The sequence below is a fragment of the Burkholderia crassaminum genome, from assembly GCF_964265005.1.
Classification (GTDB): domain Bacteria; phylum Pseudomonadota; class Gammaproteobacteria; order Burkholderiales; family Burkholderiaceae; genus Burkholderia.
Genome location: NZ_OZ183799.1, coordinates 3353462 through 3410015, shown reverse-complemented (window position 1 = coordinate 3410015; position 56554 = coordinate 3353462). Strand labels below are relative to the sequence as shown.

Sequence of the window (56554 nt, the reverse complement as noted above, 5' to 3'; positions counted from 1 at the left end):
CGCGCGGGCGGGGATCAGAGCTTCTTGTCCTGAACCTGCTTCACGAGGAAGTCGAGCACCTGGGCCGTGCCCGGGATGCTGTTCGCGTAAGCGGGGCCGGTCTTGTACTTGCCCTGGACGACGACCGTCGGCACGCCGTCGATCGCGTAGTCCTTCAGCAGCTTGGCCGACTGGTTCACTTCGCCCTGCACGCTGAACGAGTTGTACGCGTCCATGAACTGCTTCTTGTCGACGCCCTGCGTGGCCAGGAAGTCGGCCTGCGCCTGCGGCGTCAGCAGGTAGTTCTTCTGCTTGTGGATCGCGTTGAAGATCGCCGGCGTGACCTTCTCGGAGATGCCGAGCGCGGACACCGCGTAGAACAGCTTCGAGTGCGGGACGAAATCGTCACGGAATGCGACCGGGACGCGCTTGAAGTCGATGTTGTTGCCCTGCTTCTTCACCCAGGCCTCGATCGTCGGCTCGAATTCGTAGCAGTGCGGGCAGCCGTACCAGAAGAACTCGATCACCTCGACCTTGCCAGCCGGCGCGGACACCGGCTGCGGCGACTTCATCACCTCGAAGTCCTTGCCGGCGACCGGCGCGGCGGGCGAAGCCTGCGCGAGGCCGGCGGCCAGGCCCAGGGACAGAAGGAGCGTGCTAAGCAGTTTTTTCATGTTGTGAACGTCGAATCAGTTGCTCGGGTTACGGAACGTAACGGGTTCTGAGTGGGCTCGGCTGGTTGCCTACTGCTTCGTGAAGCGGATCACCGCCGTGTCGACACCTGCATCGGACAGGCGCTGGCGGGCCGAGTTCATATCCTCGAACTTCGAGAACGGGCCGACGCGCACGCGGAAGTACGTCACGCCGCTGACATCGCGCTTCGACACCTTCGACTCGAAGCCCTGGAAGCCGAGGCGCGCGCGCTGCTGCTCGGCGTCGCCTTCGGTCTTGTACGCGCCCACCTGCAGGAAGTAGCCGGTATTTGCGTCGTTCGCGGTCGGCGGCTTCGCTGCCGCGGCGGCCGTGGCCGACGAGGTGGGCTTCGGCGTGTTGGCGGCCAGTTGCTGCTGTTGCTGCTTTTGAGCGGCGGCTTGCTGGGCCTGCTTCTGCGCGGCGAAGCGTGCGAGGTCGTCCTCACCGCCTTGCTGCTGTTGCTGCGCTTGCTGCGTCTTCTTCGGCGGCGGCTGGGTGTCGGCCGGCTTCGGCGCGACGGCGACGCCGTTGCCCGACGACGTATTGTTGTTCGACGCAGTCGTGCCGTTTGAGCTGCCGGTGTTGTTCGAGCCGCTCGACCCGTTGGCCGACGGCGGCACTTCGACGATCTGCGGTTCGGGCAGCAGGCCGCCCTGGGTCTGGTTCGCGGCCTGGCCGGGCGCGGTGTTCGGCGGCGCGGGCTGCGCGGCCTGCGGCACCGGCTGGCCGGGCGTCTTGCCTTGCAGCGCGCGGTTCGGATCGAACTGTTGCGGCTGGCTCGCGCCGTTGTCGGCCGGCGGCGGCGCGACCTTCGACACGAACGGCGACGGGGAACGCGTGATGTAGAGCGCCACCACCACGGCGATCGCAAGGCCGACGATCAGGCCCAGCACGATTCCAAGAAATGTTCCTCCGGCTTGTTTCGATTGCTTCGAAGTTCGGCGTGGTTGTGCCATTGCTTGAGTCACCTGCAAAAAGAATCGTGAAAAGGCCGCGACGGGCACCCGACGGCGGGTATCCGACGGCGGGCGCTGCCGCGGCCATTCGCTGCCCGGTTTGGGCCGCTTACGTCGTTACATCTTGGCGGGCGCGGACACGCCGAGCACCGCCAGACCGTTCTCGAGCACCTGCCGGGTCGCGGCGAGCAGCGCGGCGCGCGCATTGCGCGGCGCTTCGTCGTCGACCAGCACGCGCTCCGCATTGTAGAACGAGTGGAATTCACCAGCGAGGTCGCGCAGGTAGAACGCAACCGCGTGCGGCGCCAGCTCGTTCGCCGCGTGCGTGAGCATGTCCGGGTACTCGGCCAGCTTCTGCATCAGCGACGCCGCCTGCGCGCTCGTCAGCTGCGTCAGGTCGGCGCCCGGCAGTTGCGCGGCGTCGACGTTGTAGCGCGACTTCAGTTCGTTGAGCACCGAGCAGATCCGCGCATGCGCGTACTGGACGTAATAGACCGGGTTTTCATCGTTCTGTTTCAGCGCGAGGTCGATGTCGAATACGAACTCGGTATCGGCCTTGCGCGAGATCAGGAAGAACCGCACCGCGTCACGGCCGCGCGTGATGGTCGCTTCGTCGATCAGGTCGGGCGCCGCTTCCTGGCCTGCCGCCGCGCCACCCGACCATTCGATCAGGTCGCGCACCGTCACGTAGCTGCCTGCGCGCTTCGAGATCTTCACTTCCTGGCCGTCGCGCATCACGGTGACCATCTTGTGCAGCACGTAGTCGGGGTAGCCCTTCGGGATCCCGATGTGCAGGCCCTGCAGGCCCGCGCGCACGCGTGCGATCGTGCCGTGGTGGTCCGAACCCTGGATGTTGATCACCTTCGTGAAGCCGCGCTCCCACTTCGTCACGTGGTACGCGACGTCCGGCACGAAGTATGTGTAGGTGCCGTCCGACTTGCGCATCACGCGATCCTTGTCGTCGCCTTCGTCGGTCGTGCGCAGCCACAGCGCGCCGTCCTGCTCGTAGGTCATGCCGGCCTTGACCAGCGCGTCGACCGTCTTCTCGACGCGGCCTTCGCTGTACAGCGACGACTCGAGGTAGTACTGGTCGAATTTCACGCCGAACGCCTGCAGGTCCATGTCCTGCTCGCGACGCAGGTACGTGACCGCGAACTTGCGGATCGCGTCGAGATCCTCGACGTCGCCCGTGCCCTTGACCGGCTCGCCGTCCGACGCGGCGACCGTTTCGCCGTTCAGGAAGTCGCGCGCGATGTCGGCGATGTATTCGCCGTTGTATGCGGCTTCCGGCCAGCCCGCGTCACCCGGCTTCAGGCCGCGTGCGCGCGCCTGCGTCGAGATCGCGAGGTTGCCGATCTGCACGCCCGCGTCGTTGTAGTAGAACTCGCGGTGCACCGCGTAGCCCTGGCTCGCGATCACGTTCGCGAGCACGTCGCCGAGCGCGGCCTGGCGGCCGTGGCCGACGTGCAGCGGGCCGGTCGGGTTGGCCGACACGAATTCGAGCAGCACCTGCTTGCCTTTCTCGCGATCCGACGTGCCGAACGCGCGGCCCTGGTCGAACACGGCGGCGATCACCGCCTGCTTCGCGGCGGCCGACAGGCGCAGGTTGATGAAGCCGGGGCCGGCGATCTCGGCGGCTTCGACGAGGCCTTGCGCGCCCGGCTGGGCGGTGAGGGCGGCGACGATCTGCTCGGCGAGCTGGCGCGGGTTCGTGCCGAGCGGCTTCGCGAGCTGCATCGCGACGTTGCACGCGACGTCGCCGTGCGCGGCGACCTTCGGGCGCTCCAGCGTGATGGCGGGGGCGACGAATGTGGCGTCGGCGCCTTTCAGCGCGTGTGCGACCTGCTTGACGCTATCCGCGAGCAGGGCTTCGAGGGTCTGTTTGTGTGCTGGCAGCATGCTGGTAGAAGGCTTCGTTGGTGGCGGCCGGAAACGCCGGCCCGCCGGCGCGCTTTTTAAGCGCGCGTTTCAGGGATCGCAGAATTTTAACAGGTGCTAATATGCCGCTCAGGCGGCCCGCGTCCGCGAGGCCGGGCGCCGGTCTGCCGGCGTTCCCCAACCGCGCCGCGCAGGCACAACAAGATGAAAAGGGAATTGTCATGATTACGTTCAAGAGCAAGGCGGCACAGGATCTCGACGTGCTGAAGGATTTCGCCGTGTATGTGCTGGGTCTCGTCGGCAAGCAGCTGGGCGAGCGCGGTGTGATTACGCACGACGAGCTGGACCACGCGATCGCCAAGCTGGAAGGCGCCGTTGCACAGGCGAAGCAGGAACGCGCCGAGCATGCCGGCCATTTCCACGAGGACGAAGCCGACCACGCGCACCACGAAGTGCCGCCGAGCCTGGCACAGCGCGTCGCACCGTTCCTCACGATGCTGCGCGAAGCGAAAGCCGGCGAAGCCGACGTGCACTGGGGTTTCTGAGCTTCCTTGCCTGGCAGGTTGAAAGGTTAGTAAGACAAGAAAAAGCCCGCTTTCGAGCGGGCTTTTTCTTTTGTCTGACCAAACGGGCGGCTGGCCGCCCGTTCGCATCGATCAGAGCTGCGGCGCAAGCGCGCGGCGCGCGTCGTCGAGCGACAGCGCCATGCGCTGCGCGTAGTCCTCGAGCTGATCCTGACCGATTTTCCCGACCGAGAAATACGTGCTGTCCGGATGCGCGAGATAGAAACCCGACACGCTCGCGGCCGGCAGCATCGCCAGCGAGTCGGTCACGCTCATGCCGATCTCGTCCGCGTGCAGCACGTCGAACATGTCGCGCTTCACGAGGTGGTCGGGGCAGGCCGGGTAGCCGGGTGCCGGGCGGATGCCTGCGTACTTTTCCGCGATCAGCGCGTCGTTGTCGAGCGTCTCGCCGCTCGCGTAGCCCCACAGCTCGCGGCGCACGCGTGAGTGCATCGCTTCGGCGAATGCTTCCGCGAAGCGGTCGGCGAGCGCCTTCAGCATGATCGCGCTGTAGTCGTCGTGGTCGGCTTCGAACTGCTTTTCCTTCACGTCGACGCCGAGGCCGGCCGTCACCGCGAACATCCCGATGTAGTCGGCGACACCCGATTCCTTCGGCGCGATGAAGTCGGCGAGCGAGCGGTTCGGGCGCATCACGCCGTCGACCACCGGGCGCACGCTCTGCTGGCGCAGGTTGCGCCACGTGAGCAGCACCTCGCTGCGCGACTCGTCGCTGTAGATCTCGATGTCGTCACCGTTGACGGTATTCGCCGGCAGCAGCGAGATCACGCCGCTCGCGGTCAGCCAGCGGCCCTGGATCAGGCGCGCGAGCATCGACTTTGCGTCGGAGAACACGCGGCGCGCCGATTCGCCGACGATCTCGTCGTTCAGGATCGCCGGGTACGGGCCCGCGAGATCCCAGGTCTGGAAGAACGGGCCCCAGTCGATGTAGTTCGCGAGCTCGTTCAGGTCGTAGTTCTTGAACACGCGGCGGCCGATGAACTTCGGCTTCACCGGCTGGTAGCTCGCCCAGTCGACCTTGGTCTTGTTCGCGCGCGCCTCCGCGAGCGTGACCATCGGCTGCTGCTTGCGGTTCGCGTGCTGGTCGCGGATGCGTTCGTAGTCGGACTTCAGCTCGTCGAGGTACTTCGTCGCGCCTTCGTCCGACAGCAGGCTCGACGCGACCGACACCGAGCGCGACGCGTCGGGCACGTAGACCACCGGGCCTTCGTAGTGCGGCGCGATTTTCACGGCCGTGTGCACGCGCGACGTGGTCGCGCCGCCGATCAGCAGCGGGATCTTCTTCACGCGGAAGTAGTCGTCGCGCTGCATTTCCGACGCGACGTACGCCATTTCCTCGAGGCTCGGCGTGATGAGGCCCGACAGCCCGATGATGTCCGCGCCCTCGACCTTCGCCTTCGCGAGGATCTCGTTGCACGGGACCATCACGCCCATGTTGACGACTTCGAAGTTGTTGCACTGGAGCACGACCGACACGATGTTCTTGCCGATGTCGTGTACGTCGCCCTTCACGGTCGCGATGACGATCTTGCCCTTCGCGCGCACGTCGCCGCCCGCTTCCGCGAGCAGGCGCTTTTCTTCCTCGATGAACGGGATCAGGTGCGCGACGGCCTGCTTCATCACGCGCGCCGATTTCACCACCTGCGGCAGGAACATCTTGCCCTGGCCGAACAGGTCGCCGACGATGTTCATCCCGTCCATCAGCGGGCCTTCGATCACGTTGATCGGGCGGCCGCCGGCCGCGGCGATCTTCGCGCGGACTTCCTCGGTATCCTCGACGATGAAGTTCGTGATGCCGTGCACGAGCGCATGCGAAAGCCGCTTCTCGACCGGCTGGTTGCGCCACTCGAGGTTCTCTTCCTTCTTCGCGCCGCCCGCCTTGAACTTGTCGGCGATCTCGAGCAGGCGGTCGGTCGAATCGTCGCGGCGGTTCAGGATCACGTCCTCGACGCGCTCGCGCAGCTCCGCGTCGAGATCGGCATACACGCCGAGCTGGCCCGCGTTGACGATGCCCATGTCCATCCCGGCCTGGATCGCGTGATACAGGAACACGGTGTGGATCGCCTCGCGCACCGGGTCGTTGCCGCGGAACGAGAACGACACGTTCGACACGCCGCCGCTCACCTTCGCGTACGGCAGGTTCTGCTTGATCCAGCGGGTCGCCTCGATGAAGTCGACCGCGTAGTTGTTGTGCTCCTCGATGCCCGTCGCGACCGCGAAGATGTTCGGGTCGAAGATGATGTCTTCCGGCGGGAAGCCGACTTCGTTCACGAGGAAGTCGTACGAGCGCTTGCAGATCTCGGTCTTGCGTTCGTACGTGTCGGCCTGGCCGGTTTCGTCGAACGCCATCACGACGGCGGCCGCGCCGTAGCGGCGGATCAGGTTCGCGTGGTGGCGGAACGCTTCCTCGCCTTCCTTCAGCGAGATCGAGTTCACGATCGCCTTGCCCTGTACGCACTTCAGGCCCGCTTCGATCACGTCCCACTTCGACGAGTCGATCATGATCGGCACGCGCGCGATGTCCGGCTCCGACGCGATCAGGTTCAGGAAGCGCACCATCGCCGCCTTGGAATCGAGCATCGCCTCGTCCATGTTGATGTCGATCACCTGCGCGCCGTTCTCGACCTGCTGGCGCGCGACGGCGAGCGCCTCGTCGAACTGGCCGTTGAGGATCATCCGTGCGAACGCCTTCGAGCCGGTGACGTTGGTGCGCTCACCGACGTTGATGAAGAGCGTCCCGGACGTGACGTTGAACGGCTCGAGGCCGGCAAGGCGCATCATGTGATCGGTCATGGCGGTGCGAATTCTTTGAATGAAGGACGTGGGGCGGTCGGGTCAGGCGTTGTCGCTGTACTGGTTCGGCCAGCGGCGCGGCTTCACGTCGGCGAGCGCCTTCGCGATCTCGGCGATGTGTTCGGGCGTTGTGCCGCAGCAGCCGCCCGCGAGGTTCACGAGCCCGGCCTGCGCGAATTCCTTCAGGAGGCCCGACGTGACGTCCGGCGTCTCGTCGAAGCCCGTCTCGGCCATCGGGTTCGGCAGGCCCGCGTTCGGGTAGCACGATACGTAGGTGTCGCACAGCTTCGCGAGCTCGGCGATGTACGGGCGCATCAGCGCCGCGCCGAGCGCGCAGTTCAGGCCGAACGTGAGCGGCTTCGCGTGGCGCAGCGAATTCCAGAACGCCTCGACGGTCTGCCCCGACAGGATCCGGCCCGATGCATCGGTGACGGTGCCCGAGATCATGATCGGCAGGCGCTCGCCGGTGTCCTCGAACAGTTCGTCGAGCGCGAACAGTGCGGCCTTCGCGTTCAGCGTGTCGAAGATCGTCTCGACGAGGAACAGGTCGACGCCGCCGTCGAGCAGCGCCTTCGCCTGCTGGTAGTACGACGTGCGCAGCTCGTCGAACGTGACGTTGCGCGCGCCCGGATCGTTGACGTCCGGCGAGATGCTGGCCGTCTTCGGCGTCGGCCCGATCGCGCCCGCGACGAAGCGCGGCTTGGCCGGCGTCGCGTATTTGGCGGCCGCTTCGCGCGCGAGCTTCGCCGATTCGACGTTCATCTCCACGACGAGATCTTCCATCCCGTAGTCGGCCTGCGCGACGGTCGTCGCGCCGAACGTGTTGGTCTCGACGATGTCGGCGCCGGCCGCGAAGTACTGGTCGTGGATCTCGCGGATGATCTGCGGCTGCGTGATCGACAGCAGCTCGTTGTTGCCCTTGATGTCGCGCGGGAAATCCTTGAAGCGCTCGCCGCGATACGCGGCTTCGTCGAGCTTGTAGCGCTGGATCATCGTGCCCATCGCGCCGTCGAGGATCAGGATGCGCGATTTCAGCAGCGCAGGCAGAGCGGCGCCGCGCGTGTACGGCGCGTCGAGCGGGACGGAAGCGGCGAGAGGAGTCGCAGACATGGGCGAAAGACCGGCGAAGACGGGAAAGGCGTCATTGTAGCCGGTGCGCATGGGTGCCGCCCGGCCTTGCGCGGCGCCGGCCGGGCCGCCAAATGAAAACCCCCGCGCGGCGAACCGGGCGGGGGCATGATCGGAGTGCTCGCGGCGCCGCGTCGATGCGCGGCGAATCGCCCGGCCGCACGAGGCGCCGGGCAGCGGGCCGTCAGTGCAGCACGACGGGCATCATCATCAGGCTGTCGAATTGTCCGAGGAATTCGTCGACTTCGTCGAGCGATGGTTCGTCCTCGATCAACTGCTTCACGTGCGCGCGGAATCGTTCGGCAAGTTCGCCGTCGATGAAGATTTCGCGCTGCGCGTTCTTGTCGACGATTTCGTATCCGCCGGCATTCATCAGGTGGTGGCCGGCCTGCGGCGCGAATTCGACGACGCAGTAGTTGGGGCTGTTGTAGATCATTTGCATGGCGGCACTCCTCTTCGCAGTGGCATTTGGCCTTGTTGTCCCCTAGGTGGGGCGAGCCTTGCCGGTTTCAAGGGGCTTGCGCTGCACACCCCGGTCCCGTTTGCGTGGGGTGTATCGGTTAGAAGCCGATGTCTATGAAACGTTTCCTATTGTCGACCGGTGGACTGAAATAGTTGTTAAAGAGTGTCATCGGCCATTTCACGGAAATCTGTAGTCGGTCGAAATTGCCGAATCGCGTGCATTCGCTCGCGAGTTCACTGTGTGACAGGCGATGTGACAGGCGAAGACGCGGGTGGTGCAGCCGGTTGGGTAGCCGATTGTGCCGGAGGTTGCACGGTGGCCGGCGGCGCGGGTTGTGCCGGTTCCGCGGCCGGTGCGGCCGATGGTTCGGGTGCGGGTGCAACGGCGGGCGCATGCGTGGCGCCGCCTGCCGGTTCCGTGTCGGACGGCGCGCCCGGCGCCGCGAGCGGACCATGCCACAACAGCTCGATCTGCGCGCCGTTCGGTTCGGTCTGCACGAGCCGCGCGGGCAGCCAGCCGAGCGACGGGGCGAGCCACATGTCGATGCGGCGCGTGTCGCCGTCGCGCCGCGGCAGGCGCATGAAGTGCCGCGCGCTGATGATGCCGGCCTGCGTCTGCACCTGCTCGTCGCCGATCACGGTGATCGGCCAGGTTTCGCCGCTGTTGTTGTCGATCACGAAGAACTGCTGCGTGACGCCCGGCTTGTACGCGGACGGATTGCCGCGCACGAGCCCGGACAGCTGCATCAGCATGCTGAAGCGGTCCTGTATGCCGTCGGGCAACGGTGCGTTGTTCGGCGTACGCGTGAACACGACCTGCCGGATCTCGCGATTGAAGATCGCGATGTCTTCCGGACGCTTGCCGCGCTTCTCGACGTAACGCTCGGGCGCGACGCCGAACGCGTCGATGCGGCCTTCGCTGCGATAGGTGAACGGCCCGACGAACGGCACGGGCATCGACACCGACAGGTCGTAGGTGCGCCCGTCGGTGCGCCAGCGGATCGTGCCGATCATGTTCTGCATGCCGTTGTAGAACGTGTCGTACTGCAGGTCGCCGGAGGGCGGCGCGGTGAACTTCACGCCGTTCGTCGCGGGGCCCGGCGTCGTGGCACCGGCGGCACTGGCGGCGCCAGCGGCCGACGCGGCATGCGCGCCCGAGGCGCCCGGTACGCCACTCGCTGCAGACGCGGCGGCCGGCGGCTCACCGTGTTCGGCCGTTTGCGTCGACGTGAGGACCGGCTCCGGCGTGGCCGCGGGTTTCGGTGCGGCAGCCCTGGGGGCAGCCGGTGCGGGAGCCGCCGGATGCTCGACCGGCTTCGCCGCAGCCGGCGCGGGCTGGCGCTCGATCGGTTGCGGTTTCAGCAGCTCGATTTGCACGGGGATTTCGGCGGGCGCGGGCGGCGTGAACGCGTCGCGGTTGCGCATCAGCCAGAACCCGGCGAGCGCGTGCAGCACCAGCACGACGACGAGCGCAACGCCCACGCGCAGCCAGCGGCGGGGCAAGGCATGACTCGGGCGGATGTCGGCAGGCTGCATGGGCATCGGAACAGGATCGGGGCGCTCGCATGACGTCGGGCGCGCAGCGCACGCCACAGGAATCGGACTGTCGAATGCGCCGCGCGTTCGCGCTGCGTGACGTTAGGTGACGTGACGGGTACCGTGTGTGTCAGGCGTCGCGCGCGTCGGCACTATAGCCGAGTTCGTAAGACAGTTTCTGCGCGCATGCACGCAGCGCCGTGTCGATCTCGCCGCCCCATGCAATGTCGAACGAGCCTTCCTGGCCGAGCGCGACGATGGCGAGCGCGAGCTCGCCGACCGCATCGAACACGGGCATGCAGAATGCGTGGATCGTCGGCAGCAGCATCCCCTCGACGCGCGCAGCCTCGTGCTTGCGCACGTCGGCGAGCACCGCGTCGACCTCGTCGAGCGTGCGCGGGCCGCCGTGGTGCGGCGAGCGGCGCGTATCGGCGAGTTCGCGCTCGAGCATTGCGGCGGTCTTGCCGCGCGGCAGGTACGCGGCGAACAGCAGCCCCGTCGCGGAGCCGAGCAGCGGCATCACGTCGCCGAGCTTCAGCGACGCCTTCGCCGGGTGGCTCGATTCCATCCAGTGCACGATCGTCGGCCCCTGGTTGCCCCACACCGCGATGCCGACCGTCTGGTCGAGGCGGTCGCGGAATTCGGTCAGCGCAATCCGTGCTAGCTTCACGCCGTCGACGCGTGCGAGCCGCGCGAGCCCCATCTGCAGCGCGAAGCCGCCGAGCTCGTAGCGGCCCGAGACGGGATCCTGCGACACCACGCCGAGCCGCGAGAAGCTGACCAGGTAGCGGTGCGCCTTCGCGGGACTCATGCCCGCGCGCTGCGCGAGGTCGCGCAGCATCATCGCGCGCGGCTCGCTCGTCAGCACGTCGAGCAGGCGGAAGCCCACCTCGATCGACTGGATGCCGGAACGGACCTTCTCGCTGTTTTCGCCGTGCTCGCCGGAAGCGGCGTCGTCGGTGTCGGAGTCGGCGAGATCGTGGTCGGGAAGCGGGCTGGCGGGCATGGGCGGCAGGTGCGCGAAATTGCGGCAGGAATCGGGGCGAAAACGGCGTGCACGATCGTGGCGCGCCGCAGGGATTCACCATCGTAAAATAGATTCCCTCCATCGTCACTACAACGGCAGAGTCCCCCTTATGAAACTTGCTTCGCTGAAGGACGGCACGCGCGACGGCCAGCTGATCGTCGTGTCGCGCGACCTGCACACCGCGGCGATCGCCGACGCGATCGCGCCGACGCTGCAGCGTGTCCTCGACGACTGGGCGTTTTACGCGCCGCAGCTGCGCGACCTGTACGACGGGCTGAACCAGGGCCGCGCGCGCAATGCGTTCGCGTTCGATTCGGCCAACTGCATGGCGCCGCTGCCGCGCGCGTTCCAGTGGGCCGACGGCTCCGCGTACGTGAACCACGTCGAACTCGTGCGCCGCGCGCGCGGCGCGGAGATGCCGCCCGAATTCTGGACCGATCCGCTGATGTACCAGGGCGGCAGCGACGATTTCCTCGGCGCGCGCGACGACGTCGTGTGCCCGTCCGAGGAATGGGGCATCGATTTCGAGGCGGAAGTCGCGGTGATCACCGGCGACGTGCGGATGAGCGCATCGCCCGACGAAGCGCTGAAGGCCGTCCGGCTCGTCACGCTGGTGAACGACGTGTCGCTGCGCAACCTGATTCCGGCCGAGCTCGCGAAGGGCTTCGGCTTCTTCCAGAGCAAGCCGGCCACCGCATTTGCGCCGGTCGCCGTGACGCCCGACGAGCTCGGTGACGAATGGCGCGAAGGCCGCGTGCACCGGCCGATGATCGTCCACTGGAACGGCAAGAAGGTCGGCCAGCCCGATGCGGGCACCGACATGGTGTTTCACTTCGGCCAGCTGGTCGCGCACGCGGCGAAGACGCGCAACCTGCGCGCCGGGTCGATCGTCGGCTCGGGCACGGTGTCGAACAAGGACGCGAAGCGCGGCTACTGCTGTATCGCCGAGAAGCGCTGCCTCGAGACGATCGAGCACGGCGCGCCGCAGACCGAATTCATGCGCTACGGCGATACCGTGCGCATCGAGATGTTCGACGCGGCCGGCAAGTCGATCTTCGGCGCGATCGAGCAGTCGGTCGCTCCGCCCGACGGCGCGGCGTAAGTCACGCTGAGCACGCAGCGCGCCGCACCCGCGAAACCTGGCTTCCGCCCGCGCGCCGGGTTTCGCCTGATGTTTGCCCGCGCGGGCTTGGCTACACTCGATTCAAGAGCCTCGACTCGAAGGAGCGGCACATGGCCGATCTCGCCGCATACGGCGGTTACGAAGCACTGAAGGTGACGCGCCGGGACCACGGCGTGCTCGACATCGTGATGAGCGGCGAGGGCGCGAACCGCAGCGGGCTCGCGACCGCGAACGCGCGCATGCATCGCGAGCTCGCCGACATCTGGCGCGACGTCGACCGCGATCCCGACACGCGCGTCGCGGTGATCCGCGGTGAAGGCAAGGGCTTCTCGGCGGGCGGCGATCTCGCGCTCGTCGAGGACATGGCGAACGACTTCGACGTGCGCGCCCGCGTGTGGCGCGAGGCGCGCGACCTCGTCTACAACGTGATCAACTGCAGCAAGCCGATCGTATCGGCGATGCATGGCCCGGCCGTCGGCGCGGGGCTCGTCGCCGGGCTGCTCGCCGACATCTCGATCGCCGCGAAGGATGCACGCATCATCGACGGCCACACGCGGCTCGGCGTCGCGGCCGGCGACCACGCGGCGATCGTGTGGCCGCTGCTGTGCGGGATGGCGAAGGCGAAGTACTACCTGCTGCTGTGCGAGCCCGTGAGCGGCGAGGAGGCCGAGCGGATCGGGCTGGTATCGCTCGCGGTCGAGCCGGCCGACCTGCTGCCGAAGGCCTACGAAGTGGCCGAGCGGCTCGCGCACGGTTCGCAGTCGGCGATCCGCTGGACCAAGTACGCGCTGAACAACTGGCTGCGCTCGGCCGGGCCGACCTTCGATGCGTCGCTCGCGCTCGAATTCATGGGTTTTTCCGGGCCCGACGTACAGGAAGGCCTGCGTTCGTTGCGCGAGCGGCGCCCACCCGAGTTTCCCGGCGACGCGCCGTTCTGACACGCGCCGGCGCTATGATCGAACCAGGCGCGGCTCGCGCGACGCATGGCGGCCGCCTCGCTCTCACCCAGTCAACCAGGATGCCCGTATGACGACCGATGCCTCCGGCGCCAACCCTTTCGCCGGCTTTGCCGGCTTCAAGCCCGCCGACATGATGGACCGGATGTGGGACATGATGCGGATGTCGCCGTTCGGCGCGATGACGCCGTTTCCGGGCGGCACGCAAGGGCTGCCGCCGTCGCTGTCGAGCATGTCCGACATGATGGCGCCGCTTACGAGCGTCGAGGAGCTCGACAAGCGGATCACCGACCTGCGCGCGGTCGAGCAGTGGCTGAAGCTCAATCTCGGGATGCTGCAGTCCGCGATCCAGGCGCTCGAGGTGCAGCGCGCGACGCTTGCGACGCTGCGTGCGTTCGGCGCGTTCGCGCAAAGCTCGATGTCGGCGGCCGAGGAAGCGGCCGTCGCGGCGGCGCATGCGGCGAAACACGGGTCGGCGTCGCCGGGCGATGCACCGCCGGCGGCGGATGCCGCGGATGCAGCGGCGGGTGACGCTGCGCAGCAGGCCTTCGATCCCGCCGGCTGGTGGAACCTGCTGCAGTCGCAGTTCAACCAGCTCGCGAGCCTCGCGATGGCGCAGCCGGGCATGCAGCCCGCCGCGCCGGGCGATGCGCCGCCGGCCGCGGCCGCTGCGCCGGAGCCGGCCGCGAAGCCGGCACCGGCCGCCGCCGCGCCGCGCAAGCCCGCCGCGAAGCGCGCGAAGTCGACCGGTGCGGCCGGTTCGGCCGCGGCGCGCGCGGCGGCCGCATCGTCGCCCGAAACCCGTCCGCCGAAGCGCTCGACGTGACGCGGCGCGGATAGCAGGTCGATCATGCGGCTCGCGCTCGTTCTGATGGGAGGCGGCGCACGTGCCGCCTATCAGGTCGGTGTGCTGAAGGCGCTGGCCGAGATCGCGCGCGAGGCCGATCCGCAGCGGCACACGCTGCCGTTCGCGGTCGTGTGCGGCTCGTCGGCCGGCGCGATCAACGCGACGTCGATCGCGAGCCACGCGGACGATTTCTCTCACGGCGTGCGGCGCCTGCTCGAATTCTGGGAGCCGTTGCGCGCCGACTACGTGTATCGCACCGACTGGCTCGGCGTCGCCGCCGCCGGCGCACGCTGGCTCGCGGCGATGACCTTCGGCTGGGCGTCCCGCCGCTCGCCGCGCGGGCTGCTCGACAACGCGCCGCTCGCGCACCTGCTGCACCGCGAGCTGAGTTTCCACCGGATCGAGCAGATGCTCGAGGCGCGCCTGCTGCACGCGCTGTCGATCACGGCGCTCAGCTATTCGAGCGGGCGGCACCTCACGTTCTACCAGGCGGCCGAGCCGATCCAGGCGTGGCGGCGCGCGCAGCGCACCGCGCGGCTCGTCGACCTGTCGGCGTCGCACCTGCTCGCGTCGTCGGCGATTCCGTTCGTGTTCCCGGCCGTGCCGCTCGTGCTCGACGGGCAGATCGAATACTTCGGCGACGGGTCTATCCGGCAAATCGCGCCGCTGTCGCCGGCGATCCACTTCGGCGCGCACCGGATCGTCGTGGTCGGCGCGGCCGACCCGCGGCCCGAGATTCCGGCCGCGAACGGCGCAGGGCTGGTACGCGGCTACCCGACGCTCGCGCAGATCGGCCAGCAGGTGCTCGCGAGCGTGTTCCTCGACTCGATCGGCTCGGACATCGAGCGCATCGAGCACATCAACCGGATGATCGAGCACCTGCCGCACCAGGTCGAGGTGGACAGCGGCTGGCGGCACGTCGACGTGCTCGCGATCGCACCGTCCGAGCGCATCGAGCTGATCGCCGCGAAACACCTGAAGCAGATGCCGGCGACGATGCGCGGGCTGCTCGGCGCGATCGGCGGCAGCCAGCCGGCCGGCGCATCGTTTGCGAGCTACCTGCTGTTCGAGGAGGCGTTCACGCGTGAACTGATCGAACTCGGCTACCGCGACGGGCGCGCACAGCGCGACACGCTGGCCGGCTGGATTGCGTTGGCGGACGGCGGCAGCGCGCCGGCCGCCGGCATGCCGCCGGAAGACGGTCTTGCCGCCGGCGAAATACGGGTCTGACTCGCGCAGGGGAATGTAAGGTTGCGTTTTCGCGACGGTTGCCCGCGACCGATCGCCGCACCGCGGTTGGCGGCGCGCGACCGGGCAGGCGTCTCGGAACCGTCATGCACGCGTGCTATCATGGCCGCCGCCGTATACACCATATCGAGCAGCCCGCCGATCCGGCATCCGCACGGGACCCTCCGGGGAACCCGCCTGGGGCAGGGGACGGGCGCGCCAACGAGCCGGCCAGCGCCGGTCCCCAACTCAGGCAGGCGTGGCCGGCTCCGTCCGAACGGAGCGTGGCTGCGGCATGCCCAACGGCGGCGACGCGGCCGCCCGGCTGCCGGACGAGGAATCAGCGTCCGGCGGGTCGGTTTCCCGCGTAAAATTAGAGTCTTGGCTGCAAAAAGCGCGCGTGGCGCGCTTGCGCGGCAACAGTCACGTTTAGAGAAGTCGCATTGCGCAGAACAGGGGTGGGACCATCATGAACACGATGCTTTATCCGGAACTTTACAGGTCGCTCGAAGCTGTCCGCTGGGACATGGAGAAGGACATTCCGTGGGACAAGTTCGACGCTTCGCTGCTCACCGACGAGCAGGCGAAGACGATCAAGATGAACGCGATCACCGAGTGGTCGGCGCTGCCCGCGACGGAGATGTTCCTGCGCGACAACCAGCACGACAGCGACTTTTCCGCGTTCATGAGCGTGTGGTTCTTCGAGGAGCAGAAGCATTCGCTCGTGCTGATGGAATACCTGCGCCGTTTCAAGCCGGAAATGGTGCCGACCGAAGAGGAACTGCACGCGGTGCGCTTCCAGTTCGATCCGGCGCCGCCGCTCGAGACGCTGATGCTGCACTTCTGCGGCGAGATCCGCCTGAATCACTGGTACCGCTGCGCGGCCGACTGGCACACCGAGCCGGTCATCAAGCAGATCTACGAAACGATCTCGCGCGATGAAGCGCGCCACGGCGGCGCGTACCTGCGCTACATGAAGAAGGCGCTGAACAATTGCGGCGACGTCGCGCGTGCGGCGTTCGCGAAGATCGGCGTGCTGATGGCGTCGGCGCGCCGCACCGAGAAGCCGCTGCACCCGACCAACCTGCACGTGAACCAGGCGCTGTTCCCGCGCGACACCGTGCAGTCGCGCCTGCCCGATCCGGAATGGCTCGAGCGCTGGCTCGACGAGCAGATCCGGTTCGACGGCGAGTGGGAAAAGAAGGTGGTCGAGCGGATCCTGCACAACCTGTCGATCCTGTTCGAGCGCACGTTCGCGACCGCGCAGGAGCTGAACCGCTACCGCAAGGAAGTCACCGGCCGCCTGCAGGCCGAAAGCGGCCCGTCGTCGGCTGCGCAACCGGCCTGAGGCCGGTCGGCTGGCGCCGCAGCCGGTGCGCGTTGCGCCGGCCGCGTGGTCGGCTTGTCCGCTTCGCATGCGATTCGCATCCGTAGCATGAAGCCCGCCCGGCCGGTCCGGCGGGCTTTTTATCTGGTGCCGCCGCCGCGTCCTGCCGTCCGGTCCGCCGCGCGCGCCGTTGTTCATTCAGTCCGCCATCCATCATGCCCGCCACCTTCGAACGCAAGCTGATCACCCGTGATGCCCTCGTCGCCCTGCGTGCGTCGCTGCCGTCGCCCGTCGTGTTCACCAACGGCGTATTCGACATCCTGCACCGCGGCCACGTCACGTATCTCGCCGATGCGAAAGCGCTCGGCGCATGCCTGATCGTCGGCGTGAACAGCGACGCGTCGGTACGCATGCTCGGCAAGGGCGACGACCGGCCGATCAATCGCGAGGACGATCGCGCGGCGCTGCTCGCGGCGCTGGAAAGCGTCGACTGGGTCGTGAAGTTCGAGGAACAGACGCCTGTGTCGCTGATCGAGGCCGTCCGGCCGGACATTCTCGTGAAGGGCGGCGACTACGACATGGATGCGTTGCCGGAATCGGCGCTGGTGCGCGGCTGGGGCGGTCGGGCGCTGGCGATTCCGTTCGAGCACGACCGCTCGACCACCGCGTTGCTGAAGAAGGTGCGCGCGCAGCAGCCCTGAGTACGGCCCGGCGCGGTCAGGGCGCGGACGCCGAGAGCGGCTCGGCGGTGACGGCCGGCGGCGCGATCGGGCCGCCGATGACGGGCTGGTCGGTTGCCTGCGCGAGCGGCGTCACGCGCAGCGCATCGGGTCGCACCTGGCGCGACAGCACGCCGGGTTCGCGCGGGCCGGCCGCCGGCAGCGGCCCGAACACGCCGCGTGCCACCACGAACGCAAGCATGTTGGCGAGAAAGAGAACAGCGATCAGCCAGCGCAGCATCGTCGACACTCCTCGTCGTGGTTCACGTCATTCAATCGGGCCGGCCGCATCGCCGGCTGTTTCATTCCTTCCGTTGACCGTGCGCGCGGGCAGCCGTCGTGGCACCACGCGCTCTTCACCGTCATCGTGATGCAGGCCCGCCCGGGCCTGCATTGCCTTGCGCCGGCGAGATGCCGGCGCTCTTCCATCACTCCTGTGCCGCCGCCGCGGTTGCCGCTTCCGCGGCAATCAGCGCGAGCCCGGACAGGATCAGTGCATCGTGCCGCGTATGCGGGAGCGTCAGCGCACGCGCGACGTCGTCCGCCGCGCCGCCGGCCAGCACGAGCCGCACGGGTGCCTGCCACGCGGCGGCGAGATCGCGCCACGCGCGTTCGATCAGCCCGGCCTGCGCATACAGGCAGCCGGCCGACAGCGAGCGCGGCGTATCGACCTGGAACGGCTCGGCCTGCGCATCCGCGAGCAACCCGCTCGCGATGTCGGTGGTCAGCGTCGGCAACTGCGCGGTGTGCGTGCCGAGCGCGCGCATCATCAGCGACCAGCCCGGCGCGATCAGCCCGCCCGTGAAGCGGCCGTCGGCACGCAGCGCCTCGAGCGTCGTCGCGGTGCCGAACGTCGCGATCAGCAGGTGCTCGCCCGGAAACGCCGCGCGCGCGCCGATCAGGCCGGCCCAGCGGTCGCTGCCGAGCTGTTCGGGCGTCGTATAGCCGTTCGTCACGCCGCATTGCGCCTGACGCGAGCGTATCGTCTTGCGCGGCAGGCCCGGCCAGCGCGCGTCGAGCAGCGCGTCGAGCCGGGCGGCCACATCGGTGCCCGCGACGTTCGAGATCCACGCGCCGCGCGGATGCGGCAGGTTCGACCAGTCGGGATCGGTGCCGCCGTCGCGCGTGTGGCCGAATGCGCCCGTCTCGACGAGCGTGCGCTGCGCATCGGCGAGCGCCCACTTGATCCGGCTGTTGCCGGCGTCGATCAGCAGGTGCGGCTCGTTCATTGCGCTTCGCGCAGCGACACGTCGCCGGCCGCGATTGTCTGGATGCCGTCCGGCGTGTCGAGCAGCAGCTGGCCGGTCGCGTCGATGCCCGTCGCGATGCCGCGCGCGCGTTCGACGCCCTGTTCGAGCAGCACGACTTCGCGCCCTGCGTACGCGTGCAACGCGTGCCAGCGCGGCAGGAACGGCGCGAGCCCTTCGGCGCCGAACTGCGCGAGCGCGGGCGTGAGCGCGTTCAGCGACGCGGCGAGCGTATCGGTGAGGTTGGCCGAGGCGCACGCGATCGACAGCGCGGCGGGCGGCAGCCCGCTCGCGAGGGTCGCTTCGCGCGCGCGCAGCGCGTCGACCTGCGCGGCGACGGCTTCCGCGCCGCGCACGTTGATGCCGAAGCCGATCACGACGGCGGTGGCGTCGGCGCTGGCCCAGGCGGTTTCGATCAGGATCCCGGCGAGCTTGCCGACGATACGCGGCGTACCGTCGTCGGTGGCCGTCAGCAGCAGGTCGTTCGGCCATTTGAGCGCGACGCGCGAGCGGGCGTCGAGCGGCAGGGCGGCGAGCCCTTCGGCGAGCGCGACGCCGATCGCGATGCTGAGGCCGCCGAGCGCGTCGACGGGGCGCGGCACGATGCAGCCGACCGAGCACAGCAGCGCATTGCCGGGCTGCGCGAACCACGGGCGGCCCTGCCGGCCGCGGCCGGCCGTCTGCTCGAACGCGACGCGCACGAGCGGCGCGGGCAGCGCGTGCGCGTTGCGCGGCAGCGCCTTGAGCCGGGTGGCGACGTCGGCGTTGGTCGAGCCGGTGGCGGCGACGATGTCGAGCGGCCACGCACGCGGCGCGGCGTCCAGGTGCGCCTCGAGCCGGTTGCGCGCGATGTGCGCGTCGCCGGAGTCGGGCGTGTCGGAGGAGGTGGGGGCGTTCATGGAGGCTATTGTAGCGACAGGGGGCGGTGGCGCGCGTCGAGCGGCGCGCGCCACCGGCAGCGACCGACCGGCAGCGACCGGCAGCGACTGGCAGGGCGGCGCGCGGCCGCCCGCACGCGAACGGCGCCGGAGCGCCGCCGCACGGCTCAATGCTTTTCCATCTGCTCCAGCGCCTTGATGTCTTCTTCGGACGTCATTTCGCACGCGAGCAGCGTCTTGCCCTTCAGCGCCGGGCCCTGGCGGGCCGACACGAGGATCAGCGCGCCTCCCGGGCCGCGCACGGTCAGCCGGCGCGAATAGCCTGCCGACGCCGCGCCCAGTAGGTGGCCCTTTTCAGGCGCGAGCTTGTAGCGTTGCGCGAGCTGGCCGGCGACTTCGCCATCCACGAGCACGCCGATGCCCGTGCTGGTGAACACGACGTGCTGCGTCGTGAAGCCGTCCCGGTGGATCGGCTCCGGCAGACGGAAGACCGCGGCGCCCAGCATCGATTCGTCCGGCTTCGGATCGGTGGCCTTGACGGTGTTGTAGATCGAGTCCATCAGGTCCGACGTGAACGGCGGATTGCAGATCGCGGCGTTGAAGATGTCGGGATGGGCAGGCGGCGCGGCAAATGCAGTGAGCGGCGCGGCGGCAATGGCAATGGTAATGGCGGCGGCGCCGACGGCAGCGGCGCAACGCCCGGACAGGCGAAGGGACATGGATGCAGTTCTCTCAGGTTTTATTGTGAGGCTGCATGTTAATGCATTGCCGCACGCCGACCGATCGACGTGGAGCGGCCGGATGGCGGCAATGCCACAGACGCGTGCGCCCGCGCTCCGCGATCGATTCCGTTGCCGGGCGATCGATGCGCGGAGCGTCGGGGCTTGCCTGTCAGGCAGCCGGTGCGATGCGGGTTCGCGCTCGTGCGTGCGGAAGAACCGTCACGGCGCGACGACCGGGTGCTTCAGCGCATGCGCGGTCTCGATCCACTGCGCGTGGAATTCGTCCGCATCGGGCTTGAGCCCGAGCTCGCCGTTGCGATAGGCCATCGCGAGCGTCTGCACGGCTTCCGGCAACTCGTGCTCCGCGGCCCGGCGATACAGCGCCAGCGCGCGTGCATCGTCGCGCGGCACGCCGCTGCCGTCGCGGTACGCGTTCGCGAGCATGAAGTCGGCGGCCGGGATGTCCGCGCGCGATGCGACCTCGAACCAGTGCGCGGCCTGCACGGGATCGGCGGCGATGCCGTAGCCGCTGCGATAAATCAGCCCGAGGTAATACGCGGCGGCCGGGTCGCCCTGCGCGGCCGCTTCGCCGAGCAGCGTGCGGGCGCGCGCATAGTCCTTCGGCATGTCGCTGCTGCCGAGCAGCAACGCCTTGCCGAGCGCGAGCTGCGCACGCCGGGCGGCCGGCGCGCCGGCCTTGCCGTCTGCCGTCGCGGCCGTTTCCAGCCAGCCGCGGCCCTCGTCGCGCAGCCCCGGTTCGCGCGCGTCGACGAGCGCGATGCCGAGCGCCGCCTGCGCGTCGCCCGAGCCGCGGCGCGCCAGCGTGCGCAACTGCGCGAGCGCGTGCGGCTCGGTGGCCTGCGTGACCATCGCCTGCCACTCGTCGAGCTGCGCGGCGCTCGGCGCGGGGCCGGCGCTGCGCAGTCCGGTCGCAGCTACCACGGCCGCGACGGTCACGGCCGCCGTCGCGAGCAGCGCGGCCGGCGGGAGTTTCGCGCGCAGCAGGCGCCGCGCGGCGGCGGCGAGGCCGGTTTCGGCCGGCCGCATCGTCCGGATCGGTTGCATCGCGTGTCTCATTGCGTGAGGTCGATCTCGTAGGTGGCGAGGTTCTTGCCCGAGCCGTCGTCGGCCGCGACCTGCGTGATGCCGGTCAGGCCGGCCGCCGCCGCGTCGCCGAGGCGGTTCGGTGCGGACGCGAACTGCACGTGCGCGACCGAGCTCGCGAGCTTCGTGAAGCGCCAGCTGCGCTGCGCGCCGTCGGCCGTGCGCGTGATCTTGCCGCGCTGCTTCACGAACGCGATCAGCACGTCGCGGTTCGCATCGGGCGACGCGAAGATCGTCTTGCTGCCGTCGAGGCCCGGGAAGTTGCCGCCGCCGCTCGCGCGGTAGTTGTTGGTCGCGACGATGAACTGCGCGTTCGGGTCGATCGGCGCGCCCTTGTACGTCAGGTTCTTGATCCGGCTGCCGACCGGCTGCGTGACGTCGATTTCATACGCGAGATCGGCGGACGTGAACATGTCGAAGTTGTAGCCGGGGAACGTGCTGACGAGCGGCTGCACGGTCGCCTTGGTCGGGTCGATGCGGTTGAAGCGCTTCGCGGCGGTTTCGAGCCAGTTCTTCACGTCGGCGCCGCTCACCTTCACCGCATACACGGTGTTCGGATACAGGTACAGGTCGGCCGCGTTGTTGATCGCGAGCGCGCCCGGCGCGACGTCGGTGTAGTCGGTGCCGCCGCCGAAGCCGCTCTTGAACGGCGCGCTGACCGACAGCACCGGCAGCGACGCGTACTGCGGCAGGTTCGCCTGCACGTAGGTCTTCACGTAGTCGGCCTGTGCCTCGTTGACGATCTGGATCGCGCCCGGGTCGCCGACGTCCGCGAAGTACGAGTTCATCCGGTAGTCGGTCGAGCCGATCGGCGTCTTCACGTAGTCGATCGTCGCCTGGTGTTCGGCGGCGATCGCGGTGGAAACCGACGGATCGGCCGCGACGTAGCTCTTGTCGGCGTTCTGGGTCGAGCGCGCCTCGACGGTCGTCTGCGACTTGTCGACGCTCCACGTCTTGCCGTCGAACTTCAGGCCGAGCTTGATCACGCCGAGGTGCTTGCCCCAGTAGTTGGCCATCACGGTCGGCACGCCGTTGACGGTGCCCTTGACCTTGTCGACGCCCGGCAGGTTGAACTGCGACACGGTGCTGTTCGCGTCCGGGAACACCTGGTGCGAGTGGCCGATCAGCATCGCGTCGATGCCGGTCACCTTCGACAGCCACCAGCTGCCGTTCTCCATCGTCGGCGAATACGCGGAATTGTCGAGGCCGCCGTGCGAGATCGCGACGACGAGATCGGCGCCCTTCGCGCGCATCTCCGGAATGTACTTCTCGGCGGCTTCCTTCAGGCCGGTCGTGTAGACCTTGCCGTCGAGCCAGCGTTTGTCCCAGTTCATGATCGCGGGCGGCGTGAAGCCGATGATGCCGATCTTCACGGGCGCGCTGACCATCTTGCCGTCCGGCGTCGTCGCGGTCACGGTGCGGGTCAGGATCGTGTACGGCGTGAACAGCGGCGCGTTGGTCTTCGCGCTGATCACGTTTGCGAGCACCTGCGGGAAGTTCGGGCCCGCACACTTCTTCTGCTGGGCCGGCGCCGGCAGGCCGTCGACCTCGAACGTGTTGCCGGTCACCTGCGACAGGTACGGCAGCCCGTAGTTGAATTCGTGGTTGCCGATCCCGCCGCCGTCGAATTTCGCGGCGTTCATCACCTTGTAGATCGCGAGCGTCTGGTCGCAGCCGACCGGCTTCACGAGCGCTTGGTAATCCGACAGCGCGGTGCCCTGGATCGTGTCGCCGTTGTCGAGCAGCAGCGTGTTCGGGTATTGCTTGCGTGCTTGTGCGATCAGCGTCGACACGCGTTCGAAGCCGAGCGAATTGTCGGCGGCGAGCTTGAAATAGTCATACGACAGCACGTTGGTGTGCAGGTCGGTCGTCTCGAGCAGGGCGAGTGTAGCCGTCGTGCCGACGGGCGCCTGGGCCGCCGGCGGCGTCACCGGCGGCGAGGTGACGTCGTCGCCGCCGCACGCGGCGAGGATGAAGGCGAGGCTGGCGAGCGCGGCGATGGCCGGCATGCGACGGCGGGAAAGCAGGGGGAGATGCATCGGTTGTCCTGTTCGGTGTTCTGTTTTATGAAACGCGAGGTACGCAACGAATGGCGGCGCGGGGCGCCGACGGCCTGATGTGCGGCGCGTGAGAGTATCGAAAGGAAACGTGACGGAAGAATGAAAGGTGGTGAAGCCGTCAACCGGCAGGGGGGGCGGCGGCTTCCACGCGCACCCCGGGGCGGGCGACCCGGCCCGGCGCCCCGCCAAGCGCCCCCAGCCAGGCGCGCCCGGCTGCGGGCCCCGGGCTGGGCGTCCACACGGAAATCCTCACGTCGCGTCGCCGGGCGGTTCGCTACAATGACCGCTGTCACCTTTTTGCAAACAACCTGCCCTTGGACTTCGAGACTCCTCCCGGCCTGTCGGTCGACGCCGGCGGCCAGGGCCAGACGGTGCGCCTGTACGGCCAGTGGACCGCGCTCGCGCTTGCACGCAATCGCGGCACGGTGGCGCGCCGTGTCGCGAGCATCGCGTCCGGGCGCGTGAGCGAATGGGATCTGTCCGGCATCGAGCGGCTCGACCACGTCGGCGGCCAGGCGCTGTGGCGCGTGTGGGGCCGCAAGCTGCCGGCCGGCGTCGCGCTGAGCGCCACGCAGCGCACGATCTTCGAGCGCATCGAGCGGCTCGACAGCGAGCGGGAGGCGCCCGAGCGCGTCGTGCGCTTCGATCCCGTCACGCGGCTCGGTCAGGCGATCTTCCGGTTCGGCGAACACCTGCAGGGCGGCATCGCGTTGTTCGGCCTCGTGATCCTCGATGCGCTGTCGGTGTTGCGCCGTCCGCAGACCATGCCGTGGAAGGAGACTTCGGCGAACATCTACAGCGCCGGCGCGCAGGCGCTGCCGATCACCGCGCTCGTCGCGTTCCTGATCGGCATCGTGCTCAGCTACCTGTCCGCGCAGCAGCTGCAGATGTTCGGCGCGAACCGCTACATCGTGAACATCCTCGGGCTGTCGGTGATCCGCGAGCTCGGCCCGGTGCTGTCGGCCATTCTCGTCGCGGGCCGCTCGGGCTCGGCGATCACCGCGCAGATCGGCGTGATGCGCGTGACCGAGGAGCTCGACGCGATGCGCGTGATGGGCATCCCGCACGGGCTGCGGCTGATCCTGCCGCGCGTGCTCGCGCTCGGCGTCGCGATGCCGCTGCTCGTGATGTGGACCAACATCATCGCGCTGACGGGCGGTGCCCTTGCCGCGAAGCTCGTGCTCGGGATCGACGTCAACTATTTCGTGCGCTCGCTGCCGGGCGTCGTGCCGATCGCGAACCTGTACATCGGCGTGGGCAAGGGCGTCGTGTTCGGCATGCTGATCGCGCTGGTCGCGTGCCATTTCGGCTTCCGGATCAAGGCGAACTCGCAGAGCCTCGGCGAAGGCACGACCACGTCGGTCGTGTCGTCGATCACGGTCGTGATCCTCGCCGACGCGGTGTTCGCGATCCTGTTCCAGAACGTGGGGCTCGGATGAACGCATCGAACGAAACGACCGCGCATGCGGCGGCCGTCGGTGCCGGGTCGGTCGGCGACCGGCCGGCCGCGGCGGCCGATCCCGGCGACCTCGTGATCGAGGTGCGCAACCTGACCAAGCGCTACGGGCGCAACATCATTCACCAGAAGCTCGACTTCGACGTGCGGCGCGGCGAGATCGTGGCGATCGTCGGCGGCTCGGGCTCCGGCAAGACCACGCTCGTGCGGCAGATCCTCGGCCTCGAGCGGCCGACGTCGGGCACGATCAAGGTGTTCGGCGAAGATACCGCGACGATCGACGACGCGAGCGCGCGGATGATGCGCACGCGCTCGGGGATGCTGTTCCAGCAGGGCGCGCTGTTCTCGTCGATGACGGTGTTCGACAACGTCGCGCAGCCGCTGCGCGAGCTCGGCCGCGTGCCGCCGGATCTCCTGCACGACATCGTGATGCTGAAGCTCGAGATGGTCGGGCTGCCGTGCAAGCACGCGTCGAAGATGCCGGCCGCGCTGTCGGGCGGAATGGTCAAGCGGGTCGGCATCGCGCGCGCGATCGCGCTCGAGCCCGAGCTGCTGTTCCTCGACGAACCGACGGCCGGCCTCGATCCGCAGGCGTCGGACGAATTCGTCGAGCTGATCGCGACGCTCCACCGCACGCTCGGGCTGACCGTCGTGATGGTGACGCACGATCTCGACACGATGGTCGCGCTGTCGACGCGCGTCGCGGTGCTGGCCGACCGCAAGGTGCTGGTCGCCGCACCGGTCGAGGAGGCCGCGAACGTCGACCATCCGTTCATCCACGAATATTTCCTGGGGCTGCGCGGGCGCCGCGCATTGCAGGCGCTGCCGCCCGAGCGGCGCGCGAAGCTGCCGAAGGCGGCCCTCGAACCGGCGCTGTCGAGCGTCGAGCTGTAGGAACGAAGGAATCCCCGAATGGAAAACAAATCACATGCGTTCTGGGCCGGCCTGTTCACGATCGCGCTGACGCTCGCGATCGCGGGCACCGTGTTCTGGTTCAACGTCGACCGCACCGTACGCGTGCCGTACGACCTGCTCGCGCGCACCAACGTGACGGGGCTGTTCCCGGACGCGGCCGTGCGTTTTCGCGGCCTCGACGTTGGCAAGGTGCAGTCGATCGGCTTCGATCGTTCGCACCCGGGCCAGATCCGGATCCGGATTCTCGTCGATCACGACGCGCCGATCACGCAGTCGACCTACGGCAGCCTCGGCTTCCAGGGCGTGACGGGGATCGCGTTCGTGCAGCTCGAGGATACGGGGCGCGACCTGGCGCCGCTGCCGTCATCGACGAAGTCGATCGCGCAGATCCCGATGCGGCCGAGCCTGTTCGACCAGATCCAGGAGCGCGGCGACGTGCTGCTGCGTCAGCTCGAACTGGCCGCGAAGAGCGCGAACGCGCTGATGTCGCCCGAGATGCGCGAGCAGTTGCGCGCGACCGCCGAAAGCCTGCAGCACGCGGCCGATGGTGCCGCCACGCTGACGAAGCAGCTTGGCCCGACGGTCACCGCGCTGCCGGAGACGATGCACGAGGTGAACCGCGCGATGGCATCGGCGAACACGCTGCTGCAGCCGAACGGGCCGCTCGTGTCGAACCTGAACAAGGCCGGCACGGCCGCCGAGCAGGTCGGCGTCACGCTGAACGAGCTCAACGCGCGCGTGCAGTACGACACGCTGCCGCGTTTCAACGCGCTGGCCGGCAGCGTCGGCGATGCGTCGCGGCAATTGAAGGACGTGGCCGGTGAACTTGGCCGCAACCCGCGCAGTCTGTTGTTCGGTTCGCCCGGCGCGGCGCCGGGGCCCGGCGAAGCGGGCTTCGTCTGGCCGGGTGCGACGGCCGGGCAGTGACACCCATCGAAACCGGAAACATCATGCAGGAACACGCCATGCCACGAATCCTTGACCGCGCGCTGCGTCCCGCCGCGGCCGCGCTTGCCGTGCTGACGCTGTCACTCGCGGCCGGCTGCGCCGGCAACAGCGCGGTGCTGTCGAATGTCCGCTATGACCTCGGGCCGGCCACACCTGGGGCGGCCCCGTCGGTCGTGACCGCAGGCCCGGGCCCCGCGCTGAAGGTGCTCGACGTCGCCGCGCCCGACGCGCTCGACTCCGACAAATTCTCGTACCGCCTCGCGTATGTGGACGCGCAGCACGTGGCCGTCTATCGCGACAGCCGCTGGACGGCACCGCCCGCACAACTGCTCACGCAGCGGCTGCGCGGCGCGCTGTCGTCGCGCGGCACGGTGCTCGAAGGGTCCGACGGCGTGCGCGCGCCGACCCTCAAGGTCGACCTGAACGAATTCGAGCAGGTGTTCGACGGCCAGTCGCAGAGCCATGGCGCCGTCACCGCGCGCGCGACGTTGACGCTGGACGGCAAGGTGCTCGGCCAGCGCACGTTCGTCGCGCGTGCGCCGTCGAGCACGCCCGACGCGGCGGGCGGCGCCCGCGCGCTCGCGACGGCGAGCAACGAGCTCGTGTCGCAGATCGCCGCGTGGGTCGGCATGCAGGCGTACGCGGGCACGCCGTGACGCGTGCCGCGCAGCCGCGATGAGCGCGACCGGCACGCCTCGCGCATCGCCGCTCGCGCGGCAGACCTTTGCCGCTTACACGGCACTCATCGTCTACGCTTCGCTGTATCCGTTCGAAGGCTGGGTGTCGCTCGGCATCGGGCCGTTCGACTACCTGTTCGCGCCGATGCAGCGCTACGTGACGGCATTCGACGTCGTCACGAACGTGCTCGGCTACCTGCCGTTCGGCGCGCTCGGCGTGCTCGCGCTGCACCCGCGCCGGCGCGGCGTGGCCGCGACGCTGATCGCGGGCGGGCTCGGCGTGCTGCTGTCGGGCTCGATGGAAGCGCTGCAAACCTACCTGCCGACGCGCGTCGCGTCGAATCTCGATCTCGCGGCCAACGCGCTCGGCGCGCTGCTGGGCGCGGCGCTCGTCGCGCCGGCCACCGGTGCGCTGCTCGATCGCGGCGCGCTGCGGCGGCTGCGCTTCACGTGGTTCGAGGACGACGGTGCGACGCCGCTGCTGCTCGCCGGGCTGTGGCCGTTCGCGATCCTGTTCCCGTCGCCGTTCCTGTTTGGCATCGGCGACTGGCCGGCCGCGCTGTGGGAGCGTGCCGACACCTCGATGCAGGACGCGCTGCTCGCGTGGCTGCCGGCCGCGTGGCGCGTGGGCGAATGGCCCGAGCGCGTCGACGGCTGGCTGTCCGACTCCGCGTGGGAGGCGGCGCTCGGTGGGCTGATGCTGTTCGCCGCGCTGACGATCGCGTCGCTCGCAATGCGGCCGCGCGCGCCGCGCATCCGGCTGCTGATCGCGCTCGTCGCCGCGACGCTCGTGCTGAAGGCGGCCGCGACGTTCATGCAGTCGGCCACGGGCCTCGTCGTCGTATGGGCGACGCCCGGCGCGCGGCTCGGGATCGAGCTCGGTTTCGCGGCCGCGCTCGTCGCGCTGCATGTGCCGGCGACGTGGCGCGCGACGCTTGCGGCGCTCGCGCTGCTGGCCGGCGTGGCGCTCGTGAACCTGCTGCCCGTCAATCCGTTCTTCGACTTCACGCTGTCGGGCTGGCGGCAGGGCCGCTACCTGCACTTCAACAGCCTCGCACGCTGGCTCGCGTGGATCTGGCCCTACGCGGCGCTGATCTGGCTCGGCCAGCGCGTCGAGCACGCCTGGCTGCCGGCCGTGTTGCGCCGCTGATGCGGTAGCTGCGATGGCTGCGGCGGTTGCAACGCTTCCAGCGCTTCCAGCAGCGCGGCCGCGGCGGTATCGCGGGCAGCGGCGTACGCCGGTCGCTATAATCGTCCGCATGAGTGCAGTGTTCGGCACCAATCGGCACTCATGTGCGGCGCCTTCGCACCCGTGGCCGCGTTGCAAATCCTCGCGATGCCACCAGGCATCGCTGCGGTTTGCGCCTTGCCACGAGCACGAATCCGCTGGCACATCAGCGCCGCCTGGCACCGAACACTACACACCCGTTGCCTCGCGCAGCGGCAATCGCTCCTCTTTCCGCACGGCCTTGCGCCGGGCCGCTCGTCACGACCATGGATTCCTACTACCAGCACCACGTCTTCTTCTGCCTGAACCAGCGCGAACCGGGCGCCGAACGCCCGAGCTGCGCGCAATGCGACGCGCAGACCATGCAGGAATACGCGAAAAAGCGCGTGAAGGAGCTCGGCCTCGCGGGGCCCGGCAAGGTTCGCATCAACAAGGCCGGTTGCCTCGACCGCTGCGAGGAAGGGCCGGTGATGGTCGTGTATCCGGAGGGCACGTGGTACACGTACGTCGACCAGGCCGACATCGACGAGATCGTCGAATCGCACCTGCGCGACGGCAAGGTCGTCGACCGCCTGAAGATCTGAGCGGGTCGGCCGAATGAACGTTCATACGCAGAAATCGCTGATCGCGGGCCCGGTCGGGCAGATCGAGATCGCGGTCGATCTCCCCGATGCCGTGCGCGAAAGCGGTGCCGCGCCGCGCGGCATCGCGCTCGTCGCGCATCCGCATCCGCTGTTCGGCGGCACGATGGACAACAAGGTTGCGCAAACGCTCGCGCGCACGCTGGTGCAGTTGAACTACGTCGTGTTCCGGTCGAACTTCCGCGGCGTCGGCGCGACCGAGGGCGTGCACGACAACGGCACCGGCGAGGCCGACGACCTGCTCGCGGTGCTCGCGCACATGCGCGCGCAGCCCGCATATGCCGACCTGCCGCTCGTGCTCGCGGGCTTCTCGTTCGGCACCTTCGTGCTGTCGCACGTCGCCAGGCGGCTGTGCGACGCGGGCGAGTCGATCGAGCGGATGGTGTTCGTCGGCACGGCCGCGAGCCGCTGGCAGGTGGCCGACGTGCCCGAGAACACGCTCGTGATCCACGGCGAAACCGACGACACGGTGCCGATCGCGTCGGTGTACGACTGGGCGCGGCCGCAGGAACTGCCGGTCGTCGTGATCCCCGGCGCCGAGCATTTCCTGCATCGCAAGCTGCACGTGCTGAAACGCATCATCGTCGACGCCTGGCGCTAGCCGGCGCGCGGGTGCCGGCTAGCGCCGGCGGCCCGCGACGTCTTGTGCACACGGCCTCCGGCACGCGCCGGAGGCGCGATCCTCCCGCGCGACATCGCGCCGCAGCGTGCGGCGCGACCCCACTTCCACCTCGCCTGCACACGCCTTTCGCACACCTTCGCGTGCGATGACGCGCAGCCTGCCGGCACCCTGCGCCCGATGAAGATGGTCGGCTGTCCGGCGTCAGGTTCGCGAAAACGCCCTGCGCGGCCACGTATAATGGCCGGATTCCGCGTCGCCCGCGGCCCGGCTGGGCCCATGCGGCGCTCGTTTCGCCATCTGTCCGCCCGCTCGCGACAGCCGCGAACCGAACGCGTCCGCACGAGTCCAACCGGCGCGTTTCGCGTCGCCCGACGATATCGGGCGAGTGCCCGAAACGCCCGCCGCCTTGCCGTTCAACCCTGCGCGTTTCGCACCGCACTTTCTGCCATCAGCCTGAATCGATCATGCGTCTGTCTCCCCAAGGCCTCAAGTCCCTCGCTTCCTCCATCGCCTTCGGCACCGCCGCGCGCAACGTCGCGCTCGGCGTGATGCTGCCCGTCGCGCTCGCGTCGACGATCGTCGTCGCCGAGGCGAAGCCGGCCGCCAAGGCCAAGGCCGCGCATGCTGCGCCGGCCGCCACCGAGCAGTTCACCGGCGCGCCCGCGACCTACATGCCGGGCGCGGTGCCGCCGCCGGGCGTGAATGCGCGTTCGTGGGTGCTCGTCGATGCGACCAGCAACACGGTGCTCGCGTCGGGCAATGCCGATGAACGTGTCGAGCCCGCATCGCTGACGAAGCTGATGACGGCGTACCTCGTGTTCGAGGCGCTCGACAAGAAGAAGATCTCGATGGAGCAGATCGTCACGCCGAGCGAAGCCGTGCGCCGCGTCGGCCGCGACGAGTCGCGCATGTTCATCGAGGCGAACAAGCCGGTGTCGGTGCACGATCTCGTGTACGGGATGATCATCCAGTCGGGCAACGACGCCGCGATCGCGCTGGCCGAACTCGTCGGCGGCAGCGAAGGGCAGTTCGTCAACATGATGAACGACGAGGTCAAGCGCCTCGGCATGAAGGGCACGCACTTCGCCGACGTGAACGGCATGCCCGACCCGAACCACTACACGACGGCCGGCGACCTCGCGAACCTGTCCGCCCACCTGATCCGCGATTTTCCGCAGTACTACAGCATCTTCTCGGAGAAGGAATTCAAGTACAACAACATCCGCCAGGGCAACCGCAACCGTCTGCTGTGGCTCGACCCGACGGTCGACGGCCTGAAGACGGGCCATACGCAGGCGGCCGGCTACTGCCTGATCGCGTCGGCGAAGCGCGCGATCCCGGGCGTGGACGGCCAGCGCCGCCTGGTGTCGGTGATGATGGGCGAGCAGAAGGAAGGCGAGCGCACGCAGGACAGCATGAAGATGCTGAACTACGGCTACAGCGCGTTCGATTCGGTGCGCCTGTTCAAGGGCGGCCAGGCGATCTCGACGCCGCGCATCTACAAGGGCAAGGACAACACCGTGCAGGTCGGCGTGAAGGGCGACCAGTGGGCGACCGTGCCGCGCGGCCTCGGCGACAAGGTCAAGACGGAAGTCGACGTCAACGCGCCGCTGATCGCGCCGCTCGCGGAAGGCCAGCAGGTCGGCGTCGTGAAGATCGTCGCCGACGGCAAGACGCTGTCGGAATTCCCGGTCGTCGCACTGCAGGCCGTGCCGGAAGCGGGTATCTTCGGGCGTATCTGGGACTCGATCCTGCTGATGTTCAGCAAGAAGAAGTAAGCACGACGGGCCTTTGTTTTCACGACTTCATCCCCATCTGTCATAGCTATGAGCCAAGCCGAATTCGAACCGATCGTCTACCTCAGCGTGTCGTCGCAGGAAGAAATGGTGCCGCTGTCGGAAGCCCGTGTGCCGGTGCTCGACCGTGGGTTCATCTTCGGCGACGGCGTGTATGAAGTCGTCCCCGTTTATGCGCACGACGGCGCGCACGTGCCGTTCCGGATCGAACAGCATCTGGCACGGCTCGAGCGCAGCCTGAAGAAGATCGGTATCGCCAGCCCGCACGACGACGCGGGCTGGCGTGCGCTGATCGAGCGCGTCGTCGCGGCGAATGCCGAAGGGCTCGGCGACGGCAACGCGCTCGTCTACCTGCAGGTCACGCGCGGCGTTGCGAAGCGCGGCCACGCGTTCCCGGCGAACGCGGTGCCGACGGTGTTCGCGATGACGAGCCCGCTGCGCCTGCCGTCCGCCGACGAACGCGCGCAGGGCGTGCGCTGCGTGACGGCCGAGGATCGCCGCTGGCTGCATTGCGACATCAAGTCGATCTCGCTGCTCGGCAACGTGCTGATGGCGCAGCATGCGGCCGAACGCGATGCGTTCGAGACGCTGCAGCTGCGTGACGGCAACCTGACGGAAGGTTCGTCGTCGAACGTGTGGATCGTGAAGAACGGCGAGCTGCTCGCGCCGCCGCGCAGCAACAAGATCCTCGAGGGGATCCGCTACGCGCTGATCGAGGAGCTGGCCGACGAATGCAGGATTCCGTTCGTCGCGCGCGAGATCAGCGAAGTGGAATTGCGCGCAGCCGACGAGATCATGATCACGTCGGCCACGAAGGAAGTGCTGCCCGTCACGTCGCTCGACGATCTGCCCGTGCAGGGCGGCAAGCCGGGCCCCGTGTTCGCGGCGTTGTATGACGCGTACCAGCGCGCGAAGGCGCGCGAGTTTGAACAGTTTGACCTAACCCGGAGAAAGTGATGAGCGAACCGACCAAAACCATCGAGGTGACCGGCGCGATCGATACCCGGAAGGAGTCGCTGCTGGAGTTCCCGTGCGATTTCCCGATCAAGATCATGGGCAAGGCGCACCCCGAGTTCAAGGACACGATCTTCAAGGTCGTCGCCGTTCACGACAACGAGATCGATGTCGAGAAGATCGAGGAGCGTGCGTCGAGCGGCGGCAATTACACGGGCCTCACGATCACCGTGCGGGCGACGAGCCAGGAACAGCTCGACAACATCTACCGCGCACTGACCGGCCATCCGATGGTCAAGGTCGTACTCTGAGCGAAAGCGCCTTCCATCCTCCTTCCTGCGCGCACTCGGCGGGGGTCTTCCCCGCCGCGCGCCGCGCGTCCAGCTCGTCGCACAGCCGTTTGTATTCGGCGACTTCCTGAAGCAGCCAGGTCCTGAACGCCTGCACGCGCGGCGTGTTCAGGAGCGGCGGCGGACACACGAAAAAATAGTGCCACGGGCTCGGCCCGTCGATGTCGAACAGGCGCACGATGCGCCCGTCCAGCAGGTCGTGCACCGCGAGCGAGCGGCGCACCAGCGCGATGCCCTGGCCATCGATCGCGGCCAGCAGCAGGTTCGACGAATCCTGGTACAGAATCCCCCGTTTCGGCTCGGTCAGCGTCTTGAGTCCGGCCACGTCGAACCACGGCCGCCACAGCTCGTCATCCGAGCGCAGCAGGTTGTAGTGCACGAGATCGGCGGGCGTTTGTGGCAGCTTGCCGCCGTTCAGCGTCGGCGAGCACGCCGGAAAGAACACCTCGTCGAACAGCGGCTCGACATGCAGCCCCGGATAGTTGCCGTGCCCGAAGCGGATCGCGAGATCGACGTCGTCGCGCGCGAAATCGGTGAGCGAGTTGGTCGACTGCAGTTCGACGTCGATTTCCGGATGCCGCTCGATGAACGAGCCGATGCGCGGCGTGATGAAGCGCGCGGCAAACGACGACAGCATCGACACCACGAGCCGCCGGTCGCGGTCGCTCGCGCGCACGTCGCGCGTCGCGTCGGCGATCACCATCAGCGCGGTGCGGATCTGCTGCGCGTAGCGCATGCCGGCGTCGGTCAGGCACAGCCGCTTGCCGTTGCGCGTGAACAGCTGCACGCCGAGCTCTTCCTCGAGCGCGCGTACCTGGTGGCTGACCGCGCCGTGCGTGACGTACAGCTCGTCGGCGGCGCGCGAGAAATTCTCGTGACGGGCGGCGGCTTCGAACGCGCGAATCGCGTTCAGCGCAGGCAGCTGGCGGAGGTCCATTTGCTAATTTTCCTCACATCGACGTGAAAATTGGTCGTTTTGTCGGACGCCTTGAAGTGACTACGATTGTAGCCATCGAAGCACTTTTTGGCGGAGTCGATCATGCAAGAAATTTCCTCAAGCATCACGTTCGAAATCCCGGCGGGCGAAACCGTGCCGATGAAGGTACAACGCAGCACGCGGCTGGTGGTGCAGTGCGGGCCGGTGTGGGCGACGCGTAGCAACGACGTCGACGACTACTTCCTGGTCGATGGCGAGACACTGAAGCTGCGCCGCGGCGAGCGGCTGTGGCTCAGCGCGGAAGGCCGGGAGGGCGCGTGCGTGGCGTTCTCGGTGTCGCGGCCGCCCCGGGAAGTCGCGCTCGGCGGGCTGGCACGGTTGCGCGAACGTGTGAGCGCGCTGCTCCACGACGGCTGGCGCACCGTCTGACCATCATTTCCTCCGACGGATACCGGCGATCCGTCCCCCTCCAAGGCCGGCGAGACCCACGGGTTTTCGGTAAACTACCGCCCATGTCCGTTTCGCCGGTTTCCATCGTGTCCACGCCTGTTGCCGTTTCCGCATCGCCCGCCGGGTCCCCGGATCAGCCGGCCCCGCCGGTCACCGTGCGCTGGCGGGGCGTCGAGACCTACGAGGCGAGCTTCGACGCGATGCGCGCGTTCACCGACACGCGCACGGCCGACACCGGCGACGAGATCTGGCTGGTCGAGCATCCGCCCGTCTACACGCTCGGCCAGGCCGGCGACCCGTCTCACCTGCTGGTGGCCGACAGCGGCGTGCCGCTCGTGAAGGTCGACCGCGGCGGGCAAATCACTTACCACGGCCCGGGCCAGATCGTCGCCTACCTGCTGCTGGACCTGCGCCGGCGCAAGCTGATGGTGCGCACGCTCGTGACGAAGATCGAGGAGGCCGTGATCGAAACCCTCGCGGCGTATAATCTCGCTTCGGTCCGCAAGGCGGGCGCGCCCGGGATCTACGTGGCGTCCGGCGTGCACGAGGGCGCGAAAATCGCGGCCCTCGGCCTGAAGATCCGCAACGGCTGCAGCTATCACGGGCTGAGCCTGAACGTGAAGATGGATCTGCGCCCGTTTCTTGCGATCAACCCGTGCGGCTATGCCGGACTGGAAACTGTCGACATGGCGAGCCTCGAGGTTGCCGCCGACTGGAACGACGTCGCCCACACGCTGGTGCGCCGTCTGATCGCCAACCTCGACGGCGCATCCGCGGCCGCCGACAAGCCGCAGGCACTGGAACAACATTCGAATGACTGACGTTACCGCTTCCCCCGCACCGGCCGATTCGGCCGCGACCCCTGCCTACGATCCGACCGCCAAGCAGAAGGCGCAGGCGAAGACGGCGCGCATTCCGATCAAGGTCATTCCGATCGAGAAGCTGAAGAAGCCCGAGTGGATCCGCGTGAAGGCGGCCACCGGCAGCTCGCGCTTCAACGAGATCAAGACGATCCTGCGCGAGCACAACCTGCATACGGTGTGCGAGGAAGCGAGCTGCCCGAACATCGGCGAATGTTTCGGCAAGGGCACCGCGACGTTCATGATCATGGGCGACAAGTGCACGCGCCGCTGCCCGTTCTGCGACGTCGGCCACGGCCGTCCCGATCCGCTCGACGCGGATGAACCGAAGAACCTCGCGCGCACGATCGCCGCGCTGAAGCTCAAGTACGTGGTGATCACGAGCGTCGACCGCGACGACCTGCGCGACGGCGGTGCCGCTCACTTCGTCGAATGCATCCGCGAAACGCGCGCGCAGTCGCCGGAAACGCGCATCGAGATTCTCACGCCGGACTTCCGCGGCCGTCTCGACCGCGCGATCTCGATCCTGAACGCCGCGCCGCCGGACGTGATGAACCACAACCTCGAAACGGTGCCGCGCCTGTACAAGGAAGCGCGCCCGGGTTCGGACTATGCGCACTCGTTGAAGCTCCTGAAGGACTTCAAGGCGCTGCATCCGGACGTCGCGACGAAGTCGGGCCTGATGGTCGGCCTCGGCGAGACGGAAGAGGAAATCCTGCAGGTGATGCGCGACCTGCGCGCGCACGACGTCGACATGCTGACGATCGGCCAGTACCTGCAGCCGTCCGAGCACCACCTGCCGGTGCGCGCGTACGTGCATCCGGATACGTTCAAGATGTACGAGGAAGAGGCGTACAAGATGGGCTTCACGCACGCGGCCGTCGGCGCGATGGTGCGCTCGAGCTATCACGCCGATCTGCAGGCGCATGGGGCCGGGGTGGTCTGAGCGCTCTTGCTTCGTCGTCTTCGGACGAACCCGAAAAAAGCCCGCAGCGATGCGGGCTTTTTCGTTGGTGCGGCCGCCGCCTGCGCGTTCGCACGGCAATCGCCACCCGACCGGACGCACAATCCGGTCGAGCATGGAAAGCAAAGCTCAAACGGCATCGATAGCTTCGCAGGATAAGTTCGCTTCCGCCGCGCGCAAAGCTCCTATAGTCGGCTCTCCCGCAGCATTGCCCGCATTCCGAAGGAGAGCCGCATGTCCCGTTTCAGCTTCATCCGCCGCGCCGTCGTCGCGCTGACCGCCTTTGCCGCGCTCGGTGCGGCACACGCCGAATCGCGCGAAGTCGTGATCGCGTACCAGGACATGGTGGTGCCGTGGCGCTACGCGCAGGCGAGCGGTGAAGTCGAGAAGGCGACCGGCTACAAGGTCACGTTCCGCAAGCTCGACAGCGGCGCCGACGTGATCCGCGCGCTCGCATCGGGCTCCGTGCAGCTCGGCGAAGCCGGCTCGAGCCCGATCGCGGCCGGGCTGTCGCAGGGGCTCGACATCTCGCTGTTCTGGGTGCTCGACAACATCAACGACGCCGAGGCGCTCGTCGCGCGCAACGGCTCGGGCGTCACGAACGTCGCCGCGCTGAAGGGCAAGAAGATCGGCGTGCCGTTCGTGTCGACGTCGCATTTCCATACGCTCGTCGCGCTGCAGGCCGCGGGTGTCAATCCGAACGACGTGAAGATCGTGAACCTGCGTCCGCCCGAAGTCGCGGCTGCCTGGGCACGCGGCGACATCGACGCGACCTACATCTGGGACCCGGTGCTCGCGAAGGTCAAGCAGTCGGGCACGGTGCTCACGACCTCGGGCCAGGTTGCGAAAGAAAGTGGCAAGGCGACCTTCGACGGCTTCGTCGTGAGCCGCAAGTTCGCGCGCGAGAACCCCGAGTTCGTCACGCGCTTCGTGAAGGTACTCGCGGCCGCCGATGCCGACTACCGCGCGCACGCGGCTGCTTGGAAGGTCGGCTCGCCGCAGGTCGCGGCGGTCGCGAAGGTATCGGGCGCGAACACGCAGGACGTGCCGGCCAGCCTTGCACTTTATGCATTCCCGACGCCGGCTGAGCAGGCGTCGCCGACGTGGCTCGGCGGCGGTGCGCAGTCGGGCGCCGCGAAGTCGCTCGCGGCGACGGCCACCTTCCTCAAATCGCAGGGCACGATCCAGACGGTACTCGCCGACTACTCGGTCGGCGTCGATCCGCAGTTCGTGCAGAAGGCCGCGCGCTGAGCGCGGCGACCCAGACCCATCGCGGAGCCATCGAACATGAGCACGCTGGAAGTCCGTCAGGTATCGGTCGACTATCCGGGCGAACGCGGCCGGCCGACGACGCAGGCGCTTGCGCGCGTCGACCTGCGCATCGATGCCGGTGAATTCGTCGTCGCGCTCGGCGCGTCCGGCTGCGGAAAGACGACATTGCTGAACTGCATGGCGGGCTTCGTCGCGCCGACGACCGGCGACGTGCGCGTCGATGGCGTGCCGGTCACCGGCCCCGGCGCCGATCGCGGTGTCGTGTTCCAGAAATATGCGCTGCTGCCGTGGCTCGACGTGCTCGACAACGTCGCGCTCGGGCTGCGCTTCGCACGCGTGTCGAAGGCCGAACGTGAAGCGCGGGCGCGCGAGATGCTCGCGCTCGTCGGGCTCGTCAAGCATGCGCATGCGCGCGTGTACGAGCTGTCGGGCGGGATGCAGCAGCGTGTCGGCATCGCGCGCGCACTCGCGAGCGACCCGCGCGTGCTGCTGATGGACGAGCCGATGGGCGCGCTCGACGCGATGACGCGCGGCACGATGCAGGCGCTCGTGCTCGACGTATGGGCACGCACCGGCAAGACGGTGTTCTTCATTACGCACGACGTCGAGGAGGCGCTGTTCCTCGCGACGCGTCTCGTCGTGATGACGCCCGGCCCCGGCCGGATCGCGGAAACCTTCGAACTGCCGTTCGCGCGCCGCTACGTCGAATCGCGCGATGCGCGCGCGGTGAAGTCGTCACCGGATTTCATCGCGTGGCGCGAGCGGCTGATTGAGTACCTGCATCGCGACGAGGCCGCCGAGGTGGCTGCGTGATGCACGAACTCGCGCGACAGGGCGCGTCGGTCGGGCGCGGTCGGATCAGCACTTTGCACAGGCAGGACAGCATGAGCACGCAGGATTCTTGGGCGGCCGATCGCACGGCTGCTGGTTTCGAGCAGGGCGAGCGCACGCGGGCTCACGTGGCAGCGCGTCGTGCGCCATCGTCGCGTCGCTACCGGTTGCCGGGGCAGGGGAAGACGGCCGGGTTGAGCGCGGCGACCGTCGCGACGCTGGCCGTGCTGTGGTGGGTCGCCACCTATCGCCAGTGGCTGCCGCCGCTGTTCCTGCCAGCTCCGGAAGCCGTGTGGACGGCGTTCGTCGACGCGTGGCACGGCCGCATCCAGGGCGGCCTGCCGTTGTCCGAGCACCTGCTGTGGAGCGCGGCGCGCGTGTTCGGCGCGTTCCTGCTCGCGACCGCGATCGGCGTGCCGGCCGGCATCCTGATGGGCGTGAATCGCATCGCACGCGGCGTGCTCGATCCGCTGCTGGAGTTCTACCGGCCGCTGCCGCCGCTCGCGTACCTGCCGCTCGTCGTGATCTGGTTCGGCATCGACGAAACGGCGAAGCTCGTCGTGATCTTTCTCGCGTGCTTCGCGCCGATCGCGATGGCCGCCCGCGCCGGTGTGCGCGCGGCAACGGTCGAGCAGATCAACGCCGCGTATTCGCTCGGCGGCAGCTTCGCGCAGATCGTGCGCCACGTAGTGTTGCCGGCCGCGCTGCCGGAGATCCTCACCGGGCTGCGGATCGCGATCGGCTTCGGCTGGACGACGCTCGTCGCGGCCGAGATGGTCGCCGCGACGGCCGGGCTCGGGCAGATGGTGCTCAACGCATCGAGCTTCCTGCGCACGGACATCGTCGTGATGGGCATCCTGATCATCGGCGCGATCGCGTGGCTGTTCGACCTCGCGATGCGATGGGTCGAGCGGCGGATCGTGCCGTGGAAGGGGCGAGGGTGAGCGAGGTTCGTTGCGGCGTGCTGCGACGGGCGGCGCCGTCGCATCAGCTCGCGGTGCCGCGCCGGTAGAGGCTGAGCGCAACCGCCAGCCCGGCCAGCATGCCGGCGCAGCCGCGATTGAGCCATTTCAGCGCGCTGCCGGACATGACCTTCATCGCATGATGGCCGCCTGCCGCATAGACCGCCATCAACAGGACGTCGATCGCGGCCGTCAGGACGGCCAGCGTCGCGTACTGGGCAGCGACGTTCGATTGCGGCTGGATGAACTGCGGCAGGAACGCCGAGAAGAACAGCAAGCCCTTCGGATTGGACAGCGCGACGAGCAGCGAGCGCTTGAACGCGGAGCGGCCGTCGCGCGCGCCGTCGGCCTGCACGGCGCTGGCCGGTGGAACGGACGCGGGGGCGTGCCAGAGCGCCCAGGCGAGGTACAGCAGGTACGCGGCGCCCGCCCACTTCAGCATGACGAACAGGTGTTCCGACGCCTGCATGAGCGCGCCGAGCCCGCATCCGACCGCGCCGATCAGGATCAGGTCGGACAGCGCGGCGCCGGCGATGCCGTAGGCCGCGATGCGCATGCCGCGCGTGGCGCCGTTGTTCAGCGCCAGCAACATCGTCGGGCCGGGTGTGATGGTGACGGCGGATACGGTGATGACATACAGCACGAGTGTCGTCGAATTCATGTCGTGGCTCGCCGGGGCAGGGCTTGTCAGTTTATGCGAAATCGCGGCGCCGGCCACCGGCGTCAATCCCCCATCGCGATCCCTTCGCGCCGCGGATCGGCCCCGCCGAACCACACCGTCTGGCCCTGCACGTTCAGCCGCTGGATGCCCTGCAGCCCCGAGTTCATCTCGACGACCCGCACGTCGTGCCCGCGGCCCTTCAGCCCGTCGGCGAGCGCGTCCGACACGCGGCCGCGTTCGAGTTGCGTCGGCCCGTTCATCGACCCGAAGTTCGGCAGCGCGATCGCCTGCTGCATCGTCATCCCCCAGTCGAGCACGCCGACCAGCGTCTTCGCGACGTGATTGATGATCGCGGGGCCGCCGGCCGAGCCGACGATCATCGTTACCTGCTTCGTCTTCTTGTCGAACACGAGTTCCGGCGACATCGCCGAGCGCGGCCGCTTGCCGGGCTGCACGCGGTTCGCGACCGGCCGGCCGTTGTCGTTCGACACGAACGAGAAATCGGTGAGCTGGTTGTTCAGCATGAAGCCGCGCACCATCAGCCGCGAGCCGAACGCGTCCTCGATGCTCGTCGTCATCGACAGCGCCTGGCCGTAGCGGTCGACGATCGCGATGTCGGACGTCGACGGCAGCTCGGGGCTGCGGTCGTCGGCCATCGCGAGCGTCGCACCCTGCGGCGTGCCGGCCTGCGCGACGCCCATGCTGCTGTCGCCGATCAGGTGCGCGCGCTGCGCGAGATAGGTCTTGTCGGTGAGGCTCGCCCAGCTGCCGCCCGGCAGCGGCACGAAATCGGGATCGGCGACATAGCGCGCGCGGTCCGCATACGCGAGCCGCCCGGCTTCGCTGAACAGGTGCGCGGCGAACGGCGTCGGCTCGTAGCCGACGTCGTTGCGCACCGGCTTCTGCGCGCCGATCTGCTGCCAGTCCGGCATCGCTTCGAGGATGCCGAGCATCTGCGCGATCGCGAGGCCGCCCGACGACGGGGGCGGCATCCCGCAGACGACCGAGCGCCGGTAATCGGCGCACAGCGGCGCGCGCACCTTCGCCTTGTAGCGCGCGAGATCCTGCAGCGACAGCAGGCCCGGGTTGGTCGGGTGCTTGCGCACCTTCGTGACGATGTCGCGCGCGATCGCGCCGCTGTAGAACGCGTTTGCGCCACGGTCGGCGACTTGCCGCAGCACGGTCGCGAGCGCGGGGTTCTTCAGCACCGTGCCGGCCGCCTTCGGCGTGCCGTCGTTGTTGTAGAAGTACGCACGCGCGGCCGGGTCGTTCTTCAGGTACCTGTCGTTGGCGATCAGCGTCGCGAGCCGCGGGCTGATCGTGAAGCCGTGCTCGGCGAGCCGGATCGCCGGCTGGAACAACCGGCGCCACGGCAGCTTGCCGTGCGCGCGGTGCGCGGCGTCGAGCATGCGCAGCACGCCCGGCGTGCCGACCGAGCGCCCGCCGACGACACCTTCGTAGAAGCTCATCGGCTGGCCGGTCGGCCCGTAGAAGAGGCGGTCGGTCGCGGCGGCCGGCGCGGTCTCGCGGCCGTCGTAGGCCTGCGTCGCACGGCCGTCGAAGTACAGCAGGAACGCGCCGCCGCCGATCCCCGACGATTGCGGCTCGACGAGCGCGAGCACCATCTGCGTGGCGATCGCCGCGTCGATCGCGGTGCCGCCCGCCTTCAGCATGTCGTAGCCGGCCTGCGTCGCGAGCGGATTCGCGGCCGCGATCATGAAGTGCTGCGAGGTCCAGCCCGGCTTGTCGGTCCAGCCGGACGACAGCTCGGGCGCATGGACGCCGGGCAGCGGCACGGCGGCGCCCGATGCGGCGGCGACGGGCACCACGGCGGCCGACGGCGGCGTGGACGGGGACGTGCAGCCGGCGTTGAACGCGACGAGCGCGACAGCGGCGAGCAGCGTCCAGGAGCGCGAATGCGGACGAATCCGGTCGAACATTGAACCCTCGGCAGCAGTGAATTCGAAGGAGGCGACGGTGCCGGCGCAACGCGGCTGCCCGCCCCGGCGCGCTATTGTCGCCGCGCGGCCGGCGGATTGTCACCCGACAGGAAACCCTGACGCATCGCGCCGGGCCCGCCCCGGCCGGTCTTCCCGGCCTGTTCGAGGATGAACTCTATGAACGTCGACGTCGCGCGCGTGTGATGCCGGTTCGGCATGTAGAGCATGTACATGTGCGTGCCGAAGATGCTGAGCCGGTATGCGTCGAGCGACGTGACGACCGTGCCGCGCCGGATGTCGTCGTGCACCACGTAGTCGGGCACGATGCCGACGCCGATCCCGCCGAGGATCGCCTGCCGCAGGAACAGGAAGTTCTCCGAAATCAGCGTGGGCTCGAGCAGCACCTCGTGGCGCTCGTCGCCGAGATACGCGGCGATCCTGAGCTGCCGGCCCACCACCGTCGCGGTGACGACGGGGGAGGCGGACAACGCGCCGAGGCTCGCCGGCATCCCGTGTTCGGCCGCGAATGCGGCTGACGCGCACGCGACGTAGCGCACCGCGCCCATGTCGCGCGCGACGAGGTTCTGCGGCGGCTCCGGCATCACGCGCACCGCGATGTCGATCTCGTCGCGCATCAGGTCTTCCACGCGGTTCTCGAACACGACGTCGAGCACGATGCCCGGATGCAGCCGCTTGAACGCGAGCAGCCATTCGGACATCACCATCTGCCCGTAGCCGCTCGGCACCGACAGCCGCACGCGGCCCTGCAGGTCCTGGCCGAGCGTCGTCACCGATTCCTGCGCGGCGAGCAGTTCGTTGCGGATGCGCCGGCCATGCTCGTACAGCTTCAGCCCGATTTCGGTCGGCTCGATGCGCCGCGTCGTGCGCCGCACGAGCTGCTGGCCGATCGAGCGCTCGAGCTGGTTCAGCCGGTAGCTGACGTTCGCGCGGCTCATCTTGAGCCGCTGCGCGGCCTTGCTGAGATTGCCGGCGTCGAGGATCTCGACGAGCAGCGTCAGCGCGTTCAGGTCCATGCGTCGCGTCTCCTGATCCGTCCCGTTTAACGGTCGGAAGCATTCAGTGTCAAGTCAGACTTGACAGCTTGTAAAAGCGGGAGGGAATTGTCAATGAATCTCGATCAATCGAGAATCGGGTCATGCCCGGCATCCGGCCGGATCTTGTCCCGCTTCGTGCGGGACCGGGGCAGGCGCCCCGGCGCCGCTCGCGTGGCCGCGAGCCACGAACCGGCGTCGACGCACCTGCCGCCGCGTCAAGGAGACACGATGAATTCACCCGCTTCCCCCACCAGCCAGGCCGGCACCGTCACGCGCGAGCGGCGCGACAAGGTGCTCGTCGTCACGATCGACCACGCGCCCGTCAATGCGCTGTCCGCCGACGTGCGGCGCGGCCTCGCCGACGCGCTCGACGCCGCGCAGGCCGACGACGCGATCCGTGCGGTGCTGATCGTCGGCGCCGGCCGCAACTTCATCGCGGGTGCCGATATCCGCGAATTCGGCAAGCCGATCGTGCCGCCGTCGCTGCCCGACGTGTGCGAGCGGATCGAATCGGGCACGAAGCCGGTCGTGGTCGCGCTGCACGGCGCGACGCTCGGCGGCGGGCTCGAAGTCGCGCTCGCCGCGCATTACCGGCTCGCGGTACCCGGCTCGAAGCTCGGGCTGCCCGAGGTCACGCTCGGCCTGTTGCCCGGCGCGGGCGGCACGCAGCGCGCGCCGCGCCTGATCGGGGCGAAGGCCGCGCTCGACCTGATGCTGACGGGCCGCCATGTGAGCGCGGACGAAGCGCTCGCGCTCGGCCTCGTCGACCGCGTCGCGCACAGCGACGACACGCTCGCCGAAGGCCTCGCTTACGCGCAGGAACTCGTGTCGCTCGGCGCACCGGTGCGCCGCACGCGCGATGCACAGGGGCTGGCCGACCGTGCGGCCGCGCAGGCCGCGATCGACGCGGCGCGTGCGGAGCTGCCGAAGAAGTCGCGCGGCCTCTTCTCGCCCGCGAAGATCGTCGAAGCGGTCGAGGCCACGCTCACGCTGTCGTTCGACGCGGGGATGAAACTCGAACGCAGCCTGTTCCTGCAGTGCATCGACAGCCCGCAACGCGCGGGCCTCGTGCACGCATTCTTCGCGGAGCGCGAAGCGGCGAAGGCGCCCGAGGCGCGGCGCGCGAGCGCGCGGCCGGTCGAGCGGATCGGCGTGGTCGGCGGCGGCACGATGGGCGCGGGCATCGCGGTCGCGGCGCTCGACGCCGGGCTGCCGGTGACGATGATCGAACGCGACGAGGCATCGCTCGCGCGCGGCCGCGCGCACGTCGAGAAGGTGTACGACGGTCTCGTCGCGAAAGGGCGGATGACGCCGGCCGCGCACGCCGCGCGGCTCGCGCGCTTCAAGGGCAGCACGTCGTACGACGCGCTCGCGCAGGCCGACGTCGTGATCGAGGCCGTGTTCGAGGACATGGCCGTGAAGAAAGCCGTGTTCGCCGAACTCGCACGCGCGTGCAAGCCGGGCGCGGTGCTCGCGACCAACACGTCGTATCTCGACATCGACGAACTGGCCGCGAGCATCGACCGGCCGGCCGACGTGATCGGCCTGCATTTCTTCTCGCCGGCCAACGTGATGAAGCTGCTCGAGATCGTCGTGCCGGCGCGCGTGAGCGCGGATGTCGTCGCGACCGCGTTCGCGCTCGCGAAGCAGTTGAAGAAGACGCCGGTGCGAGCGGGCGTGTGCGACGGCTTCATCGGCAACCGGATCCTCGCCGTCTATCGCACGGCGGCCGACTACCTGATGGAAGACGGCGCGTCGCCGTACCAGATCGATCGCGCGGTGCGCGAATTCGGCTTCCCGATGGGGCCGTTCCAGGTCGTCGACCTCGCGGGCGGCGACATCGGCTGGGCGACCCGCAAGCGCCGCGCGGCGACGCGCGACCCGCGGGCACGCTACGTGGAGATTTCCGACCGGCTGTGCGAGCGCGGCTGGTTCGGACAGAAGACTTCACGCGGCTATTACCTGTATCCGGAGGGGGCGCGCGTCGGTACGCCCGACCCGGAAGTCGATGCGATCGTCGCCGAAGAACGCGCGAAGAAGAGCGTCACGCCGCGCACGTTCACCGACGACGAAATCATGCGCCGCTACCTTGCCGCGATGATCAACGAAGGCGCGAACGTCGTGCACGAGAAGATCGCGCTGCGTCCGCTCGATGTCGACGCGGTGTTCCTCTACGGCTACGGCTTCCCGCGCTATCGCGGCGGCCCGATGCACTACGCGGACACGCTCGGCCTCGCGAACGTGCTCGCCGATATCCGCGCGTTCGCGAAGGAGGATCCGCTGTTCTGGAAGCCGTCGCCGCTGCTCGTCGATCTCGTCGCGCGCGGCGCGGATTTCGCGAGCCTGAACCGCATCGACTGAACGCCAAACGCACTCGCCACGGAACTAAGATGGATCTCAATTTCACTCCCGAAGAGGAAGCCTTCCGCACGGAAGTGCAGCGCTTCCTGCAAGCCGAACTGCCCGAGCGCATCGCGCGCAAGGTGAAGGGCGGCCTGCATCTCACGCGCGACGACATGCGCGAATGGCACGCGACACTCAACGCGCGCGGCTGGCTCGCGAGCCACTGGCCGCGCGAATACGGCGGCCCCGGCTGGAGCGTCGCGCAGAAGTTCCTGTTCGACAACGAGTGTGCACTCGCCGGTGCGCCGCGCATCGTGCCGTTCGGCGTGAACATGCTCGGGCCCGTGCTGATCAAGTACGGCAACGAAGCGCAGCAGCGCCACTGGCTGCCGCGCATCCTCGACGGCACCGACTGGTGGTGCCAGGGTTACTCGGAGCCGGGCGCCGGCTCCGATCTCGCGGCGGTGAAGACGAACGCGGTGCGCGGAATCGACGCGCGGGGCGAGCACTACATCGTCAACGGCCAGAAGACGTGGACCACGCTCGGCCACTACGCGAACATGATCTTCTGCCTCGTGCGCACCGCGACCGACGTGCGCAAGCAGGAAGGCATCAGCTTCCTGCTGATCGACATGAACACGCCGGGCGTCGAGGTGCGCCCGATCATCACGCTCGACGGCGAGCACGAAGTGAACGAGGTGTTCTTCACCGACGTGCGCGTGCCGGCGGAAAACCTCGTCGGCGAGGAGAACCGCGGCTGGACCTACGCGAAATACCTGCTCACGTACGAGCGCACCAACATCGCCGGGATCGGCTTCTCGACGGCCGCGCTCGACCGGCTGCGCGCGGTTGCCGCGAAGGTGACCAAGAACGGCCGGCCGCTCGCGGACGATCCGTTCTTCGCGGCGCGCGTCGCACGTGTCGAGATCGAACTCGAGAACATGCGCACGACCAACCTGCGCGTGCTGGCCGCGGTCGCGGGCGGCGGCGCACCGGGCGCAGAAAGCTCGATGCTGAAGATCCGCGGCACGCAGATCCGCCAGGAGATCACGGCGCTGATGCGGCGTGCGATGGGGCCGTATGCGCAGCCGTTCGTCGACGAGGCGCTCGATGCCGATTACGACGGCGAGCCGGTCGGCCCGGACGAAGCCGCGAGCGCTGCGCAGCAGTATTTCAACAACCGGAAGCTGTCGATCTTCGGCGGCTCGAACGAGATCCAGAAGAACATCATCGCGAAGATGATGCTCGGGCTGTAACGAGGAGCGCGACGATGGATTTCCAGCACACAGAAGACCGCCGGATGCTGGCGGACACGTTGAACCGCTTCATCGCCGAACAGTACGCGTTCCCGGTGCGCGATCGCATCGCGCAGTCGGCCGAAGGCTTCGATCGCGCGATGTGGCAGCGCTTTGCCGAACTCGGCACGGTCGGCGCGCTGTTCGCGGAAGCCGACGGCGGTTTCGGCGGCGCGGGCTTTGACATCGCGGTGGTGTTCGAATGCCTCGGGCGCGGGCTCGTCGTCGAGCCGTTCCTCGGCGCGCTGCTCGCGGGCCGCGCGTTGTCGCTCGCCGGCGGCGCCGCGCATCGCGACAGGCTCGCGGCGCTGATCGACGGCAGCGTGAGCGCCGCGTTCGCGCACGACGAGCCGGGCTCGCACTACGAACTGACGACCGTACGCACGCGTGCCGAACGCTCGGGCGACGGCTGGGTGCTGACGGGCGCGAAGGGCGTCGTCGACCAGGCCGCGCAGGCGGCGTTCTTCGTCGTCAGCGCGCGTACGGCCGGGAACGACGACGATGCGGCCGGCATCGGCCTGTTCGTCGTGCCGGCCGACGCGCCGGGCGTGTCGCTGCGCGACTACCGGAAGATCGACGGCGGCCGCGCGGCTGAAGTGCGCTTCGAACGCGTCGTGTTGCCGGCCGATGCGGCGCTCGGCGCGCACGACGGAGAAGCGGGCGCCGAGTTGCTCGAACGCGTGCTCGGCTACGGTCTGCTTGCGCTGTCGGCCGAAGCGCTCGGCGCGATGGATGTCGCGAAGGAGCACACGCTCGAGTACCTGCGCACGCGCAAGCAGTTCGGGCTGCCGATTGGCAGCTTCCAGGCGCTGCAGCACCGGATGGCCGACCTGCTGCTCGAAGTCGAGCAGGCGCGCTCCGCCGTGATCAACGCGGCCGCGCAGCTCGATGCGCCGCGCGTGGTGCGCGAACGCGCGCTGGCGGCGGCGAAATACAGCATCGGCCGGATCGGCACGCTCGTCGCCGAGGAGAGCATCCAGTTGCACGGAGGCATCGGGATGACGTGGGAGCTGCCGCTGTCGCACTACGCGAAGCGTCTCGTGATGATCGATCATCAGCTCGGCGACGAGGATCACCATCTCGCGCGCTACATCGCGCTGTCGAAACAGTAAAAGCGCACAGCGCGAATGGAGGAGACAAGGATGACGAACGAATCGCGTGCATTGCCGCTGGCCGGCGTGAAGGTGCTCGATTTCTCGCGCGTGCTCGCGGGCCCGTGGTGCGCGATGGTGCTCGCCGATTTCGGCGCGGAAGTGATCAAGGTCGAGCATCCGGCGCGCGGCGACGATACGCGCGACTGGGGGCTGCGGATCGGCGATACCGAAACCACGTATTTCAACAGCGTGAACCGCAGCAAGCGCTCGATCTGTCTCGACCTGCAGACCGACGAAGGGCGGCGGCTCGCGCGAGAACTGGCCACGCAGGCCGACGTGGTGCTTCACAACTTCAAGTTCGGCGGCGCGGAAAAGCTCGGGCTCGGCTACGACGCGCTGGCCGAACTGAATCCGCGCCTCGTGCACTGCGCGATTTCCGGCTACGACCGCTCGGGCGCCGAGGCCGCGCGACCCGGCTACGACCTCGTCGTGCAGGGTGAGGCCGGGCTGATGGCGCTGAACGGCGAAGCCGGCCAACCGCCGCTGAAGTTCGGCGTCGCGGCGGTCGACCTGTTCACCGGCATGTATTCGGCGCAGGCGATCCTCGCTGCGCTGTACGAGCGCAATGCGACCGGTCGTGGCCGCCGCATCGAGATGGCGCTGTTCGACTGCGGGCTGATGATCACCGCGTACTACGGGCTCGACGCGCTGCTGATGGGCGAGGACCCGCCGCGCTACGGCAACGCGCATCCGTCGATCGTGCCGTACGGCGTGTTCGACGCGGCCGACGGCCCGCTCGTGATCACCGTCGGCAACAACACGCAGTTCGCGCGCTTTTGCGATGCGATCGAGCGGCCCGACCTCGCGGCCGACGTGCGCTACAAGACCAACCTCGGCCGCTCGGAGAACCGCGCCGACCTGCTGCCCGAGATCCGTCGCGAACTCGCGCGCCGGTCGCGCGCGACGCTGCTCGCGGCGCTTGCCGAGGCGGGCATTCCGTGCGGCGAAGTGCTCGGGCTGCATGAAGCGCTGAAGTCGGAACGTGCGACGCGCGCGGGGCTCGTCACGCGGCAGCCGCACCCGGTCGCGGGCGGCGTCGACGTGCTGGCGCCGCCGTACCGGTTCGACGGCGCGCGGCTGCCGGTGCGCGGTGCGCCGCCGGTGCTCGGTGCCGATACGGACGCGGTGCTCGGCGGCTGGCTCGGGATGTCGGTCGACGAGGTCGCGCGGCTGCGTGCGGATCGCATCGTGTAACGCGTTTCTTCCGCCGCGGCGCGGGCGGATCGGGTGACGCGCCGGCCATCTACAAGACAACCCTCGCGAAACGACGAGGGGCCGTGCGGGGACTGGAGTCAGCGCTCGAGCGCCGATTCCGGTCGACCGCAAAGCATGGGACCGGAGTAAACGCTAAAGCGCTAACGCTGGTCGACCGCGAAGCATGGGACCGGAGTAAACGCTAAAGCGCTGACTCTGGTCGACCGCGAAGCATGGGACCGGAGTAAACGCTAAAGCGCTAACGCTGGTCGACCGCGAAGCATGGGACCAGAGTAAGCGCTAAAGCGCTAACTCTGGTCGACACAGGAGACACCATGAAGCTTTCCGTCATCGAATCGGTCACGGCGCGCCGCGACTACCAGCAACTCGTGCGCGCGCGGCGCCGCTTCAGCTTCACGCTGACGGCGCTGATGATCGCCACGTACTACGGCTTCATCCTGCTCGTCGCGCTCGCGCCGCACGTGCTCGCGGCGCCGCTGTACCGCGGCGCGACGACCACGGTCGGGATCGCCGCGGGCGTCGCGATCATCCTGGTCGCGATCGGCCTGACCGCGTGCTACGTGCTGCGCGCGAATCGTGCGTTCGACCGCCGGGTCGACGCGATCCTGCAAAGTTCGTGACGGAGGCCGACATGCGACGCACATCGATCGCGCTCGGCGCGCTTGCCGTTCTCGTTTCCTCCGCCGCCCATGCGGTATCCGTCGCGGGCCCGATGCCCGACAAGGTCGAACTGAACCCGGTCGCGATCGGGATGTTCTTCGCGTTCGTGTTCGCGACGCTCGCGCTCACGCGCTGGGCCGCGCGCCGCACGCGCTCGACGCGCGACTTCTACACGGCCGGCGGCGGCATCACCGGGCTGCAGAACGGGCTCGCGATCGCGGGCGACTACATGTCGGCCGCGTCGTTCCTCGGGTTGTCCGGGATGGTGTTCATGTTCGGCTTCGACGGGCTCATCTATTCGATCGGCTTTCTGGTCGGCTGGCCGTTCGTGATGTTCCTGATCGCCGAACCGCTGCGCAACCTCGGCAAGTTCACGTTCGTCGACGTCGTTGCGTACCGCTTCGCACAGCGGCCGATCCGGCTGCTGACGTCCGCGAATTCGCTGACCATCGTCGTGCTGTACCTCGTCGTGCAGATGGTCGGCGCGGGCAAGCTGATCCAGCTGCTGTTCGGGCTGTCGTACGGCACGGCCGAGCTGATCGTCGGCGTGCTGATGGTCGTCTACGTGTTCTTCGGCGGGATGACCGCGACCACCTGGGTGCAGGTGATCAAGGCCGTGCTGCTGCTGTGCGGCGCGACGCTGCTCGTCGTGCTCGCGCTCGCCGAATTCGGCTTCAGCGTCGACGAGATGTTCCGCCGCGCAGTGGCCGTGCATCCGGGCGCGCTGTCGATCATGGGCCCCGGCAAGCTGATCCGCGATCCGGCCAACGCGCTGTCGCTCGGCATCGCGCTGATGTTCGGCACGGCCGGCTTCCCGCACATCCTGATGCGCTTCTTCACGGTGCCGAATGCGAAGGAGGCGCGCAAGTCGGTGCTCTACGCGACCGGCTTCATCGGCTACTTCTACCTGCTGACCTTCGTGATCGGCTTCTCGGCGATCGTGCTGCTCGCGCAGCATCCGGAATTCTTCAAGCTGGGCGCCAACGGCTCGTTCAACCTGACGCACGACCTGCTCGGCGGCTCGAACATGGTCGCGGTGAAGCTCGCGCAGGCGGTCGGCGGGAACTGGTTCTACGGCTTCATCGCGGCCGTCACGTTCGCGACGATCCTCGCGGTGGTGGCGGGCCTCACGCTCGCCGGCGCGACGACGATCTCGCACGACCTCTACGCGCAGATGTGGGCGCGCGGCAAGCCCGACGAGCGCCTCGAGATGCGCATCTCGCGCGCGGCGACGATCGTGCTGTCGGCGGTCGCGATCGGGCTGTCGATCCTGTTCGAGCATGTGAACGTCGCGTTCATGGTCGGCCTCGTCGCGGCGGTGGCCGCGAGCGCGAATTTCCCGGTGCTCGCGATGTCGATCTTCTGGCGCGGGATGACGACGCGCGGCGCGGTGCTCGGCGGCGGCCTCGGCCTCGGGTCGGCGGTCACGCTCACGGTGCTGTCGAAGTCGGTGTGGGTCGACGTGCTGCATCACGCGCACGCACCGGTGTTCCTCGACAACCCGGCGCTCGTGTCGGTGCCGCTCGCGTTCATCGGGATCGTCGTCGGCTCGCTCGCGGATCGCGGCGAGCGCGCACGGCGCGAGCGCGACGCGTTCGCGCAGCAGGAGTTTTATGCGCAGACGGGGGTGCTGGCCGGCCGCGCCGTGCAGCACTGATTCATCCGATGAATGGCCGCATCCGTCCGAATCCCCGGACGGATATTTTCCGGAAATCCGGAATCCCGGATTTCCTTGCCTGCCGCATTATGAGAAATACAATGAAAACAATGGTTTGAGGGGTTACGGAAACCTGGCATCGACCTTGCGATATAAAGCGCACGGCCATCCCCCGGCCGAACTACTACAGCAAGCAAGGAGACAATCGATGACCACTGCCTTCCTCCCCTGTCGGATGTCCTGAGGCATCGCTTGTTGCGGCACGGCAGCCGCGCAGGCGAATGGCTCTTCCCCTGACATTCGCCTGCGCGCGTGACGCCGTTTCCATCGGCTCATCTACTTCAGCAGGAACCATCGTGAAGAAGAAACCCTTCTACAAAGTGCTCTATGTGCAGGTGATCTTCGCCATCATCGTCGGCGTGATCCTCGGCCACTACTACCCGGCGCTCGCCACCGACATGAAGCCGCTCGGCGACGGCTTCATCAAGCTGATCAAGATGGTGATCGGCCCGATCATCTTCTGTACGGTCGTCACCGGCATCGCCGGCATGGAGGACATGAAGAAGGTGGGCCGCGTCGGCGGCAAGGCGCTGCTGTACTTCGAGATCGTGTCGACCTTCGCGCTGCTGCTCGGCCTCGCGGCCACGCACATCCTGCGTCCGGGCGTCGGCTTCAACATCGATCCGGCGACGCTCGACGGCAAGGCCGTCGCGTCGTACGCGGCGAAGGCGCACGGGCAGTCGACGGTCGACTTCCTGATGCACATCATCCCGAACACGATGGTCGATGCGTTCGCGCAGGGCGAAATCCTGCAGATCCTGCTGATCGCGCTGCTGTTCGGCAGCGTGCTCGCCCACCTCGGCGAGCGTGGCAAGGTCGTCACCGACTTCATCGACGGGCTCACGCGTGTGCTGTTCGGCATCGTGCACATCGTCACGAAGCTGGCGCCGATCGGCGCGTTCGGCGCGATGGCGTTCACGATCGGCAAGTACGGCGTCGGTTCGCTGGTGCCGCTGCTCAAGCTGATCGGCACGTTCTACCTGACGTCGGTCGTGTTCGTGCTCGTCGTGCTCGGCGCGATCGCGCGCTTCACGGGCTTCTCGATCATCCGCTTCGTGTCCTACATCAAGGAAGAGCTGCTGATCGTGCTCGGAACGAGCTCGTCGGAAGCCGCGCTGCCGCAGCTGATGGAAAAGCTCGAGAAGGCCGGCTGCTCGCGTTCGGTCGTCGGCCTCGTCGTGCCGACCGGCTATTCGTTCAACCTCGACGGCACCAACATCTACATGACGATGGCCGTGCTGTTCATCGCGCAGGCGACCAACATCGAACTGACGTGGATGCAGCAGCTCACGCTGCTGGCTGTCGCGATGCTGACGTCGAAGGGTGCGAGCGGCGTCACGGGCGCGGGCTTCATCACGCTCGCCGCGACGCTCGCCGTCGTGCCGACGATCCCGCTGTCGGGCATGGTGCTGATCCTCGGCATCGACCGTTTCATGAGCGAATGCCGCGCGCTGACCAACATCGTCGGCAACGGCGTCGCGACGGTCGTCGTGTCGGCCTGGGAGAAGGAGCTCGACCGCAACAAGCTGCGCCAGGCGCTGACCGGCGGCGGCGAGGTCACGACGACCGAGACGGCCGGCGTCTGATGTCATGAAGGAGCAGGCGGCGGCACCGCCCGCCGGCCGCACGGCCCGCGGCGGCCGAGGCGGGGAGGCGGAGGCCTATGACACAATAGGCGATCCGCATCGCCAGGAAGCCTCGACCGTGACGCGCCGTCTGCTCATTCTCGTCGTGCTTGCCGCCGCGCTCGCCGCGGCGTGCACGCTGACGTGGACGATTACCTGGCGGCGCGGCGTCGCGGAGCTGCAGCGCAACGCCGCGGTGCGCGTCGACCGCACCACCAACGCGCTCAAGAGCACGCTCGACCGCTACGAATCGCTGCCCTATCTGCTCGGCAGCCATCCGTACGTGCAGGACCTGCTCGCCGAGCCTAAACGCGCCGACTACACCGCGCGCGTCAATCGCTATCTCGAAGACCTCAACGAACACGCGCACGCGACCGTCACCTACGTGATCGGCGCGGACGGCCTGTGCGTCGCCGCCAGCAACTGGCGCGCGCCCGAGAGCTTCGTCGGGATCGAATACCGCTTCCGCCCGTATTTCCTCGATGCGATGAACGGCCAGGTCGGCCGCTTCTTCGGGATCGGCACGATCTCGCGCGATCCCGGCTACTACATCTCGCAGCCCGTGTGGCGCGACGGCAAGATCGCGGGCGTCGTCGTCGTGAAGCTCAACCTCGAATGGTTCCAGGGCGCCGATGCGTCCGAGCCGCTCGTCGTCGCGGACGACCACGGCGTCGTGTTCCTGTCGTCGGTGCCTGCGTGGAAGTACCACACGCTGCGGCCGCTGACGGGGCCCGTTGCCGCGTCGATCTACGAGACGCGCCAGTACGCGCAGCAACCGGTCACGCCGTTGCCGCTGCGCATCGAGCAGGTGCTCGGCCCCGATGCGGAGATCGTGCGCCTCGGCGCGGGCCTGCGTGCGCCGCGCTTCCTCGCGAGCAAGCGCAGGATCGGCGAGCCCGACTGGCTGCTCGTCACGCTGGCGCCGATCGCGCCCGTCGACGCCGACGCGCGCAACGCGACGATCGTCACGGGCTTCGGCTTCGTGTCGGTCGCGCTGCTCGCGTTCTACTGGCGGATGCGCCGCGCGCGCGTGCGCGAGATGATCCGCGGCCGCGCGCTGTTGCAGCAGGCGTACGCGGAGTTGAACCGGCGCGTCGAAGAGCGCACGGCCGACCTGTCGGAAGCGAACGAGCAATTGCAGAAGGAGGTTGGCGACCGGATCCGCGCGGAGCAGGAACTGCGCGCCGCGCACGACGAACTGATCCAGGCGAGCAAGCTCGCCGCGCTCGGCCAGATGGCGGCCGGCATCACGCACGAACTGAACCAGCCGCTCGCGGCGCTGCGCAGCTTCTCGGACAACACGCGCGTGCTGCTCGATCGCGGCGAGCAGGCGGCCGCGCGCGAGAACCTCGAGGCGATCGCCGCGCTCACCGAGCGGATGGGCAAGATCACGAACCAGCTGAAGCTGTTCGTCGGCCGCGCGAAGCCGCGCAACGAGCAGGCGCTCGTCGTGCGCGCGCTGCGCAGCGTGCTGTCGCTGCTCGACGAGCGCCTGCGTGGCGTCGCGCTCACGCTGACGCTGCAGGACGCGACCGTGTCGCCCGCGCATGATGCGCCGCTCGACCTGGCGCGCGACTATCCCGAGCTCGTCGCGCGCTGCGAGGACCTGCGCCTCGAACAGGTGCTGATCAACCTGCTCGGCAATGCGCTCGACGCGGTTGCCGGCGTGCCGGCGCCGGCGATCGAGGTGACGATCGCGGTGTCGGCGGCAACGCTCGCGCTCGAGGTGCGCGACAACGGATGCGGCATTGCGCCCGACCTGCTGCCGCGCCTGTTCGAGCCGTTCTTCACGACCAAGGAAATGGGGCGCGGGCTCGGGCTCGGCCTCGCGATCTCGTCGTCGATCGCGAGCGACGCGGGCGGTGCGCTGACCGCGCGCAACGCGCCGTCGGGCGGCGCGCTGTTCGTCTTGACGCTGCGGCGCGCGCGCACGCATCATCCGGACTCCGTGTCCGAGCCGGCGGGCTCGCGCTAGGCGCGCCACGCCGCCCGCCCGATCGGCGCACGATCGGTATCAACGACGCCGCGCGCGCTGCCGCCGCGCGGCCCGTCAGGAGCAAGTGAGTACGATGGCCAACCGGCTGCAAGTGATCTATATCGAAGACGATGCGCTCGTTCGCCGGGCAAGCGTGCAGAGCCTTCAGCTGGCGGGGTTCGACGTCGTCGGCTTCGAGTCGGCCGAAGCGGCCGAGAAGGCGATCGTCGCGGATACCGCCGGCGCGATCGTCAGCGACATCCGGCTGCCCGGCGCGAGCGGGCTCGACGTGCTCGCGCAGTGCCGCGAGCGCGTGCCCGACGTGCCCGTGATCCTTGTCACGGGGCACGGCGACATCTCGATGGCCGTGCAGGCGATGCGCGACGGCGCATACGACTTCATCGAAAAACCGTTCGCGGCCGAGCGCCTGACCGAGACGGTGCGCCGCGCGCTCGAGCGGCGCGAGCTCGTGCTCGAGAACCTCGCGCTGCGGCGCGAGCTGGCCGGGCAGAACGTCGTCGCGCCGCGCATCATCGGTCGCAGCCCTGCGATCGAGCAGGTGCGCAAGCTGATCGCGAACGTCGCGCCGACCGACGCGTCGGTGCTGATCAACGGTGACACGGGCGCCGGCAAGGAACTGATCGCGCGCAGCCTGCACGAGCTGTCGCCGCGCCGCGACAAGCCGTTCATCGCGGTGAATTGCGGCGCGCTGCCCGAGCCGATGTTCGAGTCGGAGATGTTCGGCTACGAGCCCGGCGCGTTCACCGGCGCCGCGAAGCGCCGGGTCGGCAAGCTCGAATATGCGTCCGGCGGCACGCTGTTCCTCGATGAAATCGAAAGCATGCCGCTCGCGCTGCAGGTGAAGCTGCTGCGCGTGCTGCAGGACGGCGTGCTGGAGCGGCTCGGCTCGAACCAGCCGATCCGCGTGAACTGCCGCATCGTCGCGGCCGCGAAGGGCGACATGAGCGAGCTCGTCGCGGCCGGCACGTTCCGGCGCGACCTGCTGTATCGGCTCAACGTCGTGACGATCGCGCTGCCGCCGCTCGCCGAACGCCGCGAGGACATCGTGCCGCTGTTCGAGCACTTCATGCTCGATGCGGCCGTGCGTTACGCGCGGCCCGCGCCGGTGCTGACCGACCGGCAGCGCGCGAGCCTGATGCAGCGCGACTGGCCCGGCAACGTGCGCGAGCTGCGCAACGCGGCCGACCGCTTCGTGCTCGGTGTGGCCGACATGTCGCAGGAGACGGGCGCGAGCGCCGGCGAGGCCGACAACGAGCAGACGCTAAAGGAGCGCATCGAGCAATTCGAGCGCGCGGTGATTGCCGAAGCGCTGAACCAGACGGGCGGCGCGGTCGCCGCGACGGCCGACCGGCTGCATGTCGGCAAGGCGACGCTGTACGAGAAGATGAAGCGTTACGGGCTATCGGCGAAAGGCGAAACCGAGCGCTGAAAAGCAAACGGACCGTAGAACCGGGTTGCCCGGTCGTACGGTCCGTTTGTGCGTGAAGGGCGCGGCGTGCTGCCCTTCGAGCCGGATCCCGGATCTGGCGGCGCTCAGGCCGCGTTGCTGCCGAGCGCCTTCTTGAGCAGTGCGTCGAGTTCCGCGAACTGCGGTGCGCCGACGTAGCGCTTCAGGATCTTGCCATCCTTGTCGACGACGAAGGTCGTCGGCGTGAGCTGCACGTTGCCGAACTGCTTCGCGACGCTGCCGTCGTCGAGCGCGACCTTGAACGGCAACTGGCGCGTCTGCGCGTAGTTCGCGACGTACATCGGCGGATCGTAGTTCATCGCAACCGCGACGAATTCCA

The 56554-nt window shown here is 68.4% G+C and carries 51 protein-coding genes (1 of these 51 only partly in view); 32 read left to right on the top strand and 19 right to left on the bottom strand.

The features are described from left to right. Window positions 1-14: 14 nt before the first annotated feature. From ACPTTF_RS15825 to argS, 3 genes are all read right to left on the bottom strand, one after another. Window positions 15-653 carry a thiol:disulfide interchange protein DsbA/DsbL gene (locus ACPTTF_RS15825; protein ID WP_011353364.1) on the bottom strand — a complete coding sequence of 213 codons (639 nt, stop codon included), beginning with the start codon at window positions 651-653 and terminating at the stop codon, window positions 15-17. Between the two features lie 69 nt (window positions 654-722). Then, window positions 723-1628: an SPOR domain-containing protein gene (locus tag ACPTTF_RS15820; protein WP_423371681.1), complete on the bottom strand. Its 906-nt coding sequence runs from the start codon at window positions 1626-1628 to the stop codon at window positions 723-725. A gap of 117 nt (window positions 1629-1745) precedes the next feature. Continuing rightward, window positions 1746-3527: an arginine--tRNA ligase gene (gene argS / locus ACPTTF_RS15815; protein ID WP_166965217.1), complete on the bottom strand. Its 1782-nt coding sequence runs from the start codon at window positions 3525-3527 to the stop codon at window positions 1746-1748. 200 nt (window positions 3528-3727) lie between these two features. On the opposite strand from argS, the gene ACPTTF_RS15810 reads away from it, so the two are divergent. Further along, window positions 3728-4051 (top strand): DUF1840 domain-containing protein, encoded by a 324-nt coding sequence (locus tag ACPTTF_RS15810; RefSeq protein ID WP_011353361.1) that lies wholly within the window; start codon window positions 3728-3730, stop codon window positions 4049-4051. A 111-nt stretch (window positions 4052-4162) separates the two neighbouring features. Here the strand turns inward: ACPTTF_RS15810 and metH are convergent, their stop codons facing one another. The 5 genes from metH to ACPTTF_RS15785 all read right to left on the bottom strand — a co-directional run bounded on the left by metH (window position 4163) and on the right by ACPTTF_RS15785 (window position 11012). Then, the gene (gene metH / locus ACPTTF_RS15805; RefSeq protein ID WP_423371680.1) at window positions 4163-6880 is read right to left on the bottom strand and encodes a methionine synthase; all 2718 of its coding nucleotides are present in this window, start codon (window positions 6878-6880) and stop codon (window positions 4163-4165) included. Window positions 6881-6922: 42 nt separating this feature from the next. After that, complete coding sequence (locus tag ACPTTF_RS15800) at window positions 6923-7990, bottom strand: homocysteine S-methyltransferase family protein (RefSeq protein ID WP_423371679.1); 1068 nt, start codon at window positions 7988-7990, stop codon at window positions 6923-6925. A 202-nt stretch (window positions 7991-8192) separates the two neighbouring features. Then, entirely contained in the window at window positions 8193-8450 is a 258-nt protein-coding gene (locus ACPTTF_RS15795) for a BTH_I0359 family protein (protein WP_006477667.1), read from the bottom strand. A 254-nt stretch (window positions 8451-8704) separates the two neighbouring features. Then, window positions 8705-10012, bottom strand: a complete 1308-nt coding sequence (locus ACPTTF_RS15790) for a DUF3108 domain-containing protein (protein ID WP_423371678.1) — start codon at window positions 10010-10012, stop codon at window positions 8705-8707. Window positions 10013-10136: 124 nt separating this feature from the next. Beyond that, on the bottom strand, window positions 10137-11012 hold the full coding sequence (locus ACPTTF_RS15785) for an IclR family transcriptional regulator (RefSeq protein ID WP_423371677.1): 876 nt from the start codon (window positions 11010-11012) through the stop codon (window positions 10137-10139). A gap of 130 nt (window positions 11013-11142) precedes the next feature. On the opposite strand from ACPTTF_RS15785, the gene ACPTTF_RS15780 reads away from it, so the two are divergent. The 6 genes from ACPTTF_RS15780 to rfaE2 all read left to right on the top strand — a co-directional run bounded on the left by ACPTTF_RS15780 (window position 11143) and on the right by rfaE2 (window position 17214). After that, a complete protein-coding gene (locus ACPTTF_RS15780) occupies window positions 11143-12135 on the top strand; it encodes a fumarylacetoacetate hydrolase family protein (protein WP_423371676.1) in 993 nt (330 codons plus the stop codon). Window positions 12136-12266: 131 nt separating this feature from the next. After that, window positions 12267-13094, top strand: a complete 828-nt coding sequence (locus ACPTTF_RS15775) for an enoyl-CoA hydratase/isomerase family protein (RefSeq protein WP_166965205.1) — start codon at window positions 12267-12269, stop codon at window positions 13092-13094. A gap of 88 nt (window positions 13095-13182) precedes the next feature. Further along, window positions 13183-13938 carry a PhaM family polyhydroxyalkanoate granule multifunctional regulatory protein gene (locus ACPTTF_RS15770; protein WP_423371675.1) on the top strand — a complete coding sequence of 252 codons (756 nt, stop codon included), beginning with the start codon at window positions 13183-13185 and terminating at the stop codon, window positions 13936-13938. 24 nt (window positions 13939-13962) lie between these two features. Next, window positions 13963-15189 carry a patatin-like phospholipase family protein gene (locus ACPTTF_RS15765; protein WP_423371674.1) on the top strand — a complete coding sequence of 409 codons (1227 nt, stop codon included), beginning with the start codon at window positions 13963-13965 and terminating at the stop codon, window positions 15187-15189. Window positions 15190-15655: 466 nt separating this feature from the next. Then, window positions 15656-16534, top strand: a complete 879-nt coding sequence (locus ACPTTF_RS15760) for a diiron oxygenase (protein ID WP_011353352.1) — start codon at window positions 15656-15658, stop codon at window positions 16532-16534. A 194-nt stretch (window positions 16535-16728) separates the two neighbouring features. Beyond that, window positions 16729-17214 carry a D-glycero-beta-D-manno-heptose 1-phosphate adenylyltransferase gene (rfaE2, locus tag ACPTTF_RS15755; protein WP_166965199.1) on the top strand — a complete coding sequence of 162 codons (486 nt, stop codon included), beginning with the start codon at window positions 16729-16731 and terminating at the stop codon, window positions 17212-17214. 16 nt (window positions 17215-17230) lie between these two features. Here rfaE2 and ACPTTF_RS15750 read toward each other — a convergent pair whose 3' ends face one another. The 6 genes from ACPTTF_RS15750 to ACPTTF_RS15725 form a co-directional block, all read right to left on the bottom strand. Beyond that, window positions 17231-17473 (bottom strand): hypothetical protein, encoded by a 243-nt coding sequence (locus ACPTTF_RS15750; RefSeq protein WP_423371673.1) that lies wholly within the window; start codon window positions 17471-17473, stop codon window positions 17231-17233. A 187-nt stretch (window positions 17474-17660) separates the two neighbouring features. Further along, window positions 17661-18461: a type III pantothenate kinase gene (locus tag ACPTTF_RS15745; protein ID WP_423371672.1), complete on the bottom strand. Its 801-nt coding sequence runs from the start codon at window positions 18459-18461 to the stop codon at window positions 17661-17663. After that, complete coding sequence (locus ACPTTF_RS15740) at window positions 18458-19378, bottom strand: biotin--[acetyl-CoA-carboxylase] ligase (RefSeq protein WP_166965193.1); 921 nt, start codon at window positions 19376-19378, stop codon at window positions 18458-18460. Before ACPTTF_RS15740 ends, ACPTTF_RS15745 begins: the two co-directional genes overlap by 4 nt. A gap of 146 nt (window positions 19379-19524) precedes the next feature. Beyond that, entirely contained in the window at window positions 19525-20076 is a 552-nt protein-coding gene (locus ACPTTF_RS15735; RefSeq protein ID WP_423371671.1) for a hypothetical protein, read from the bottom strand. Between the two features lie 222 nt (window positions 20077-20298). Then, the gene (locus tag ACPTTF_RS15730) at window positions 20299-21144 is read right to left on the bottom strand and encodes a tetratricopeptide repeat protein (protein WP_423371670.1); all 846 of its coding nucleotides are present in this window, start codon (window positions 21142-21144) and stop codon (window positions 20299-20301) included. 8 nt (window positions 21145-21152) lie between these two features. Continuing rightward, window positions 21153-23222 (bottom strand): bifunctional 2',3'-cyclic-nucleotide 2'-phosphodiesterase/3'-nucleotidase, encoded by a 2070-nt coding sequence (locus ACPTTF_RS15725; protein ID WP_423371669.1) that lies wholly within the window; start codon window positions 23220-23222, stop codon window positions 21153-21155. Window positions 23223-23557: 335 nt separating this feature from the next. Between ACPTTF_RS15725 and ACPTTF_RS15720 the strand changes: the two genes are divergently transcribed. From ACPTTF_RS15720 to ACPTTF_RS15675, 10 genes are all read left to right on the top strand, one after another. Next, window positions 23558-24682 carry an MlaE family ABC transporter permease gene (locus ACPTTF_RS15720; protein ID WP_423371668.1) on the top strand — a complete coding sequence of 375 codons (1125 nt, stop codon included), beginning with the start codon at window positions 23558-23560 and terminating at the stop codon, window positions 24680-24682. Beyond that, window positions 24679-25593: an ABC transporter ATP-binding protein gene (locus ACPTTF_RS15715; protein ID WP_166965185.1), complete on the top strand. Its 915-nt coding sequence runs from the start codon at window positions 24679-24681 to the stop codon at window positions 25591-25593. The genes ACPTTF_RS15720 and ACPTTF_RS15715 overlap by 4 nt, the downstream gene beginning before the upstream one ends. A gap of 18 nt (window positions 25594-25611) precedes the next feature. Next, entirely contained in the window at window positions 25612-26541 is a 930-nt protein-coding gene (locus ACPTTF_RS15710) for an MlaD family protein (RefSeq protein ID WP_423371667.1), read from the top strand. Between the two features lie 23 nt (window positions 26542-26564). Beyond that, the gene (locus tag ACPTTF_RS15705) at window positions 26565-27218 is read left to right on the top strand and encodes an ABC-type transport auxiliary lipoprotein family protein (RefSeq protein WP_423371666.1); all 654 of its coding nucleotides are present in this window, start codon (window positions 26565-26567) and stop codon (window positions 27216-27218) included. Window positions 27219-27237: 19 nt separating this feature from the next. Further along, window positions 27238-28389, top strand: coding sequence for a VanZ family protein (locus tag ACPTTF_RS15700; protein ID WP_423371665.1), 1152 nt, complete (start codon window positions 27238-27240; stop codon window positions 28387-28389). Window positions 28390-28733: 344 nt separating this feature from the next. After that, window positions 28734-29051 (top strand): (2Fe-2S) ferredoxin domain-containing protein, encoded by a 318-nt coding sequence (locus ACPTTF_RS15695; RefSeq protein WP_011694422.1) that lies wholly within the window; start codon window positions 28734-28736, stop codon window positions 29049-29051. 13 nt (window positions 29052-29064) lie between these two features. Beyond that, window positions 29065-29709, top strand: a complete 645-nt coding sequence (locus tag ACPTTF_RS15690; RefSeq protein WP_166965179.1) for an alpha/beta hydrolase — start codon at window positions 29065-29067, stop codon at window positions 29707-29709. A gap of 485 nt (window positions 29710-30194) precedes the next feature. Further along, a complete protein-coding gene (locus tag ACPTTF_RS15685) occupies window positions 30195-31508 on the top strand; it encodes a D-alanyl-D-alanine carboxypeptidase family protein (RefSeq protein ID WP_423371664.1) in 1314 nt (437 codons plus the stop codon). A gap of 48 nt (window positions 31509-31556) precedes the next feature. Next, window positions 31557-32483 (top strand): D-amino acid aminotransferase, encoded by a 927-nt coding sequence (locus tag ACPTTF_RS15680; RefSeq protein ID WP_423371663.1) that lies wholly within the window; start codon window positions 31557-31559, stop codon window positions 32481-32483. After that, the gene (locus ACPTTF_RS15675) at window positions 32483-32791 is read left to right on the top strand and encodes an HP0495 family protein (RefSeq protein ID WP_011353335.1); all 309 of its coding nucleotides are present in this window, start codon (window positions 32483-32485) and stop codon (window positions 32789-32791) included. Before ACPTTF_RS15680 ends, ACPTTF_RS15675 begins: the two co-directional genes overlap by 1 nt. Here the strand turns inward: ACPTTF_RS15675 and ACPTTF_RS15670 are convergent. Further along, window positions 32775-33767, bottom strand: coding sequence for a transcriptional regulator GcvA (locus ACPTTF_RS15670; protein WP_166965175.1), 993 nt, complete (start codon window positions 33765-33767; stop codon window positions 32775-32777). The genes ACPTTF_RS15675 and ACPTTF_RS15670 overlap by 17 nt on opposite strands. Before the next feature lie 102 nt (window positions 33768-33869). On the opposite strand from ACPTTF_RS15670, the gene ACPTTF_RS15665 reads away from it, so the two are divergent. From ACPTTF_RS15665 to ACPTTF_RS15640, 6 genes are all read left to right on the top strand, one after another. After that, window positions 33870-34196, top strand: a complete 327-nt coding sequence (locus tag ACPTTF_RS15665; RefSeq protein ID WP_166965174.1) for a DUF2917 domain-containing protein — start codon at window positions 33870-33872, stop codon at window positions 34194-34196. 83 nt (window positions 34197-34279) lie between these two features. Further along, window positions 34280-35038, top strand: a complete 759-nt coding sequence (gene lipB / locus ACPTTF_RS15660) for a lipoyl(octanoyl) transferase LipB (RefSeq protein WP_166965229.1) — start codon at window positions 34280-34282, stop codon at window positions 35036-35038. Beyond that, window positions 35031-36023 (top strand): lipoyl synthase, encoded by a 993-nt coding sequence (gene lipA, locus ACPTTF_RS15655; RefSeq protein WP_423371662.1) that lies wholly within the window; start codon window positions 35031-35033, stop codon window positions 36021-36023. Before lipB ends, lipA begins: the two co-directional genes overlap by 8 nt. A gap of 252 nt (window positions 36024-36275) precedes the next feature. After that, window positions 36276-37292 carry a taurine ABC transporter substrate-binding protein gene (gene tauA / locus ACPTTF_RS15650; RefSeq protein WP_423371661.1) on the top strand — a complete coding sequence of 339 codons (1017 nt, stop codon included), beginning with the start codon at window positions 36276-36278 and terminating at the stop codon, window positions 37290-37292. Between the two features lie 36 nt (window positions 37293-37328). After that, complete coding sequence (locus tag ACPTTF_RS15645) at window positions 37329-38126, top strand: taurine ABC transporter ATP-binding protein (protein WP_423371660.1); 798 nt, start codon at window positions 37329-37331, stop codon at window positions 38124-38126. Then, window positions 38126-39088 carry an ABC transporter permease subunit gene (locus tag ACPTTF_RS15640; protein WP_423371897.1) on the top strand — a complete coding sequence of 321 codons (963 nt, stop codon included), beginning with the start codon at window positions 38126-38128 and terminating at the stop codon, window positions 39086-39088. Before ACPTTF_RS15645 ends, ACPTTF_RS15640 begins: the two co-directional genes overlap by 1 nt. A 43-nt stretch (window positions 39089-39131) precedes the next feature. Here ACPTTF_RS15640 and ACPTTF_RS15635 read toward each other — a convergent pair whose 3' ends face one another. The 3 genes from ACPTTF_RS15635 to ACPTTF_RS15625 form a co-directional block, all read right to left on the bottom strand. Then, entirely contained in the window at window positions 39132-39767 is a 636-nt protein-coding gene (locus ACPTTF_RS15635; RefSeq protein WP_423371659.1) for a LysE family translocator, read from the bottom strand. 62 nt (window positions 39768-39829) lie between these two features. After that, entirely contained in the window at window positions 39830-41707 is a 1878-nt protein-coding gene (ggt, locus tag ACPTTF_RS15630) for a gamma-glutamyltransferase (protein WP_423371658.1), read from the bottom strand. 71 nt (window positions 41708-41778) lie between these two features. Then, window positions 41779-42741, bottom strand: coding sequence for a LysR family transcriptional regulator (locus tag ACPTTF_RS15625; RefSeq protein WP_423371657.1), 963 nt, complete (start codon window positions 42739-42741; stop codon window positions 41779-41781). 249 nt (window positions 42742-42990) lie between these two features. On the opposite strand from ACPTTF_RS15625, the gene ACPTTF_RS15620 reads away from it, so the two are divergent. From ACPTTF_RS15620 to ACPTTF_RS15580, 9 genes are all read left to right on the top strand, one after another. After that, complete coding sequence (locus ACPTTF_RS15620; RefSeq protein WP_423371656.1) at window positions 42991-45123, top strand: 3-hydroxyacyl-CoA dehydrogenase NAD-binding domain-containing protein; 2133 nt, start codon at window positions 42991-42993, stop codon at window positions 45121-45123. Between the two features lie 29 nt (window positions 45124-45152). Then, entirely contained in the window at window positions 45153-46361 is a 1209-nt protein-coding gene (locus ACPTTF_RS15615) for an acyl-CoA dehydrogenase family protein (RefSeq protein WP_423371655.1), read from the top strand. A gap of 14 nt (window positions 46362-46375) precedes the next feature. Continuing rightward, window positions 46376-47512, top strand: coding sequence for an acyl-CoA dehydrogenase family protein (locus ACPTTF_RS15610; protein WP_423371654.1), 1137 nt, complete (start codon window positions 46376-46378; stop codon window positions 47510-47512). Between the two features lie 30 nt (window positions 47513-47542). Further along, window positions 47543-48748 carry a CaiB/BaiF CoA transferase family protein gene (locus tag ACPTTF_RS15605; protein ID WP_423371653.1) on the top strand — a complete coding sequence of 402 codons (1206 nt, stop codon included), beginning with the start codon at window positions 47543-47545 and terminating at the stop codon, window positions 48746-48748. Window positions 48749-49083: 335 nt separating this feature from the next. Then, window positions 49084-49389, top strand: a complete 306-nt coding sequence (locus ACPTTF_RS15600) for a DUF485 domain-containing protein (protein ID WP_166965156.1) — start codon at window positions 49084-49086, stop codon at window positions 49387-49389. Window positions 49390-49400: 11 nt separating this feature from the next. Next, the gene (locus ACPTTF_RS15595; protein WP_423371652.1) at window positions 49401-51086 is read left to right on the top strand and encodes a cation acetate symporter; all 1686 of its coding nucleotides are present in this window, start codon (window positions 49401-49403) and stop codon (window positions 51084-51086) included. 356 nt (window positions 51087-51442) lie between these two features. Beyond that, window positions 51443-52732 carry a dicarboxylate/amino acid:cation symporter gene (locus tag ACPTTF_RS15590; protein WP_423371651.1) on the top strand — a complete coding sequence of 430 codons (1290 nt, stop codon included), beginning with the start codon at window positions 51443-51445 and terminating at the stop codon, window positions 52730-52732. A gap of 4 nt (window positions 52733-52736) precedes the next feature. Beyond that, the gene (locus ACPTTF_RS15585) at window positions 52737-54746 is read left to right on the top strand and encodes a sensor histidine kinase (protein WP_423371650.1); all 2010 of its coding nucleotides are present in this window, start codon (window positions 52737-52739) and stop codon (window positions 54744-54746) included. A gap of 94 nt (window positions 54747-54840) precedes the next feature. Further along, window positions 54841-56196 carry a sigma-54-dependent transcriptional regulator gene (locus ACPTTF_RS15580; protein WP_423371896.1) on the top strand — a complete coding sequence of 452 codons (1356 nt, stop codon included), beginning with the start codon at window positions 54841-54843 and terminating at the stop codon, window positions 56194-56196. Window positions 56197-56300: 104 nt separating this feature from the next. On the opposite strand, the gene ACPTTF_RS15575 is transcribed toward ACPTTF_RS15580, so the two are convergent. After that, window positions 56301-56554: the 3' portion of a TlpA disulfide reductase family protein gene (locus tag ACPTTF_RS15575; protein ID WP_166965148.1), read on the bottom strand. The gene runs 283 nt beyond the window's last position; 254 of the gene's 537 nt are visible here — the last part of the coding sequence; its start codon lies beyond the right edge, outside the window — the gene reads right to left on this strand; it ends in the stop codon at window positions 56301-56303.

Coding starts and splice junctions, on each gene's coding strand:
- ACPTTF_RS15795 (WP_006477667.1), bottom strand. CDS start 8,450: ATGCAAATGATCTACAACAGCCCCAACTACTGCGTCGTCGAATTCGCG.
- ACPTTF_RS15640 (WP_423371897.1), top strand. CDS start 38,126: ATGCACGAACTCGCGCGACAGGGCGCGTCGGTCGGGCGCGGTCGGATC.
- ACPTTF_RS15750 (WP_423371673.1), bottom strand. CDS start 17,473: ATGCTGCGCTGGCTGATCGCTGTTCTCTTTCTCGCCAACATGCTTGCG.
- ACPTTF_RS15595 (WP_423371652.1), top strand. CDS start 49,401: ATGCGACGCACATCGATCGCGCTCGGCGCGCTTGCCGTTCTCGTTTCC.
- ACPTTF_RS15645 (WP_423371660.1), top strand. CDS start 37,329: ATGAGCACGCTGGAAGTCCGTCAGGTATCGGTCGACTATCCGGGCGAA.
- ACPTTF_RS15710 (WP_423371667.1), top strand. CDS start 25,612: ATGGAAAACAAATCACATGCGTTCTGGGCCGGCCTGTTCACGATCGCG.
- ACPTTF_RS15580 (WP_423371896.1), top strand. CDS start 54,841: ATGGCCAACCGGCTGCAAGTGATCTATATCGAAGACGATGCGCTCGTT.
- ggt (WP_423371658.1), bottom strand. CDS start 41,707: ATGTTCGACCGGATTCGTCCGCATTCGCGCTCCTGGACGCTGCTCGCC.
- ACPTTF_RS15725 (WP_423371669.1), bottom strand. CDS start 23,222: ATGCATCTCCCCCTGCTTTCCCGCCGTCGCATGCCGGCCATCGCCGCG.
- ACPTTF_RS15600 (WP_166965156.1), top strand. CDS start 49,084: ATGAAGCTTTCCGTCATCGAATCGGTCACGGCGCGCCGCGACTACCAG.
- ACPTTF_RS15620 (WP_423371656.1), top strand. CDS start 42,991: ATGAATTCACCCGCTTCCCCCACCAGCCAGGCCGGCACCGTCACGCGC.
- ACPTTF_RS15670 (WP_166965175.1), bottom strand. CDS start 33,767: ATGGACCTCCGCCAGCTGCCTGCGCTGAACGCGATTCGCGCGTTCGAA.
- ACPTTF_RS15635 (WP_423371659.1), bottom strand. CDS start 39,767: ATGAATTCGACGACACTCGTGCTGTATGTCATCACCGTATCCGCCGTC.
- ACPTTF_RS15740 (WP_166965193.1), bottom strand. CDS start 19,378: ATGAACGCCCCCACCTCCTCCGACACGCCCGACTCCGGCGACGCGCAC.
- lipA (WP_423371662.1), top strand. CDS start 35,031: ATGACTGACGTTACCGCTTCCCCCGCACCGGCCGATTCGGCCGCGACC.
- rfaE2 (WP_166965199.1), top strand. CDS start 16,729: ATGCCCGCCACCTTCGAACGCAAGCTGATCACCCGTGATGCCCTCGTC.
- ACPTTF_RS15775 (WP_166965205.1), top strand. CDS start 12,267: ATGGCCGATCTCGCCGCATACGGCGGTTACGAAGCACTGAAGGTGACG.
- ACPTTF_RS15715 (WP_166965185.1), top strand. CDS start 24,679: ATGAACGCATCGAACGAAACGACCGCGCATGCGGCGGCCGTCGGTGCC.
- ACPTTF_RS15765 (WP_423371674.1), top strand. CDS start 13,963: ATGCGGCTCGCGCTCGTTCTGATGGGAGGCGGCGCACGTGCCGCCTAT.
- ACPTTF_RS15605 (WP_423371653.1), top strand. CDS start 47,543: ATGACGAACGAATCGCGTGCATTGCCGCTGGCCGGCGTGAAGGTGCTC.
- ACPTTF_RS15800 (WP_423371679.1), bottom strand. CDS start 7,990: ATGTCTGCGACTCCTCTCGCCGCTTCCGTCCCGCTCGACGCGCCGTAC.
- ACPTTF_RS15695 (WP_011694422.1), top strand. CDS start 28,734: ATGGATTCCTACTACCAGCACCACGTCTTCTTCTGCCTGAACCAGCGC.
- ACPTTF_RS15770 (WP_423371675.1), top strand. CDS start 13,183: ATGACGACCGATGCCTCCGGCGCCAACCCTTTCGCCGGCTTTGCCGGC.
- ACPTTF_RS15730 (WP_423371670.1), bottom strand. CDS start 21,144: ATGCAACCGATCCGGACGATGCGGCCGGCCGAAACCGGCCTCGCCGCC.
- ACPTTF_RS15625 (WP_423371657.1), bottom strand. CDS start 42,741: ATGGACCTGAACGCGCTGACGCTGCTCGTCGAGATCCTCGACGCCGGC.
- ACPTTF_RS15675 (WP_011353335.1), top strand. CDS start 32,483: ATGAGCGAACCGACCAAAACCATCGAGGTGACCGGCGCGATCGATACC.
- ACPTTF_RS15615 (WP_423371655.1), top strand. CDS start 45,153: ATGGATCTCAATTTCACTCCCGAAGAGGAAGCCTTCCGCACGGAAGTG.
- ACPTTF_RS15585 (WP_423371650.1), top strand. CDS start 52,737: ATGAAGGAGCAGGCGGCGGCACCGCCCGCCGGCCGCACGGCCCGCGGC.
- ACPTTF_RS15825 (WP_011353364.1), bottom strand. CDS start 653: ATGAAAAAACTGCTTAGCACGCTCCTTCTGTCCCTGGGCCTGGCCGCC.
- ACPTTF_RS15790 (WP_423371678.1), bottom strand. CDS start 10,012: ATGCCCATGCAGCCTGCCGACATCCGCCCGAGTCATGCCTTGCCCCGC.
- ACPTTF_RS15705 (WP_423371666.1), top strand. CDS start 26,565: ATGCAGGAACACGCCATGCCACGAATCCTTGACCGCGCGCTGCGTCCC.
- ACPTTF_RS15665 (WP_166965174.1), top strand. CDS start 33,870: ATGCAAGAAATTTCCTCAAGCATCACGTTCGAAATCCCGGCGGGCGAA.
- ACPTTF_RS15760 (WP_011353352.1), top strand. CDS start 15,656: ATGAACACGATGCTTTATCCGGAACTTTACAGGTCGCTCGAAGCTGTC.
- tauA (WP_423371661.1), top strand. CDS start 36,276: ATGTCCCGTTTCAGCTTCATCCGCCGCGCCGTCGTCGCGCTGACCGCC.
- ACPTTF_RS15690 (WP_166965179.1), top strand. CDS start 29,065: ATGAACGTTCATACGCAGAAATCGCTGATCGCGGGCCCGGTCGGGCAG.
- ACPTTF_RS15735 (WP_423371671.1), bottom strand. CDS start 20,076: ATGTCCCTTCGCCTGTCCGGGCGTTGCGCCGCTGCCGTCGGCGCCGCC.
- ACPTTF_RS15745 (WP_423371672.1), bottom strand. CDS start 18,461: ATGAACGAGCCGCACCTGCTGATCGACGCCGGCAACAGCCGGATCAAG.
- ACPTTF_RS15820 (WP_423371681.1), bottom strand. CDS start 1,628: ATGGCACAACCACGCCGAACTTCGAAGCAATCGAAACAAGCCGGAGGA.
- metH (WP_423371680.1), bottom strand. CDS start 6,880: ATGACCGATCACATGATGCGCCTTGCCGGCCTCGAGCCGTTCAACGTC.
- ACPTTF_RS15785 (WP_423371677.1), bottom strand. CDS start 11,012: ATGCCCGCCAGCCCGCTTCCCGACCACGATCTCGCCGACTCCGACACC.
- ACPTTF_RS15700 (WP_423371665.1), top strand. CDS start 27,238: ATGAGCGCGACCGGCACGCCTCGCGCATCGCCGCTCGCGCGGCAGACC.
- lipB (WP_166965229.1), top strand. CDS start 34,280: ATGTCCGTTTCGCCGGTTTCCATCGTGTCCACGCCTGTTGCCGTTTCC.
- ACPTTF_RS15780 (WP_423371676.1), top strand. CDS start 11,143: ATGAAACTTGCTTCGCTGAAGGACGGCACGCGCGACGGCCAGCTGATC.
- argS (WP_166965217.1), bottom strand. CDS start 3,527: ATGCTGCCAGCACACAAACAGACCCTCGAAGCCCTGCTCGCGGATAGC.
- ACPTTF_RS15680 (WP_423371663.1), top strand. CDS start 31,557: ATGAGCCAAGCCGAATTCGAACCGATCGTCTACCTCAGCGTGTCGTCG.
- ACPTTF_RS15810 (WP_011353361.1), top strand. CDS start 3,728: ATGATTACGTTCAAGAGCAAGGCGGCACAGGATCTCGACGTGCTGAAG.
- ACPTTF_RS15610 (WP_423371654.1), top strand. CDS start 46,376: ATGGATTTCCAGCACACAGAAGACCGCCGGATGCTGGCGGACACGTTG.
- ACPTTF_RS15685 (WP_423371664.1), top strand. CDS start 30,195: ATGCGTCTGTCTCCCCAAGGCCTCAAGTCCCTCGCTTCCTCCATCGCC.